This is a genomic window from Aeromonas genomosp. paramedia (assembly GCF_023093515.1).
GTDB lineage: Bacteria > Pseudomonadota > Gammaproteobacteria > Enterobacterales > Aeromonadaceae > Aeromonas.
In genome coordinates this window covers 338,744-394,578 of sequence record NZ_JAAROG010000001.1, presented here as the reverse complement: position 1 = coordinate 394,578, position 55,835 = coordinate 338,744, and the positions used below count along the sequence as shown (strand labels likewise).

General features: G+C 60.6%; 58 protein-coding genes and 1 tRNA gene (2 of these 59 running past the window's edge). 34 read left to right on the top strand and 25 right to left on the bottom strand.

Annotation, left to right across the window (positions count from 1 at the left end; genetic code table 11):
* From dksA to HB860_RS01985, 7 genes are all read left to right on the top strand, one after another.
* A protein-coding gene (gene dksA, locus HB860_RS02015; RefSeq protein ID WP_005329052.1) for an RNA polymerase-binding protein DksA crosses the window boundary here: on the top strand, positions 1 to 17 show its 3' portion. The gene continues 433 nt to the left of window position 1, outside the view; only the last 17 of its 450 coding nucleotides appear in the window; its start codon lies off the left edge, out of view; it ends in the stop codon at positions 15 to 17.
* 112 nt (positions 18 to 129) lie between these two features.
* On the top strand, positions 130 to 1,032 hold the full coding sequence (gene gluQRS, locus HB860_RS02010; protein ID WP_282101138.1) for a tRNA glutamyl-Q(34) synthetase GluQRS: 903 nt from the start codon (positions 130 to 132) through the stop codon (positions 1,030 to 1,032).
* Between the two features lie 143 nt (positions 1,033 to 1,175).
* Complete coding sequence (gene pcnB / locus HB860_RS02005; RefSeq protein ID WP_162519105.1) at positions 1,176 to 2,648, top strand: polynucleotide adenylyltransferase PcnB; 1,473 nt, start codon at positions 1,176 to 1,178, stop codon at positions 2,646 to 2,648.
* Between the two features lie 10 nt (positions 2,649 to 2,658).
* On the top strand, positions 2,659 to 3,156 hold the full coding sequence (gene folK / locus HB860_RS02000; protein WP_247625581.1) for a 2-amino-4-hydroxy-6-hydroxymethyldihydropteridine diphosphokinase: 498 nt from the start codon (positions 2,659 to 2,661) through the stop codon (positions 3,154 to 3,156).
* An 18-nt stretch (positions 3,157 to 3,174) separates the two neighbouring features.
* On the top strand, positions 3,175 to 3,969 hold the full coding sequence (panB, locus tag HB860_RS01995) for a 3-methyl-2-oxobutanoate hydroxymethyltransferase (protein ID WP_247625580.1): 795 nt from the start codon (positions 3,175 to 3,177) through the stop codon (positions 3,967 to 3,969).
* 102 nt (positions 3,970 to 4,071) lie between these two features.
* Positions 4,072 to 4,926 (top strand): pantoate--beta-alanine ligase, encoded by an 855-nt coding sequence (gene panC / locus HB860_RS01990; RefSeq protein ID WP_247625579.1) that lies wholly within the window; start codon positions 4,072 to 4,074, stop codon positions 4,924 to 4,926.
* Between the two features lie 20 nt (positions 4,927 to 4,946).
* Positions 4,947 to 5,294 carry a putative quinol monooxygenase gene (locus HB860_RS01985; RefSeq protein WP_139434066.1) on the top strand — a complete coding sequence of 116 codons (348 nt, stop codon included), beginning with the start codon at positions 4,947 to 4,949 and terminating at the stop codon, positions 5,292 to 5,294.
* A gap of 61 nt (positions 5,295 to 5,355) precedes the next feature.
* Here the strand turns inward: HB860_RS01985 and HB860_RS01980 are convergent, their stop codons facing one another.
* From HB860_RS01980 to hpt, 3 genes are all read right to left on the bottom strand, one after another.
* Positions 5,356 to 6,129 (bottom strand): ABC transporter permease, encoded by a 774-nt coding sequence (locus HB860_RS01980; RefSeq protein WP_025328198.1) that lies wholly within the window; start codon positions 6,127 to 6,129, stop codon positions 5,356 to 5,358.
* The gene (locus tag HB860_RS01975; RefSeq protein WP_139434064.1) at positions 6,126 to 7,043 is read right to left on the bottom strand and encodes an ABC transporter ATP-binding protein; all 918 of its coding nucleotides are present in this window, start codon (positions 7,041 to 7,043) and stop codon (positions 6,126 to 6,128) included. Before HB860_RS01975 ends, HB860_RS01980 begins: the two co-directional genes overlap by 4 nt.
* Before the next feature lie 112 nt (positions 7,044 to 7,155).
* The gene (gene hpt / locus HB860_RS01970) at positions 7,156 to 7,686 is read right to left on the bottom strand and encodes a hypoxanthine phosphoribosyltransferase (RefSeq protein WP_041205063.1); all 531 of its coding nucleotides are present in this window, start codon (positions 7,684 to 7,686) and stop codon (positions 7,156 to 7,158) included.
* Between the two features lie 201 nt (positions 7,687 to 7,887).
* Between hpt and HB860_RS01965 the strand changes: the two genes are divergently transcribed.
* Complete coding sequence (locus HB860_RS01965; protein WP_025328201.1) at positions 7,888 to 8,502, top strand: TetR/AcrR family transcriptional regulator; 615 nt, start codon at positions 7,888 to 7,890, stop codon at positions 8,500 to 8,502.
* Between the two features lie 79 nt (positions 8,503 to 8,581).
* On the opposite strand, the gene HB860_RS01960 is transcribed toward HB860_RS01965, so the two are convergent.
* Entirely contained in the window at positions 8,582 to 9,193 is a 612-nt protein-coding gene (locus HB860_RS01960; RefSeq protein ID WP_139434063.1) for a flavin prenyltransferase UbiX, read from the bottom strand.
* Positions 9,190 to 10,554: a UDP-N-acetylmuramate:L-alanyl-gamma-D-glutamyl-meso-diaminopimelate ligase gene (gene mpl / locus HB860_RS01955; RefSeq protein ID WP_247625578.1), complete on the bottom strand. Its 1,365-nt coding sequence runs from the start codon at positions 10,552 to 10,554 to the stop codon at positions 9,190 to 9,192. The genes HB860_RS01960 and mpl overlap by 4 nt, the downstream gene beginning before the upstream one ends.
* Positions 10,555 to 10,788: 234 nt before the next feature.
* Here mpl and ppa point away from each other — a divergent pair, with 234 nt between their 5' ends.
* Positions 10,789 to 11,319: an inorganic diphosphatase gene (gene ppa, locus HB860_RS01950; protein WP_005329022.1), complete on the top strand. Its 531-nt coding sequence runs from the start codon at positions 10,789 to 10,791 to the stop codon at positions 11,317 to 11,319.
* 26 nt (positions 11,320 to 11,345) lie between these two features.
* Here ppa and HB860_RS01945 read toward each other — a convergent pair whose 3' ends face one another.
* Positions 11,346 to 11,696, bottom strand: coding sequence for a hypothetical protein (locus HB860_RS01945; protein ID WP_193558717.1), 351 nt, complete (start codon positions 11,694 to 11,696; stop codon positions 11,346 to 11,348).
* Between the two features lie 123 nt (positions 11,697 to 11,819).
* On the opposite strand from HB860_RS01945, the gene HB860_RS01940 reads away from it, so the two are divergent.
* The 14 genes from HB860_RS01940 (at position 11,820) to HB860_RS01870 (ending at position 24,192) form a co-directional block, all read left to right on the top strand.
* Entirely contained in the window at positions 11,820 to 12,698 is an 879-nt protein-coding gene (locus HB860_RS01940; protein ID WP_247625577.1) for a hypothetical protein, read from the top strand.
* Positions 12,699 to 12,917: 219 nt separating this feature from the next.
* Positions 12,918 to 13,460 carry a YtfJ family protein gene (locus tag HB860_RS01935; protein ID WP_139434059.1) on the top strand — a complete coding sequence of 181 codons (543 nt, stop codon included), beginning with the start codon at positions 12,918 to 12,920 and terminating at the stop codon, positions 13,458 to 13,460.
* Between the two features lie 43 nt (positions 13,461 to 13,503).
* A complete protein-coding gene (locus tag HB860_RS01930) occupies positions 13,504 to 13,794 on the top strand; it encodes a hypothetical protein (protein WP_348773016.1) in 291 nt (96 codons plus the stop codon).
* Between the two features lie 35 nt (positions 13,795 to 13,829).
* Positions 13,830 to 14,435: a DUF2796 domain-containing protein gene (locus HB860_RS01925; RefSeq protein ID WP_247625575.1), complete on the top strand. Its 606-nt coding sequence runs from the start codon at positions 13,830 to 13,832 to the stop codon at positions 14,433 to 14,435.
* A 4-nt stretch (positions 14,436 to 14,439) separates the two neighbouring features.
* A complete protein-coding gene (locus HB860_RS01920) occupies positions 14,440 to 15,126 on the top strand; it encodes an ABC transporter ATP-binding protein (RefSeq protein ID WP_247625574.1) in 687 nt (228 codons plus the stop codon).
* A gap of 79 nt (positions 15,127 to 15,205) precedes the next feature.
* Positions 15,206 to 16,453 carry an ABC transporter permease gene (locus HB860_RS01915; protein ID WP_247625573.1) on the top strand — a complete coding sequence of 416 codons (1,248 nt, stop codon included), beginning with the start codon at positions 15,206 to 15,208 and terminating at the stop codon, positions 16,451 to 16,453.
* Between the two features lie 33 nt (positions 16,454 to 16,486).
* Positions 16,487 to 16,960 carry a DUF3299 domain-containing protein gene (locus HB860_RS01910; RefSeq protein WP_139434054.1) on the top strand — a complete coding sequence of 158 codons (474 nt, stop codon included), beginning with the start codon at positions 16,487 to 16,489 and terminating at the stop codon, positions 16,958 to 16,960.
* 133 nt (positions 16,961 to 17,093) lie between these two features.
* Positions 17,094 to 17,942, top strand: coding sequence for a TIGR03899 family protein (locus HB860_RS01905; protein WP_247625572.1), 849 nt, complete (start codon positions 17,094 to 17,096; stop codon positions 17,940 to 17,942).
* Between the two features lie 261 nt (positions 17,943 to 18,203).
* Entirely contained in the window at positions 18,204 to 19,832 is a 1,629-nt protein-coding gene (locus HB860_RS01900; RefSeq protein WP_247625571.1) for a methyl-accepting chemotaxis protein, read from the top strand.
* 559 nt (positions 19,833 to 20,391) lie between these two features.
* Positions 20,392 to 20,790 (top strand): hypothetical protein, encoded by a 399-nt coding sequence (locus tag HB860_RS01895; protein ID WP_247625570.1) that lies wholly within the window; start codon positions 20,392 to 20,394, stop codon positions 20,788 to 20,790.
* A 182-nt stretch (positions 20,791 to 20,972) separates the two neighbouring features.
* A complete protein-coding gene (locus tag HB860_RS01890) occupies positions 20,973 to 21,860 on the top strand; it encodes an alpha/beta hydrolase family protein (RefSeq protein WP_247625569.1) in 888 nt (295 codons plus the stop codon).
* Positions 21,861 to 22,289: 429 nt separating this feature from the next.
* Positions 22,290 to 23,333 carry an AlbA family DNA-binding domain-containing protein gene (locus HB860_RS01880; RefSeq protein WP_247625568.1) on the top strand — a complete coding sequence of 348 codons (1,044 nt, stop codon included), beginning with the start codon at positions 22,290 to 22,292 and terminating at the stop codon, positions 23,331 to 23,333.
* Positions 23,334 to 23,413: 80 nt separating this feature from the next.
* The gene (locus HB860_RS01875; RefSeq protein ID WP_247625567.1) at positions 23,414 to 23,875 is read left to right on the top strand and encodes a hypothetical protein; all 462 of its coding nucleotides are present in this window, start codon (positions 23,414 to 23,416) and stop codon (positions 23,873 to 23,875) included.
* Positions 23,824 to 24,192, top strand: a complete 369-nt coding sequence (locus HB860_RS01870; RefSeq protein WP_247625566.1) for a hypothetical protein — start codon at positions 23,824 to 23,826, stop codon at positions 24,190 to 24,192. The genes HB860_RS01875 and HB860_RS01870 overlap by 52 nt, the downstream gene beginning before the upstream one ends.
* Before the next feature lie 200 nt (positions 24,193 to 24,392).
* On the opposite strand, the gene cysC is transcribed toward HB860_RS01870, so the two are convergent.
* From cysC to cysG, 5 genes are all read right to left on the bottom strand, one after another.
* A complete protein-coding gene (gene cysC, locus HB860_RS01865) occupies positions 24,393 to 24,986 on the bottom strand; it encodes an adenylyl-sulfate kinase (protein ID WP_247625565.1) in 594 nt (197 codons plus the stop codon).
* Between the two features lie 49 nt (positions 24,987 to 25,035).
* Complete coding sequence (locus HB860_RS01860) at positions 25,036 to 26,760, bottom strand: SLC13 family permease (RefSeq protein ID WP_247625564.1); 1,725 nt, start codon at positions 26,758 to 26,760, stop codon at positions 25,036 to 25,038.
* A 4-nt stretch (positions 26,761 to 26,764) separates the two neighbouring features.
* On the bottom strand, positions 26,765 to 28,192 hold the full coding sequence (cysN, locus tag HB860_RS01855; RefSeq protein WP_247625563.1) for a sulfate adenylyltransferase subunit CysN: 1,428 nt from the start codon (positions 28,190 to 28,192) through the stop codon (positions 26,765 to 26,767).
* A gap of 24 nt (positions 28,193 to 28,216) precedes the next feature.
* Positions 28,217 to 29,125, bottom strand: a complete 909-nt coding sequence (cysD, locus tag HB860_RS01850) for a sulfate adenylyltransferase subunit CysD (protein WP_247625562.1) — start codon at positions 29,123 to 29,125, stop codon at positions 28,217 to 28,219.
* 104 nt (positions 29,126 to 29,229) lie between these two features.
* Positions 29,230 to 30,660, bottom strand: coding sequence for a siroheme synthase CysG (gene cysG / locus HB860_RS01845; RefSeq protein ID WP_247625561.1), 1,431 nt, complete (start codon positions 30,658 to 30,660; stop codon positions 29,230 to 29,232).
* Between the two features lie 198 nt (positions 30,661 to 30,858).
* On the opposite strand from cysG, the gene HB860_RS01840 reads away from it, so the two are divergent.
* Positions 30,859 to 31,782, top strand: a complete 924-nt coding sequence (locus tag HB860_RS01840; protein WP_247625560.1) for an SPFH domain-containing protein — start codon at positions 30,859 to 30,861, stop codon at positions 31,780 to 31,782.
* Positions 31,779 to 32,234, top strand: coding sequence for an NfeD family protein (locus tag HB860_RS01835; RefSeq protein WP_139434045.1), 456 nt, complete (start codon positions 31,779 to 31,781; stop codon positions 32,232 to 32,234). The genes HB860_RS01840 and HB860_RS01835 overlap by 4 nt, the downstream gene beginning before the upstream one ends.
* 82 nt (positions 32,235 to 32,316) lie before the next feature.
* On the opposite strand, the gene HB860_RS01830 is transcribed toward HB860_RS01835, so the two are convergent.
* The 3 genes from HB860_RS01830 to HB860_RS01820 all read right to left on the bottom strand — a co-directional run bounded on the left by HB860_RS01830 (position 32,317) and on the right by HB860_RS01820 (position 35,233).
* Positions 32,317 to 32,550 (bottom strand): hypothetical protein, encoded by a 234-nt coding sequence (locus HB860_RS01830; RefSeq protein WP_025328222.1) that lies wholly within the window; start codon positions 32,548 to 32,550, stop codon positions 32,317 to 32,319.
* Between the two features lie 309 nt (positions 32,551 to 32,859).
* The gene (locus HB860_RS01825; protein ID WP_247625559.1) at positions 32,860 to 33,909 is read right to left on the bottom strand and encodes an oxidoreductase; all 1,050 of its coding nucleotides are present in this window, start codon (positions 33,907 to 33,909) and stop codon (positions 32,860 to 32,862) included.
* Positions 33,910 to 34,066: 157 nt separating this feature from the next.
* Complete coding sequence (locus tag HB860_RS01820) at positions 34,067 to 35,233, bottom strand: multidrug effflux MFS transporter (protein ID WP_247625558.1); 1,167 nt, start codon at positions 35,231 to 35,233, stop codon at positions 34,067 to 34,069.
* Between the two features lie 236 nt (positions 35,234 to 35,469).
* On the opposite strand from HB860_RS01820, the gene rdgB reads away from it, so the two are divergent.
* Positions 35,470 to 36,066, top strand: a complete 597-nt coding sequence (gene rdgB, locus HB860_RS01815; protein WP_025328225.1) for an RdgB/HAM1 family non-canonical purine NTP pyrophosphatase — start codon at positions 35,470 to 35,472, stop codon at positions 36,064 to 36,066.
* A gap of 98 nt (positions 36,067 to 36,164) precedes the next feature.
* Positions 36,165 to 37,310 (top strand): radical SAM family heme chaperone HemW, encoded by a 1,146-nt coding sequence (gene hemW, locus HB860_RS01810; protein ID WP_247625557.1) that lies wholly within the window; start codon positions 36,165 to 36,167, stop codon positions 37,308 to 37,310.
* A gap of 225 nt (positions 37,311 to 37,535) precedes the next feature.
* Here hemW and HB860_RS01805 read toward each other — a convergent pair whose 3' ends face one another.
* The 3 genes from HB860_RS01805 to zntR form a co-directional block, all read right to left on the bottom strand.
* On the bottom strand, positions 37,536 to 37,754 hold the full coding sequence (locus HB860_RS01805; RefSeq protein WP_247625556.1) for an alternative ribosome-rescue factor A: 219 nt from the start codon (positions 37,752 to 37,754) through the stop codon (positions 37,536 to 37,538).
* Positions 37,755 to 37,875: 121 nt separating this feature from the next.
* On the bottom strand, positions 37,876 to 38,412 hold the full coding sequence (locus HB860_RS01800) for a dihydrofolate reductase family protein (RefSeq protein WP_247625555.1): 537 nt from the start codon (positions 38,410 to 38,412) through the stop codon (positions 37,876 to 37,878).
* Positions 38,402 to 38,839 (bottom strand): Zn(2+)-responsive transcriptional regulator, encoded by a 438-nt coding sequence (zntR, locus tag HB860_RS01795; protein WP_139434040.1) that lies wholly within the window; start codon positions 38,837 to 38,839, stop codon positions 38,402 to 38,404. Before zntR ends, HB860_RS01800 begins: the two co-directional genes overlap by 11 nt.
* A 435-nt stretch (positions 38,840 to 39,274) precedes the next feature.
* Between zntR and purH the strand changes: the two genes are divergently transcribed.
* The 6 genes from purH (at position 39,275) to HB860_RS01765 (ending at position 47,000) form a co-directional block, all read left to right on the top strand.
* Positions 39,275 to 40,867: a bifunctional phosphoribosylaminoimidazolecarboxamide formyltransferase/IMP cyclohydrolase gene (gene purH, locus HB860_RS01790; protein ID WP_139434039.1), complete on the top strand. Its 1,593-nt coding sequence runs from the start codon at positions 39,275 to 39,277 to the stop codon at positions 40,865 to 40,867.
* A 102-nt stretch (positions 40,868 to 40,969) separates the two neighbouring features.
* Entirely contained in the window at positions 40,970 to 42,259 is a 1,290-nt protein-coding gene (purD, locus tag HB860_RS01785; protein ID WP_247625554.1) for a phosphoribosylamine--glycine ligase, read from the top strand.
* Between the two features lie 359 nt (positions 42,260 to 42,618).
* Positions 42,619 to 42,993, top strand: coding sequence for a cytochrome b562 (locus tag HB860_RS01780; protein ID WP_025328232.1), 375 nt, complete (start codon positions 42,619 to 42,621; stop codon positions 42,991 to 42,993).
* Positions 42,974 to 43,528, top strand: coding sequence for a cytochrome b/b6 domain-containing protein (locus HB860_RS01775; RefSeq protein WP_247625553.1), 555 nt, complete (start codon positions 42,974 to 42,976; stop codon positions 43,526 to 43,528). The genes HB860_RS01780 and HB860_RS01775 overlap by 20 nt, the downstream gene beginning before the upstream one ends.
* A gap of 288 nt (positions 43,529 to 43,816) precedes the next feature.
* A complete protein-coding gene (locus HB860_RS01770) occupies positions 43,817 to 46,393 on the top strand; it encodes an alpha amylase C-terminal domain-containing protein (protein ID WP_247625552.1) in 2,577 nt (858 codons plus the stop codon).
* A 136-nt stretch (positions 46,394 to 46,529) separates the two neighbouring features.
* Complete coding sequence (locus HB860_RS01765) at positions 46,530 to 47,000, top strand: tetratricopeptide repeat protein (RefSeq protein ID WP_247625551.1); 471 nt, start codon at positions 46,530 to 46,532, stop codon at positions 46,998 to 47,000.
* 48 nt (positions 47,001 to 47,048) lie between these two features.
* Here the strand turns inward: HB860_RS01765 and HB860_RS01760 are convergent.
* The 5 genes from HB860_RS01760 to rpsU form a co-directional block, all read right to left on the bottom strand.
* Positions 47,049 to 47,125, bottom strand: a tRNA-Ile gene (locus tag HB860_RS01760).
* A 178-nt stretch (positions 47,126 to 47,303) separates the two neighbouring features.
* Positions 47,304 to 49,199 carry an RNA polymerase sigma factor RpoD gene (rpoD, locus tag HB860_RS01755; RefSeq protein ID WP_289976629.1) on the bottom strand — a complete coding sequence of 632 codons (1,896 nt, stop codon included), beginning with the start codon at positions 49,197 to 49,199 and terminating at the stop codon, positions 47,304 to 47,306.
* A 183-nt stretch (positions 49,200 to 49,382) separates the two neighbouring features.
* A complete protein-coding gene (dnaG, locus tag HB860_RS01750; protein ID WP_247625550.1) occupies positions 49,383 to 51,170 on the bottom strand; it encodes a DNA primase in 1,788 nt (595 codons plus the stop codon).
* Between the two features lie 88 nt (positions 51,171 to 51,258).
* On the bottom strand, positions 51,259 to 51,702 hold the full coding sequence (locus HB860_RS01745; RefSeq protein WP_202047197.1) for a GatB/YqeY domain-containing protein: 444 nt from the start codon (positions 51,700 to 51,702) through the stop codon (positions 51,259 to 51,261).
* A gap of 15 nt (positions 51,703 to 51,717) precedes the next feature.
* Positions 51,718 to 51,933: a 30S ribosomal protein S21 gene (rpsU, locus tag HB860_RS01740; protein ID WP_005309452.1), complete on the bottom strand. Its 216-nt coding sequence runs from the start codon at positions 51,931 to 51,933 to the stop codon at positions 51,718 to 51,720.
* A gap of 179 nt (positions 51,934 to 52,112) precedes the next feature.
* Here rpsU and tsaD point away from each other — a divergent pair, with 179 nt between their 5' ends.
* Entirely contained in the window at positions 52,113 to 53,126 is a 1,014-nt protein-coding gene (tsaD, locus tag HB860_RS01735) for a tRNA (adenosine(37)-N6)-threonylcarbamoyltransferase complex transferase subunit TsaD (RefSeq protein ID WP_043131995.1), read from the top strand.
* An 87-nt stretch (positions 53,127 to 53,213) separates the two neighbouring features.
* Here tsaD and rpoS read toward each other — a convergent pair whose 3' ends face one another.
* The 3 genes in view from rpoS to HB860_RS01720 are tightly spaced (at most 46 nt apart) and all read right to left on the bottom strand, a layout consistent with a single transcriptional unit that may run on beyond the window.
* Positions 53,214 to 54,197, bottom strand: coding sequence for an RNA polymerase sigma factor RpoS (gene rpoS / locus HB860_RS01730; RefSeq protein WP_043131996.1), 984 nt, complete (start codon positions 54,195 to 54,197; stop codon positions 53,214 to 53,216).
* 46 nt (positions 54,198 to 54,243) lie between these two features.
* On the bottom strand, positions 54,244 to 55,308 hold the full coding sequence (locus tag HB860_RS01725) for a LysM peptidoglycan-binding domain-containing protein (RefSeq protein WP_247625549.1): 1,065 nt from the start codon (positions 55,306 to 55,308) through the stop codon (positions 54,244 to 54,246).
* 9 nt (positions 55,309 to 55,317) lie between these two features.
* Positions 55,318 to 55,835, bottom strand: the 3' portion of a protein-coding gene (locus HB860_RS01720; RefSeq protein WP_162519102.1) for a YqaA family protein. 64 nt of this gene lie beyond the right edge of the window; the window shows 518 of its 582 coding nt (coding positions 65–582); its start codon lies off the right edge, out of view; the stop codon is at positions 55,318 to 55,320.

The window sequence follows — 55,835 nt, the reverse complement described above, 5'->3', positions numbered from 1 at the left end:
AACAGATGGCTGGCTGATGCCGCCCATCGACATGGACAAAAAAGGGAGCTCGCAGGCTCCCTTTTTTATTGAGCTTTTCCCACGACCATCCCAGAATGCAGCCTCAATGCATCGTCTACCCGAATTCCCATGGCCATGACCCCCTCCTCCCCTGTCCGACCCCATGTGGGACGCTTCGCCCCCTCCCCGTCCGGTCCGCTCCACTTCGGCTCCCTGGTCGCCGCCCTCGGCAGCTTCTTGCAGGCGAGATCGCAACAGGGGCGCTGGCTGGTGCGCATCGAGGACATAGATCCGCCGCGGGAGATGGCCGGGGCCAGCGGGCTCATCCTCCAGACCCTGGAGGCCCATGGCCTCGGCTGGGATGGGGAGGTGATGTACCAGAGCCGGCGCCATGGGCGCTACGACGAGATCATCGAGGGGCTCTACCGGGCCGGGGATCTCTATTGGTGCCGCTGCACCCGGCGCGAGATCATGGCGGCGGGCGGCTTCTACAACGGCCACTGCCGCACCCTGGGGCTGACCGCAGAGGGCTGCGCCGCCCGCCTGCGCCAGCACCATCCGGTCTACCACTTCGAGGATCAACTGCAGGGCCATATCGCTGTGCCTGCGGCGCTCGCCGAGGAGGACTTCATCGTGCGCCGCCGGGATGGGCTCTACGCCTACAACCTGGCGGTGGTGGTGGATGACATGGACAGCGGCATCACGGAGATAGTGCGCGGCGCCGATCTGCTGGAGCCCACGGTGCGCCAGATTGCCCTCTACCAGACCCTGGGTGCGGACGTCCCCGCCTGGGTGCACCTGCCGCTGGCGGTGCTGGCGGATGGCAACAAGCTGTCGAAGCAGAACCACGCGCCGGCGCTGGCACAGGATGACGTCAGGCCCGCCCTGTGGCAGGCCCTCGCCTTCCTCGGCCAGTGCCCGTCGCCCTGCCTGAGAGAGAATACCGTCGACGAGATCATCGCCTGGGGCATTGCCCACTGGCAGCTGGCCCGGGTTCCCCGCCAGCAGAAGATAGTGCTGGGGGCAAGATAGGCAGGCCCCCAGAGCAAGGGCAGACCATCGCGTTTCTGGTGTCACCGGGTCCGGATCGGGGAAGCAGACCGCAGCGTTTCTCATTTGGTCGGGCCTGAGCTATGATAGGCCGCTATTTTTTGGCCTCCCGTCAATTTGAAGTCATGAAGAGGTGTACCATTTTTTCCCAGATCGCAAACTTTTGCCGCAAGGTGCTCGGCAAGGAAGACGGCGAGCAGTCGATGGAGTCTCCCATTCCAGCCCGTGTCGCCGGTCAACGTCGAACCTTGAGCCGTGACCAGCACCCCATCTCGCGCAAAGAGATCAGCGAGAATGCGCTCAAGGTGCTCTACCGCCTGAACAAGGGAGGCTACGAAGCCTACCTGGTGGGTGGCGGCGTCCGTGACCTGCTGCTCGGGAAAACGCCAAAGGATTTCGACATCGCCACCGATGCCACGCCTGAGCAGATCAAGGCCTTGTTCAGCAACTGCCGCCTGATCGGCCGTCGTTTCCGCCTGGCTCACATCGTCTTTGGTCGTGACGTGATCGAAGTGGCTACCTTCCGTGGTCACCACCATCAGGTCAATACCAGCAAGCACGTATCGGCCCAGTCGGATGAAGGCATGCTGCTGCGCGACAACGTCTACGGCACCATAGAAGAGGATGCCGAACGTCGCGACTTCACCGTCAACGCCCTCTACTACAGCGCCAAGGATTTCACCCTGCACGACTTCGAGGGTGGCATCGAGGATCTTGCCGAGCGCAAGCTGGAGCTGATCGGTGACCCCGAGACCCGCTACCGGGAAGATCCGGTGCGCATGCTGCGCGCCGTGCGCTTCGCCGCCAAGCTGGAGATGACCATAAGCCCGCGCACCGCCGCCCCCATCCGGGAACTGGCGCCCCTGCTGCAGGACATTCCGGCCGCCCGCCTGTTCGAGGAGACCCTCAAGCTGTTCCTGGCCGGTGACGGTCTCGCCACCTACAAGCTGCTGCGGGAATACGGGCTGTTCCAGCCCCTGTTCCCCCAGGTCGCCGCCCTGTTCACCCCCAACGGCAACTCCCCCTACGAGCAGTTCATCGAGCTGGCGTTGATGGATACCGATACCCGGGTCCGTGAAGAGAAGCGCGTCACCCCGGCCTTCCTCTATGCCACCCTGCTGTGGGGCGCCGTCGAGGCCCGTGCCCGGGTGCTGGAAAACGAGAGCGGCCTGCCTTGGCACGACGCCTTCATGCTGGCCATCAACGAGGTGCTGGATGCCCAGGTGCGGATCATCGCCGTGCCGCGCCGCTTCACCACGGACGTGCGCGACATCTGGGCCCTGCAACAGCGCCTGACCCGTCGCCAGGGTCGTCACCCCGAGCGCGCCATGGAGCATCCGAAGTTCCGCGCTGCCTTTGACTTCCTGTTGCTGCGCAACCGGGTCGAGCGTGGCCTCGGCGAGCTGGCCAGCTGGTGGGAGCGCTATGTGGCCTCCAACCCGGATGTGCGTCCGCAACTGCAACGGGAAGCGACCCGCCGCCCGGCAAGCGGTGAGCGAGCCCCGGCGGCCGAGCCGCGCGGAGACGGTGAGAAACGTGGCAGCAACAGCCGCAACCGCCGTCGCCCCCGTCGTCGCAAGCCGAAAGCGGCAGAATAAAGGCCACCCGATGATCGAGGTCTTCGTTGCCGTCGGATCCAACCTGGGCAATCCCGTCGCCCAGGCCAGACAGGCCGTCGCCGCCCTGGGCAGGCTGCCGGAATCCGCATTGCAACAGGCCTCGCAGCTTTACGGCAGCCGCCCCATGGGCCCTGCGGATCAGCCGGACTACGTCAATGCCGTGGTGCGGCTTCATACCCGGCTCGGCCCCCTGGCTTTGCTGGATCAACTGCAGAAAATCGAGCGGGAACAGGGACGTGTGCGCAAGGACGAGCGTTGGGGTCCAAGAACCCTGGATCTGGATCTGCTGCTGTACGGCGAGCAAGTCATCCAGCATGAACGCCTGATCGTTCCCCACTACGGCATGAAGGAGCGGGAGTTCGTCCTGCTGCCCCTTGCCGAAATCGCCCCCGCCCTGGTGCTGCCCTGCGGCACCCCGCTCACCGAACTGGTTGCCCGCTGCCCGCGCAATGGTCTCGAGATCCTTGCCGATGCCACGGGTGAGTAGACGAGTAGGAGCAACGTAATGAGCAAGATCACCATCACCGACCTGCAGAAGATGAAGCAGGACGGACAAAAAATCACCGCCATCACCGCCTATGACGCCACCTTCGCCAAGCTGTTCGACGACGAAGATGCCCAGGTGCTGCTCATCGGTGATTCCCTCGGCATGGTGCTGCAGGGAGGGGACGACACCCTGGCCGTCAGCATGGATGAGATGGTCTATCACACCCGCTGCGTGGTGCGTGGCGCCAGCAAGGCGCTGGTGGTCACCGACATGCCGTTCATGAGCTATGCCACTCCCGAGCAGACCTACCAGAACGCCGCCAAGCTGATGGCCGCTGGCGCCCGCATGGTGAAGATGGAAGGGGGCGACTGGCTGTGCGAGAGCATTCGCCACCTGACCCGCAACGGTGTGCCTGTCTGTGGTCACCTGGGGCTGACCCCGCAATCCGTCCACGTGTTCGGCGGCTTCAAGGTGCAGGGGCGCGACGAGTTCCACGCCCAGGAGATCTACCGCCAGGCCCTCGAGCTGCAAGCCGCGGGCATCCAGCTGCTGGTGCTCGAATGCGTGCCGGTCGCCCTGGCCGAGCGCATCAGCAAGGCCCTGCGCATCCCTGTCATCGGCATAGGCGCGGGCCCGGCCACCGATGGCCAGATCCTGGTGATGCACGACGCCTTTGGCATCACCTCCGGCTATGTGCCCAAGTTCACCAAGAACTTCCTGGCCGAGACCGGTGACATGCGCGCCGCCATCCGCCTCTATGTGCAGCAGGTGAGCGAGGGTACCTTCCCCGGTCCCGAGCACTGCTTCAACTGATCCTGGCCTCATGAACCGCAACGGGGGCTAGGCCCCCGTTTCGCCTCCCTCTCTGGCCTATGCAATCCCTGTTTTATTGACCTATCCGAAGGTGAACTGTTGATGTTGGTTGTGAACAATCCTGCCGCTCTGCGTGAACAGATCGGCCAATGGCGCCGCGAAAGCCGCGCCATCGCATTCGTGCCCACCATGGGCAATCTGCACCTGGGCCATCTCACCCTGGTCGATGAGGCCCGCAGCCACGGCGAGAAGGTGGTCGTCAGCATCTTCGTCAACCCCTTGCAATTCGACAAGGCCGAGGATCTCGCCAACTATCCCCGCACCCTGGAGCAGGACTGCGCCGCCCTCGAGGCCGCCGGCGTGGATCTGGTGTTCACCCCAACCCCGGAGCTGATGTATCCCCACGGGCTGGCCAGCCAGACCTTCGTCGAGGTGCCGGGTCTCTCCGGCCTGCTGGAAGGGGCGCTGCGCCCGGGGCACTTCCGCGGTGTCAGCACTGTCGTCACCAAGCTGTTCAATCTGGTGCAGCCCGACGTGGCCTGCTTCGGCCAGAAGGATTACCAGCAGCTAGCGCTCATTCGCAAGATGGTGGCCGACATGGCCATGCCGGTCGAGATAGTCGGCGTGCCCACGGTGCGGGCCGAGGACGGGCTGGCCCTCTCCTCGCGCAACGGCTACCTGACCGCTGCCGAGCGCGCCCTGGCCCCCGAGCTCGCGCGCACCATGAACTGGATAGCCGAGCAGATAGAGGCGGGGAACCACCACCTGCCCTCCCTGGTGGCCCAGGCCAGCCAGCGTCTCGACAACGCCGGATTCAGGACGGACGCCATCGACATCGTCGACGCCGACACCCTCGAATCGGCCAGCGCCGCCAGCAAGCGGCTGGTGATCCTGATGGCCGCGTATCTGGGCAAGGCCCGCCTTATCGACAATAGTGTCGTCACCCTTCAGGGCTGAGACACGGCAAGGAGACAAAGATGTCCAAGAAGGTTTATTGCATCGCCCAGTTCCTGCCCAAGCCGGGCAAGGAACAGGCCCTGTTCCAGGTCTTGCAGGGGCTGGAGCCCAATACCCTGAGGGAAGACGGCTGCCTGCAGTACAGAGTCACCCGCCACATTGCCAGCCCCTTCGCCGAGGGGGAGAGCTTCCCCATCGTCTTCAACGAGATCTGGCAAGACATGGCCAGCTTCGAGGCCCACTGCCAGCGCGCCGAGATCAAGGCCTTCTTCGAGCGTTACTGTCTGGCCGAAGAGGGGCTGGCGGCCAAGTGGAACGTCTGCGTCTACAGCGACGAGCCGGCAGACTATGACGCCCCTGCCCTCTGAGGCAGATCTCAAGCACATAAAAAGGCGCCCGAGGGCGCCTTTTTGCTGGCCGGCTTGCGCCTCAGTGGCGCAACCCGGTACCCCGGGAAATCAGCCACCAGGCCAGCCCGTAGAGGGCGACGATGAAGCCGATGATGATGAGGTAGGCGGTGCCGAGCGGCACGTCGGAGATGCCGAGGAAGCCGTAGCGGAACGCATTCACCATGTAGATGATGGGGTTCACCTGGGAGACCCCCTGCCAGAACGGCGGCAGCAGGCTGATGGAGTAGAAGACCCCACCCAGATAGGTGAGCGGCGTCAGGATGAAGGTCGGGATGATGCTGATGTCATCGAACGACTTCGCGAACACGGCGTTGATCAGCCCCCCCAGGGAGAACAGGATCGAGGTCAGCAGCACGGTGAAGCAGACGCTGAACAGGTGGTGAACCTGCAGCGGCACGAAGAACAGCGACACCAGGGTGACGATGAGGCCGACACACAGGCCCCGGGCCACGCCGCCGCCCACGTAGCCGGCGATGATGATGTAGTTGGGCACCGGCGCCACCAGTAGCTCCTCCACGTTGCGCTGGAACTTGGCGCTGTAGAAGGAGGAGGCGACGTTGGAGTAGGAGTTGGTGATGACCGACATCATGATGAGGCCGGGCACGATGAACTCCATGTAGCTGAAGCCCCCCATGTCGCCGATGCGCGAGCCGATGAGGTTGCCGAAGATGACGAAGTAGAGGCTCATGGTGATGGCCGGCGGTACCAGGGTCTGGATCCAGATCCGGGTAAAACGGCTCACTTCCTTGGCCAGTATGCTCTTGAAGGCGATGTAATAGGTCATGGGGTTCATGCTTTGCGACCCTCCTCTACCAGGTTGACGAACAGCTCTTCCAGCCGGTTTGCCTTGTTGCGCATGCTCAGCACCTTCACCCCCTGGGCGGAGAGCTGCTCGAACAGGCTGTTGAGGGACTGGCTCTTGTCCAGCTCCACCTCCAGGGTGTGCTCATCCTGCATGCGACCGTTGAATTCGGGCAGGGTCGGCACCTGGCTGCCGGGCACCAGATCCAGCAGGAAGGTCTCCCGCCCCAGCTTGCCGAGCAGGTTCTTCATGCTGGTGTTCTCGATGAGGCGCCCCTTGTCGATGATGCCGATGTTGCGACACAGCATCTCGGCCTCTTCCAGGTAGTGGGTGGTGAGTATGATGGTGACACCCTGCTCGTTCAGATCCTTGAGGAAACTCCACATGGAACGACGGATCTCGATGTCCACCCCGGCGGTCGGCTCATCCAGGATCAGCAGCCTGGGCTCGTGCATCAGGGCGCGGGCTATCATCAACCGGCGCTTCATGCCGCCGGAGAGGGTGCGGGCCGCCATGTCGCGCTTGTCCCACAGATCGAGCTGACGCAGGTACTTCTCGGCGCGCACCTTGGCCTCGGCACTTGGCACGCCGTAGAAACCGGCCTGGTGGGTGACAATCTGGCTCACCTTCTCGAACTGGCTGAAGTTGAACTCCTGGGGCACCAGCCCGAGCTGGGCCTTGGCCAGCTCCAGATCGGTGTCGATGTCGTAACCGAACACCTTGACCTTGCCGGCACTCTTGTTCACCAGCGAACTGATCACGCCGATGGTGGTGGACTTGCCCGCCCCGTTCGGGCCGAGCAGGGCGAAGAAATCCCCCTGCTTGACGGTGAGATCTATGCCCTTGAGGGCTTCGACGCCCCCCTGATAGGTCTTCTTCAGACCGCTGATTTCCAATGCGTTCATTGCAACCCCTGTGATGGATGTGCCCATCTCGAGACAGAAAAGGCGGCTCGAGCGCCGCCTGAAGACAGTCGATGGCGGGCGGCCAAGCTGCCCTGCCACGTCCGAGCCTTGCTTACTCTTGCGGAACTACCTTGCCGATGAAGGGCAGATTACGGTACTTCTGGGCGTAGTCGATGCCACAGCCCACCACGAACTCGTCCGGAATGGCGAAGCCAATCCAGTCCACCGGCACCTGGACCTCACGACGGGACGGCTTGTCCAGCAGGGTGCAGATGGCCAGGGATTTCGGTTCGCGCAGGGAGAGGATCTCGCGCACCTTGTTGAGGGTGTAACCGGTGTCGATGATGTCCTCGACGATCACCACGTCCTTGCCTTTGATGTCATCATCCAGATCCTTGAGGATGCGCACGTCACGGGTGCTGTGCATGCCGGAGCCATAGCTGGAGGCAGTCATAAAGTCCAGAGTGATGGGCAGCTGGCACTGACGGCAGAGATCGGCCAGGAAGACGCAGGAGCCGCGCAAGAGGCCAATCATCACGACTTCATCGGAGCCCTGGTAACGGGCGGTGATCTCTTCACCCAGTTTGGCGATCCGGGCGGCGACCTCGGCCTCGGAGATCATCACCTCGACGTTGTGTTTCATCACATACTCCAATAATGGCCAAAGGGTTATTGGCCGTTCATTAACATCAAAACCGATGATTCTACCACTCCAACCGGAAGGCGTCAGGCATACGTGATGCTTTTATCGGCTTATTTTAATTGATAGAGTTAGCAAGCCTTCGGGCATTATCGGTGACAATACTATAAACACCATAATCAATAACTATTAGATGAAAAAACTATGGAACCACGCGCAGAAATAAGACGTCGGACCCGGCTGTCGCCGGAGGCTCGTCGTGATCAATTGATGGAATGTGCCATCGAGGTATTTTCCCGTCGCGGCATCGGCCGTGCGGGACATGCCGAGATTGCCGAGCAGGCCAAAGTCTCGGTTGCCACCGTGTTCAACTATTTCAACACCCGTGAAGATCTGGTCGATGAAGTGCTGGCAGAGATTGAAGGCTTTGTGCAGCAGATCCTCGAGCAGGCGTATAACGGCCAGGGCTCGGTCAGGGACAGCATCCACCGCCATGTGAAGCTGTTCGTTGACGCCGCCTATGACAAACCGGACCACGCCAGCATCTGGCTGGAATGGAGCTCATCGGTACGGGAAGAGGTCTGGCCCCGTTACACCCGCCTGCTGGACAAGGCGCTGGAGCGCATCGCCCCCCACCTGCAAGCGGCCATGGACAGCGGCGAGATCCAGAGTGTGCTGTCGGCGCAGGATCTGGCCCGCTCCCTGACCGGGTTCGGCTACGTCATGATGCAGATGATCAATCAGCCACAGCGCCCGAGCCGGGAAGAAGTGACCGATTTTCTGTTCAAGTACGTGACGGCCCCCCTCCAGGTGGTCTGATCCTCCCTGCCAATAAAAAGCGGCGCCGGACTGTTCAGGTCGGCGCCGCTTTTGTTTGTCTCTATTTCGTCTCGCTGACTCAGGACTTGGCATAGCCCCAGCGACTGGTCAGCTCATGCTCGACCCCCAGATGATCGAGAATGCGGGCGACCATGAAGTCCACCAGATCCTCGATGCTTTTCGGCTCATGGTAGAACCCCGGTGCGGCGGGCATGATGGTCACCCCGAGCCGCGCCAGTTTCAGCATGTTCTCCAGATGGATCGCCGAGAAGGGGCTCTCGCGGGGCACCAGAATGAGCTGGCCACGCTCCTTGATCACCACATCCGCCGCCCGCTCCAGCAGGTTGTCCGAGGTGCCGTTGGCAATCGCCGAGACGGTGCCCATGGAGCAGGGACAGACCACCATCTGTTTCGGCGCCGCCGAACCGGAGGCCACCGGCGAAAACCACTCCTCCTTGCCGCACGCCACTATCTGCCCCTCTTTGGCGCCATATTGGCGACAGAGATGGGCCGACAGCTCTTTCGGCGAGCCGGGCCACTCCTGCTGCTGCTCGGTCTTGAGTACAACTCTGGCCGCCGATGAGGCGAGCAGGTAGACCCGATAGTCCGCCTGCACCAGACACTGGAGCAGGCGCAGGGCATAGGGGGCGCCGGAGGCGCCGGTCAGCGCCAGGGTGATCTGCTTGTTCATGATGTGCCTTGCCTGAGGCGGGCGATCAGCTTGTCATGAATGCCACCGAAGCCGCCGTTGCTCATGATCAGAATATGATCCCCCGAACGGCTCTCGGCCACCAGGGCGCCGATCAGGGTCTCCAGATCGTCAAACACTTGCGCCGGGCGGCTCATGTGGGCTGTCACCTCCCCGAGATCCCAGCCGATGTTGGACGGCTGGAAGAAGAACACCTGGTCGGCGCCGTCGAAGCAGCCGGCCAGCTCTTCTTTATGCACGCCGAGCTTCATGGTGTTGGAGCGGGGCTCCAGCACCGCCAGGATGCGGGATTCACCCACCTTGGCGCGCAGGCCGCCGAGGGTGGTCTCGATGGCGGTGGGGTGGTGGGCGAAGTCGTCATAGACGCTGATGCCTGCCACTTCGCCCTTGAGCTCCATCCGCCGCTTGGGGGACTTGAACTGGCAGAGAGCTTTGATCCCGTGCTCCACCATGACACCGGCATGGCGGGCGGCGGCGATGGCCATCAGGCCGTTGTTGACGTTGTGTTCGCCGATGCACTCCCAGTGCACCTCCCCCTGCTTGACGCCATCCAGCCACACCTCGAAGGCGGAGCCGTCGTCGGTCAGCTTGACCGCCTTCCACTTGGCGTCGTCCTGACCCACCAGCTCCACCTCGCTCCAGCAGCCCATCTTGCGCACGGCGGTGAGGTTGTCGTCGGCCTGGGGGAACAGCACCCGGCCATTGCTCGGCACGGTACGCATCAGGTGGTGGAACTGGCGCTGGATGGCGGCGAGATCCGGGAAGATGTCCGCGTGGTCGAACTCCAGGTTGTTCATCACCAGGGTACGCGGGTGGTAGTGGACGAACTTGGAGCGCTTGTCGAAGAAGGCGCAGTCATACTCGTCCGCTTCGATGACGAAGAAGGGGGCAGCGCCCAGACGAGCGGAAACCGGGAAGTTGCCCGGCACGCCACCGATGAGGAAGCCGGGTTCGAGCTTGGCGTACTCCAGCACCCAGGCCAGCATGCTGGCGGTGGTGGTCTTGCCATGGGTGCCCGCTACGGCCAGCACCCAGCGATCCTGCAGCACGTGCTCCAGCAGCCACTGGGGGCCGGAGATGTAGGGCAGATTGCGATCCAGCACATACTCCACGCAAGGGTTGCCACGGCTCATGGCGTTGCCGATCACCACCAGATCCGGCGCCGGATCGAGCTGGGAGGGATCATAACCCTCGGTCAGCTCTATGCCTTGCTGCTCGAGCTGGGTGCTCATGGGGGGATAGACGTTGGCATCCGAGCCGGTGACTCGATAGCCCAGCTGTTTTGCCAACACCGCCAGACCACCCATGAAGGTGCCGCAGATCCCGAGAATGTGAATGTGCATACCGCTGCCTTTTCCAGTAAAGGGAGTGCGCATTCTAGGGTCTGTTGACCCGGTGGCACAAGCCGCGACCATGGCCAGAGCGCAGTCAGCCCCGACGAGGCGACAGAAATCGGACGAACTCAGGCGGCGCGACATCCACCAGCGTGCTCCCCTGCCCGCGAAATATGGTCATTTGACAGGACATCGCTATAATGTCGGCCTGCAAACTTGACTCCAACACTCAAAGGAAACGTCATGAGCCTGAACCTGGTACCGGCTGGCAAGAGCCTGCCTGACGACATCTACGTCATCATCGAAATCCCGCAGAATGCCGACCCGATCAAATACGAAGTCGACAAGGACAGCGGTGCCATCTTCGTTGATCGCTTCATGTCCACCCCTATGTTCTACCCGTGCAACTACGGTTACGTGAACGCCACCCTGTCCCTGGACGGTGACCCCGTCGACGTGCTGGTGCCGACTCCCTACCCGCTGCTGGCCGGCTCCGTCATTCGCTGCCGTCCGGTCGGCGTGCTGAAGATGACCGACGAATCTGGCGAAGACGCCAAGATCGTGGCCGTTCCCCACTCCAAGCTGACCAAGCAGTACGATCACATCCAGGATGTGAACGACCTGCCCGAGCTGCTGAAAGCCCAGATCCAGCACTTCTTCGAGCGCTACAAAGAGCTGGAAGCAGGCAAGTGGGTCAAGGTGGAAGGCTGGGGCGACAAGGCCGCTGCCGAAGCCGAAATCCTGACTTCTGCCGAGCGTTACGCTGCCAAGTAAGCGTCTCTCTCGCAAAAAAAGGCGCCTTATGGCGCCTTTTTTATCGGCCGTTGCGGGGACTGGCCGGGAGGATCCCCCTGGATATAGAGGTCGCGCCCGTTCTGTCGATAGGGGCGGTAATAGTTGTCGCCACAGCGATATTCCCGCCCGGCGCCCCCCACCAGATCGCAGTTGACCGGCAGCACCTCCAGCCACTTGACGGCCTGCTGGAACCGCAACCACTCCTGCCACTCATGTTCCCGTGCCAGCTGATCCCGCAGGGCGAAGGTATCTGCCGTGGACATGCCCTGATTGACGATCACCTGACCCGCCAGTGCCGGCAGAGAGAGCAATATCAGCAAGCACATTGAAACAGGCTTCATGGTTATTTCCCGCATGACTTATTTCCCTGATTAAATTTAAAGCTGGATCAGATAATTACCAATATCGTCATCACTAAACCAATCCAAATTCCGTCGGCTCACCTAGTTGTTTAGTATCACCCAAGCAGGATGCACACCATGAAACTGGCACAAGGCCTGCTGTGGAGTCTACTCTTCGGCTCCGCGGCTATGGCCAACGAGGTCAACCTGAGCTGGCAGTGGCAATCAGCCGACGGTCAACGCAAGCACCTGCAACTGAGCACGGACGAGCGGGTCCTCTCGGCCAGCCGCCACGAGATGACGCTGCTCGATACCTCCCTCAACTACCCGCTGGAGACCCTCTACTCCTACATCAGCCCCAGGCTCTACAACAGCATCAACCAGATCAACCAGCACAGCCCGGAGACGGCGACCAAGTTTCGCAATCTGGAGCAGGCCTTCACCCTGCATGACAACAGCTTAGAATCCACCCAGTTCTGGCAAGCCTACGAGCAGTATCAGGAAGATGCCTTCTACGAGATGCGGGTGCTGCCCTGCGTGCACCCGGCCAATCGCCAGCTCCCCTGCGTGAGGCCCAACTACTCCCAGCTGTTCTACCAGTTCAAGGGGGATCTCAAGCCTCTGGCCCGGCAGTTCTCGGCCAAGGATCTGGCCACCAGCGTCACCCTGCTGCAGGAGTGGCTGAGCGCCATCCCCACCCCGCCCGAGCAGATGGATCACTTCGCCCCTCCCCTGCAGGCCCTGCAGGACAACAAGGCCGACAGCGACGAGAAGGCGCTGCTGATGGCCAGTCTGCTGGCGGAGCTGGCACCGCAATACAACCTCAGCATCATCTATCCGGGCATCAGCATCGGCAGCGTCTCGCCGGCCTGGCTCGCCATCACCGCCGACAGCGGGCTGAAAGGGGACACCCTGGTGATAGACAACCAGCGCCACGTGCTGCTGACCGGCTCCCCCCTGCTGGCCCAGCAGATGACCATGGCCCAGATCCCCCTGGTCAGTGAGCCACTCTATTGAGTCCAGCGCCCAAAACATGGGCAACCAGTTGATTTTTATCGACTCCGTGCCATCCTTGCCGCCGTTGTTTGCAGATTCAGGGGCAGATTGATGCTGCGACCTGATCAACTCTCGCGTTTATTTAACACTTTTTAAACAGATCCGATCAGTTTAGGATGTGGGTTGTCCCATTCCCTCGATCCCAAAATCGTTATAACATAACAAAGGAGTGTCATACGGATGAAACATCTCGTACTTACCCTGGCGCTGCTGCCAACCCTGGTTCTGGCCCACAACATCAAGGAGTCGGCCCAGGTGCCGCTGGTCAACATCGGCGACAAGGGTGAGCTTGTGCTGAAGGATAAAGCGATCAGCTATCAGCCCTGGCAAAGCAAGGTACTGACCGGCAAGGTCTTTCTGATCCAGCATATCGCGGGTCGCTCCAGTGCCAAGGAGCTCAACGCCCCCATGATAGAGGCGATCAAGGCGGCCAAACTGCCCCATGACAAGTACCAGACGGTCACCATCATCAACAGCAATGACGCCATCTGGGGCACCTCCGGCTTTGTGAAGAGCAGCGCCGAAGACAGCAAGAAAGAGTTCCCCTGGTCCGCCATGGTGCTGGATGCCAAGGGCATGGCCCGCAACGCCTGGGATCTGGCGCCGGAGAGTTCGGCCATCATAGTGCTGGATAAAGAGGGCAAGGTGCTGTTTGCCAAAGATGGCCAGCTCGATGCCACCGAGATAACCAAGGTGATGGGGCTCATCCAGTCCCATCTCTGAATCAGAGAGAAGGGCGCTGATGGCGCCCTTTCCATAAGGGTCTATGGGTCGTTCCACGTTGACAATCTGGGTGTTGCTGCTGGGCTGGTTGTGGATGCAACCGGCGCTGGCACAGCACCCGCTCGAAGCCGACCTGCCCGAACATAGCCATGCCTGCACCCTCTGCGCCCTGCATCTGGATGGCAAGCTGGCACTGACCCCGGCCCCCGTCGTCCCCACCCCGTCCTCTGCCATAGCGCTGTTTATCGGCGCCACCCTGCCGAATGTCACTCCCACCACTGCTGGCCAGTGCCGCATTCGTGCACCACCACCGCTTCATCGCTTATCCGGCTAAATCCATTTTTCAATAAATTTTTCAAAGGATTAACGATGAAAGCTATCACCCTGTTGCTGGCCGCAGCCGCCTTCGGCGCCCAGGCACATCACGACGAACACGAGAGCCACGGCCACGGTGCCCACGAGCACGGCCACGGCCATCTCAATCTGGTGGTCGACGGCAACCAGCTGATGATCGAGCTGCAGGCACCCGCCGCCGATCTGGTGGGTTTCGAGCACGCCGCCAAGAGCGAGGAAGAGAAGGCGCAATACGCCAAGGCGGTGGCCCGGCTCCAGCAGCCTGACGCCCTGTTCCGCCTGGACCCGGCCGCCGGCTGCAAGCTGACCCAGCAGGAGCTGCAAGCCGCCAAAGAGGATCACGACCATGAGCACGATCATGACCATGACCATGACCATGACAAGGCTGCCAGCGACGAACATGAGCACCACCATGACGAAGAAGGTCATGCCGACACTGGCCACGCCGATCTCGGAGCCATGTATACCTACACCTGCGCCACTCCGGCCAAGCTCACCGGCCTGGAGGCCACCCTGTTCAGCCTCTACCCGAGCCTGGAGAAGCTGAGCGTGCAGGGCATACTGCCCACCGGCCAGACCGCGGCCGAGCTGACCCCGTCCGCCAACAAGCTGAGCTGGTAACGCCATGAAAAACGCCGTGGTTGAGATCCGCGATCTGGCCTTTGCCTGGCCAGGTGGCGAGGCCGTGCTCGATCTGCCCGCCCTCACCATCACCGAGGGGGAACGGGTGTTTATCAAGGGGCCGTCGGGCTCCGGCAAGTCCACCCTGCTCGGCTTGCTGGCCGGGATCCAGACCGCCAACCACGGCACCCTGGAGGTGCTGGGCCAACCATTGGCCCGGCTCTCCGGCCGTGCCCGTGACCACTTCCGGGCGGCCAATCTGGGGTACATCTTCCAGCAGTTCAATCTGCTGCCGTTTTTATCCGTGCTGGACAACGTCACCGCCGCCCTCACCTTCTCCCCCGAGAAGCGCGCCCGCCTGCAGGGGAGCCCTGAGCAGGAGGCGCGCCGCCTGCTAGGGGAGCTGCAACTACCGGACGAGGCGCTGCACAGACCCGTCCACGCCCTCAGCATCGGCCAGCAGCAGCGGGTCGCCGCCGCCCGGGCGCTGATCGGCTCGCCCCCCCTGGTGATCGCCGACGAGCCCACCTCGGCCCTGGATACCGACAACAGAGCCGCCTTCATCCGACTGCTGTTCGAGGAGTGCGACAAGCAGGGGTCGACCCTCGTGTTCGTCAGCCACGACCCCTATCTGGAGCCCCTCTTCCCCCGGGTGGAGAATCTACAACTGCTCAACCGGAGGGCGGCATGATGACTGACGCAAACCAGGGCCTCTGCCCGGCCAGCCCCGTCGGGTCGGGTCGATCACAAGCGAAAGAACGGAGGGCACCATGCTGAAACTCGCCCTGCAAAGTCTCTGGGCCCGTCGCCTCACCGCCGGGCTCACCCTGCTGGCCGTGGCCATCAGCGTCACCCTGCTGCTCGGGGTGGAGCGGGTGCGCAGTCAGGCACGGGACAGCTTCGCCAACACCGTCTCGGGTACCGATCTCATCGTCGGCGCCCGCTCCGGTCAGGTGAACCTGCTGCTCTACTCGGTGTTTCGCATCGGCAACCCCACCAACAACGTGGGGTGGGACTCCTACCAGGCCATCAAGACAAAGCCAGGCGTCGCCTGGACCATCCCCCTCTCCCTCGGTGACTCCCACAAGGGGTTCAGGGTGCTCGGCACCAATGGCGACTACTTCACCCATCTGAAGTACGGCCAGCAGCAGTCGCTGCAACTGCGCGAGGGACGTCCGTTCGAGACGCCGTTCGAGGCGGTGCTGGGCGCCCAGGTGGCACAGAAGCTGGGCTACAAGCTGGATCAAGCCATCGTCATCGCCCACGGCGCTGGCAACACCTCCTTCAGCCAGCACGACAACATGCCGTTCAAGGTGGTGGGCATTCTGGCACCGACCGGTACCCCCATAGATCGCACCATTCATGTGCCGCTGGCGGGCATAGAGGCGATCCACCTGGGCTGGGACACCGGCCGTCACAGCAAGAACGTCACCCCGGAGCAGGCGCTTGCGCTGGATCTCACCCCCAAGACCATCACCGCCTTTATGGTGGGCCTCAGTAATCGCATCTTGGCGTTCCAGTTGCAGCGCAGCATCAACACCTACCCCAGGGAGCCGCTGATGGCCATCCTGCCGGGTGCCGCCCTGCAGGAGCTGTGGAGCCTGATGAGCGTGGCGGAGACGGCGCTCTCTGTCATCGCCGGCTTCGTGGTGGTGGCAGGCCTCATCGGCATGCTGACCACCCTGCTGGCCGGGCTCAACGAGCGGCGCCGCGAGCTCGCCATATTGAGATCCCTGGGCGCGTGTCCTTCCCACCTCTTCCTGCTGCTGGCGCTGGAGGCGATGGCGCTGACCACCCTTGGCATCGCCCTCGGGGTGGCCGCGCTCTATCTCGGCCAGGGGCTTGCCACCCCCTGGCTGCTCAGCCACTATGGCCTGCAAATGAGCCTGGGGCTGCCGAGCGCCTATGAGTGGCAACTGCTGGGGCTGGTCTGGCTGGCGGGCATGGTGATCGGCCTGCTCCCCGCCGCCCGCGCTTACCGCTACAGCCTGAGCGACGGCATGAGCATCCGCGTCTGACCCCGGACGCATACGACCAAGAAAGAAGGACAGATGATGAAGTGGAAGATAGTGGCGCTGCTGGCCGGCCTGCTGGTGCTGCCTGCCATGGCCGCCGATTACAAGACCATCGACTGGGACGTCTTGATCCCGGAGGGGGAGAAGCTGCTGCCACCGCCCCAGGTCAATCACGAAGATCCCATGTCGGTGCCGCAGCCGGTGGGCGGGGTGAACAAGAAGCTGGACAACCAGGAGGTGCGGATCCCCGGCTTCGTGGTGCCGCTAGAGGGGGATGCCAAGACCATCACCGCCTTCCTGCTGGTGCCCTACTTCGGCGCCTGCATCCACGTGCCGCCGCCCCCCACCAACCAGGTGATCTACGTGAGCTACCCCAAGGGGGCACCGGTGGACGATCTCTGGGACGCCATCTGGGTCAAGGGCAAGATGCACACCGTCAGCTCCAGCCACGAGATGGCGACCGCCTCCTACTCCATGGATGCGGTCGAGGTCAGCGTCTACGAAGAGTAAGCCACGCCGATGGCCTCCTGCGGGAGGCCATTTTTTTATCCTGGGCCCGGTGACGCCGTCCCCGCCTGAGGGATTGTTCATGGGCCCGGTTGGAGTAACATTCAACACCAGACCCTGCGATCACGGAGCCAGCATGGCCGACCTGCCCCCCAAGAAAGAGAGTGCCATCCTGAGCAGCCAGGAGCAGACCCTGCGCCTGGCCCGCAGCCGTGGCATAGACGGCATGCTGACCCGCAACAGCGACAGCACCTTCGAACAGCGCGCCACCTTCCGCCATCTGGCGGATCAGGCTGCCCGCCAGCGCAATCTGGAGGCCATCATGGTGATGGCCGCCCGCCACTGTGAAGAGACGGCGGCCGGCGGCGAGATGGACAGCGACTGGCTGACCCGCTTCCTGCAACTGGCCGAAGACATCAGCATGGTGCCCATGCAGCAGCTGTGGGGGCGGATCTTCGCCCTGGAGGTGGCGACCCCGGGCCGCTTCTCCATCCGGGCCCTCAACACCCTCAAGGAGATGACCCAGCGCGAAGCCCAGCTGTTCCAGCGCATCTGCGCCCTCTCCTGCCACTATGAGGGCAGCGACGAGCAGCGCCTGCTGCTGGGCATGCACAAGGGGGCTGGCCTGCTCAGCCGCGCCAAGGTCACCCGCATGGGGCTGGGCAAATACCGGGTCCCCTACAGCGCCCTGCTGCTGCTGTGCGATCTCGGCCTGCTGCACCGCGGCGAATTGGAATCCGGTCCCCTGCCTGCGGACGGGGTCGAGCTGGCCTTCGGCAACCAGCGCTGGCGCCTGCGCCAGCGCCAGAGCAACCTCACTCTGCTCTATTACCGCCTCACCCCCATCGGCAACGAGCTTGCCCTGCTGCTGGAAGAGCCGCCCCTGGAGGAGTACCTGCAGGACTTGAAGACCCTGCTCTCCACCCACCTGCAGATAGAGACCCAGGTGCCGGGCCCGGTCGACGAGCCCGATCTCCCTAGCTGATCACGGCGGGCGCCCCTGGCCCCGCCTTGCCAAATTGCGAATCCCGTCCCGCCGTTGCCAAAACGGCTCCCAAAAAGCGAAACGATTCAGCAGGCGGAGACGCAGGCCCTGCTCGTTTTCGTCGACTCCCGGGTTTTGGGCAAAAAAGATGCACTCTGCACACAATTTAAGCGCCTTCTGACACTCTGGTGCACGGCTTGCAATGGGACCACTAGTCCCAAATTGTCGGGACTCATCATCCAGCCACAGTCGGACGCCGCCATGAGAGTCAATCAACCCGTTACCCAGCGTGAACGCCTCTATCCAGCGCACCAGAACCTCATCTCCACCACGGATCTGGAGAGCCGCATCACCTATGCCAACGACGAGTTCTGCCAGATCGCCGGTTTCACCCTGGAGGAGCTGCAGGGAGCGCCCCACAACCTGGTCCGCCACCCCGACATGCCACCCCAGGCCTTCGCCGACATGTGGCGCCATCTGCGGGAAGGCAAGAGCTGGATGGGCCCGGTCAAGAACCGCTGCAAGAACGGGGATCACTACTGGGTCAGCGCCTTCGTGACCCCCATCCAGGATGCGAGCGGCAAGGTGGTGGAGTACCAGTCGGTGCGCACGGCGCCGGATGACGCAGTCAAGCAGCGGGCGGAGCGAGTCTATGAGGAGATTCGCAGCGGCAAGACCCCGCGGGCCCTGCGCCTTCCCCCCTTCTCCCACACGCTTGCGCTCACTCTCTGCCTGCTGCCTTGCCTGGCGGCCCTGGTGGCTCTGGGCTATCAGCACGGCACTGACTGGCCCCTTCTCCTCGGCGCCCTCTCCCTGATGCTGGCGCTCGCCATCAACCAGACCCTCTCTCGCCGCCTCGCGCGGCTGGATACCCTGGCCCGCGACCGCTTCGACAACCCCTTGATGCAACTGCTCTATACCGGCCGGGTCGATCGCCTGGCCGCCGTCGAGCTCGCCATGCAGATGAATCAGGCCGAGTTCAATGCGGTGCTGGCCCGCACCCAGCAGACCTGCCAGCAGATCCTGACATCCGCCCAGACGGATCTGCACAACGCCGAGACCATCACCGACAACCTGCAGCAACAGCAGGCCCAGACCAACCAGGTGGCGACCGCCATCACCCAGATGGCGGAGTCCATCCGCGAGGTCTCCCACAGCTCGACCGCAGCCTCCGATCGACTGGACGAGACCGCCGATCTGTTCAGGGAGGGCAACCGCAGCGTGCAGGAGACACTGGTCGAGGTGGGGGGGATGCACAGCGAGCTGATCGCCTCCAAGGGGGTGATCACCACCCTCGCCACCCAGTGCCGGGCCATCGACGGCATTCTGGACGTCATCAACAACATCGCCAACCAGACCAACCTGCTGGCCCTCAACGCCGCCATCGAGGCCGCCCGGGCTGGCGAGGCGGGTCGCGGCTTCTCTGTGGTGGCGGACGAGATCCGCACCCTGGCCATCAAGACCCAATCCTCCACCGGCGAGATCCAGAAGATGATCACCCTGCTGCAGGGCAGCGCCGGGGATGCGGAACAGGCGATGGAGAAGGGAGAGCAGCGCTCCGCCATCTGCCGACTCAAGGCCGCCGCCACCGGGGACGTGCTGCAGCAGATAAGCGATCGCCTGCTGCAGGTGGCCTCCGGCAGCAGCCAGATAGCCCAGGCGGTGCAGGAGCAGTCCCAGGTCACCGCCGACATCGACCGCAGCGTGCTCAGCATCAAGACCCTGGCCGACGACTCCAGCCAGGGCAGCCGCCACGCCGTGCAGGGCATCATTCAGCTGGTGCGCCAACTCGGCGAGCTGGAGCGGCTGGTGCGCCAGTTCCAGCAACATCCCGCCGCCCAGCCAACCAGCTCGGCCCTGACCAGCGGCCAGCCCCTGCTGGCCCGCTAAGCCTTCACGGAGCAAACCAGACCCAAAGACCGTGCGCTAATACAAAAAAACATGGGCCCCTGTCGTCACCGGCAGCGGGCCCAATTATCTCTGGTGGGAATACGAGTCTGACCGGATTGCCCCCACTTGGACTAACGCCCGGGCAAGATAATGCGTCGCAAATCCGCCCGCGCAGCCACCTGCTTGCCCTGCCGTGCGACCATATCGGCGACGCAGCATGGCGCTCAGCAGAGCTGATCATCCTGGTTCACTCCCGCCCCCATACGCCGTGAGCGTTGAGCCTGAAAAAGAGCAGAGCCTTGGGAGCCTTCTCATCCACCATCCCCTCCCGACCACAACTCCATACCCACTCAATTTATTGATCTTGCCCGAGAAACTACCAGTTCCCCCTTCCCTAGCAGGCTCCGTTCGGTAACATAGCCATCAGGATCACCTCTTGTCGGAGCAGCCATGTACCAGACCAGAGCCACAGGGAAAGGATCAGCAGACTGGAGGCTGAAATTCAGGGGCGGTAGCTTTGCCTGAATGTTGGGAAGATCACGACCAAAGGGGTAAATGTTTGAAAAGAAAACCAATAATCAAGCTTTCTCATATTCAAGAAATTATCAAGTTATTTGATTCAATAAGCCAAGACGCGAACTTACCTGATACATATTACGAGATGTCTCGTTATATAAGATCAACTGAATATGATGAAATGAATTTGTATGAACTTTCTTTTGAACCTTATTTATCTATAGCTAAGCAATGTGACATGAATTTTTTTGCCCTGTATCGGAGCAAACAACGAATATATCTTGTTCATTGTAACGATGCCGGTCACCCCCCACCTCGATGGGAAGCCCACCCTATCAAACTCTCTCAACTTAAGGATCTTGATTTGATGATGTTTTTAATGCGAGATCACGCCTATCAATTGGCGCTAAGAAATAAGCAATATTTAGACTATGAAATTTAGACAATTAAATATCCCCATATAGACAAACCGATAAGATTGATAGCATATTCATAGCATGTGATTGCCACATTTGTTTTAGTATCAATCATTAAAAAACCACAACCATCATATTCAATATGAAAGTTCTATTAATATTTTTTGGTTTTCTCTTTTTGACGAGTTCGGTGAACCCTCAGGAGATCATGACTCGCATAGTTAGCAGGGATGATGGTTCGTTTATCTCTTATTATCTTGTCCAACATACCCATGACACAGATACACTGCTGTTGATCCTGCAAGGCTCTGATTGCAATAGTGTCTTGAAAATAGCGTCCATACTCACCGAGTATAAAAATGTTTGGCCAGAAGCTGACCTGTTGTTAATCGAAAAATACGGCATCACTCGTAAATCAAAATACAGTCCCGACCCGGCACGCAAGGATTGTCCTGCTCAGTACCTTGAAAAGGACAACCCTGCGCAGCGGGTTGCGGATATCAAGGTTGTGCTCGATTCCGTTCGAAAATACGGTCAATATAAGAAATTAATTATACTAGGCGGAAGTGAAGGAGCCGTTATCGCCAACCTGGTGAGCGCAGAAGTTGACTATATCGATGCCACTATCTCCTTTAATGGCGGTGGCCGCTGGTTTATCGATGACGTCTCATACAGCATCGCTGCAGAGCATAAAAATCCCGAAGCTGCGAGAAAAGAGATCGACGGTTTTAAAGGGTTTGCCGAACATGTTCTTAACAGCAAACCCTTTGAACTTGATGTGAGCGGACATGGTTATCATTGGTGGCAGCAGATGCTCTCCATCGATCAGCTTGATACCCTTAAAAAAGTAAAGTCTCCTCTGCTGATCATTCAGGGAGGGAGGGACACGTCGGTATCACCACAGAAAACAGATGAAATGATGCAGCGCCTTAAAGAGCTCGGGAAGAGCAATATCGAGTATCGACGTTATGAAGCACTTGATCATGGATTGAAAAACAGTGACGGGAGAAATCTTCGCAAAGAGGTTATCAGCGATATGAATTTATGGTTACAGTCGAAGTTAGATAATCCAACCAATAAATTCAGCGATAACTGATTGAAGCTGGGCTGGCTGGATACTGAAATTCAGGGGAGGTAGCGTAGTTTTTACAGGTTAGCGCAGAGCGTAGCGAGGCCCAACAGACAAGTATTATCACGCCAACCAGAGCGGGATAAATATGGATTTGGTTGATCGGTAAATGTTGGGCTTCACTGCGTTCAGCACCAACCTACGATTTTTAGCCAGATATTCTAGATATTACCAGAATGCGCATCTTGCCCACACAAGGAGACCCGCCGCATACAACGGCTTACCACATGGTAATCGGGAATATCTTGCAGGTTAATCTAGCGTGAACGAGCGATGGTCATGGCAAACCCCTCGACTGGCTATCCATCAAGCGAAGCAGCATGCTACGCTGCAGTCAAATTGGTGGATGTCCCATATCTAATGTAATTATCACCACTTATTTATCGTAGGTTTATCATGAAAATTAAAAAGATTCAGTTACCTAAGCTACTTGAATTAAGTGTTGATAAGGCAACAAATAAAGTAAGCAACCGCGAGAGTGAGCATAGAGAATTCAAGCTAAAATTCGAAAACAACAACCTCCCTAAATTTGCAAAGACAATGGCAGCCTTTGCGAACCGAGATGGTGGTGTTCTTTTTTTTGGTGTAAAAGATAAGCCTCGAGAGCTGATAGGGATCGTAGAAGCTGAAGTACCAGATGATGTAGTCATCACAAACTTTTTAAAAGAGTATTTTCAGCCAGAGATTCTTTTCGAATCACATGTAATTGAAAGACACGGTCTAAAAATTCATGCTTTGTTGGTTAAACCAGCTCACAGAAAACCAATAATTTGCAAGAAATCAAAATCAATCAGAGCTGAACAAGGTAAGCCTGATAAAGAAGTTTTACGCGAAGGTGCAATTTATTATAGATACTCAGCCTCCACTGATGAAATAAAATATGCTGATTTAATATATATGCTTGATACTGAGCGTGAATCTTATTTCAAAGCAATGATTGACAATATTACGCTACTGAATAAAGTGGGCATAGATAAAGCAGCAGTTATTGATGCTCATGAGTTATCTGGAAATGATCAGGCAGCTTCTGTATATTTAACAAATGACACCGCACAGAAACTAAACTGGATTGATAGCGGGAGTTTTGTTGAGGATGAAAATGAAGGTGGAAAAGCTTATTATGTGGTTAGAAAAGTTGAAATAAAACATGGCATTGAGATACAAAAACCTGTCGATTTTGCAAACACGCACCCCTTGACAAAAACAGCTCTTTCTAAAAAAGTAAAAATTGACAACCCTTATATTGACGCTGTTACATGGAAACTTGGGATAAAGGACAACCCAACATACCATATTCCATCTCATCACGGTTTAAATAAAATTCATAAATATACAGAAGCATCTGCAAATCTAATTATTAAAAGTTTCCCATTTGATATGAAAAATCGAAAAGATAAATTCAAGGAAATATATGATGAATATCATGCTGCTCTACGCTAAAGAACATACAACAGTGTTTTAACCTATGGCGGCACTACGTGCTACTGCATAAAGCGAATTTATAAAACAAGGGAATGTTTATGTCTGATTTATTTTCATCACAAGCAGGTACTCTTTCATATGGTATTACCTTGTTCGAGCAATACATAAATAGAGTTCACAAAGCATATGAAGATGAAGAATTTTTTGATTGGCCAACTATATTTTTGACAACTACATTGCAAGCAACTTCAGTGTCATTAATAAAACTATTGCCTTCTGTAGATGACACAAATGAAATATTAGATAAACGTTCAATTGCATCTTTAGTAAGAAATATCATTGATACTCATGATGTTTTAGACATGATGAGTAATGCAGATACACCTGAAAGGTTGAGCCTTCACCGTAACATTTTGGGTATGTATATATCAGGCCGCATTAACAAAATCCAAAAATCGATAGATAATGAAAGAGCCGAAAAGTTTTATCCTTACTCAAAAGAACAGTATTGGAAAAAATCAAATCATCTCCCTATTATACTCACCGACTTGATAAACTGAAAAATGGTGAAGGTGTTTTCTATAACACTAGAATGGAAAGATTAAAAAATTCTTGTGAGGAACATGCCGATTTCGTCTCTGGTATTATTGCTGACTTATCAACACTTGTTCATTCAATTCCACCTACCCTTTGGCTCAGTGGTTTAAATGAAGTTTATAGTAATTCAGAAGACAATAGAAACATGGTTTCAATTTGGTTAAGAGTTGCGAACTTCTTCTTTGCTCGCTCTATATCTTATTTTTTAAAAGTAACTAAATATGATGTCACTCCTGAACTACAAAAATTTATTACACATCATAGAAAGGTCTTCTCATAGAAGAATGATTTTATAACAAATTTGAAACTTGACAGTACTATGTACGGCCATTAAAAGTCAGAGAAAAATTCACCTTTGAGCACCATACTACACGTCCTATTAAGCCGTTAGCCACTGACAACCAAGGGAATAGTTAGAAGACAATAAACAAGAGGGCAAACACCCCCTTGTTTATCAATATTCGGCGCTGACAATCAACCTTAATCGATTAACCCCCGCAGCCTTAGCGCAGTCAGCAGTTCATCCACCAGCGTGGCAACCGGTTTACCGGCATTAAGCAGATGAATTTCCGGCTGTTCGGGGGCCTCGTAGGCCGAGTCGATGCCGGTAAAGTTGCGGATCTCTCCGGCCCTAGCCTTCTTGTAGAGCCCCTTGGGGTCGCGCTCTTCACAGATGGCGAGGGGCGCATCCACAAACACCTCGACGAACTCCCCTTCACCCAGGAGATTGCGCACCAGATCCCGCTCGGCACGGAACGGCGAGATAAAGGCGGTGAGCACGATAAGGCCCGCATCCACCATGAGTTTTGCCACCTCGCCGACCCGGCGGATATTCTCCTGACGGGCGGCGTCATCGAAGCCGAGATCCCCGCACAGGCCGTGGCGCACATTGTCCCCATCCAGCAGATAGGTGTGCTTGCCTTGCGCCGCCAGCGCCTGCTCCAGCGCCCCCGCCAGGGTGGATTTGCCCGCCCCGGAGAGTCCGGTGAACCAGATCACCAGGGGCTTTTGCCCCTTCTGTTCAGAGCGGCTCTCTTTGTCGACGGCATGGGCATGCCACACGATATTGCTCATTCAAACTCCTTGCGAGGCATCAGGGCCCCAAAACGAAGAGGGTTGCGCCTTAAAACGGAAACAGCAGGGGCACCATGACGATCACCCCGAGGCTGTAGGCCAGGGAGACAGGCACCGCCAGCTTGAGGTAATCCGGCATCTTGTAGTTGCCCGCCGCATAGACCATGAGGTTGGTCTGGTAGCCGTAGGGCAGTATAAAGCTGGAGCTGGCCCCGAACAGCACCGCCAGGATGAACGGCATGGTGGAGACGTCCATGCTGAGCGCCAGCTGGTAGCCCATGGGGAAGGCCAGGGCCGCGGCGGCGTTGTTGCTCATCAGCTCGGTCAGCACCAGGGTAAACAGGTAGATGCCGATAAAGGCGATGATGGGGCTGGAACCGTTGAACTCCCCCATCAGCCAGTCGGCAATCAGCCGCGCCAGTCCGCTCTTCTCCAGCTGATCGGCGATGGCCAGCGCCCCGCCCACCACCAGCCAGATGTCCAGCGGAAAGCGGCGACGGATCTCGTCCAGGGTCAGGATACGGGTGAGCAGCAGCGCCACCAGCATCAGCAGCAGCCCCTTGAACAGCGGCACCAGATCGAACACCGACAGCGCCAGTACCCCGAGAAAGCCCAGCACCACGGCGGCGCTGCGCTTGCCATCGAGCCGGGTGGAGGCTTCCAGCCCGCTCACCACCACGAACTCCCGGGAGAGGGACTTGTTGCCCGCAAACTTGGGGCCGGGGGCCAGCAACAGGGTGTCCCCTGCGTGCAGTTCAATCTGGCCGAGGCCGCCGGTGAGCTGGGTCTCGCCCCGGCGCACCGCCAGCACCACCGCATCGAAGTGGGTACGAAACTCCGCATCCTTGATGGTCTGCCCCACCAGCCGCGAGCTGTGGCTGACGATCACCTCCACCAGATGCTGGCCGTTGAGGCGGTGCTGGCCGTAGAGATCCAGCCCCTTGAGCTCCTGCAACACACCGACGCTCTCCACGTCGCCGCAAAACAGCAGCATGTCCCCTTCGTGCAGCTCGTGTTCCGGCTGCACCGGGCAGATCACCTGGTTGCCCCGGATGATCTCGGCGAGATAGAGGCTTTTGAGGCTGCGCAGGCCGTTCTCCTTGACGCTGCGCCCGGCCATGGGGGAGCCGGGGCCCACCTTGGCCTCGAGAAAGTAGCCGGATTCCCGGCTCATCTCGGTGTCCTGTTCCGGCAGGTGGCGGGCAAACAGCAGCACGGCGACCAGGCCGGTCAGCAATGTCCCCGCCCCCACCATAAAGAAGTCGAACATGCCGAGCGGCGGCGCCCCCATCTTGATGAGGAAGCTGTTGACGATGAGGTTGGTGGAGGTGCCGATCAGGGTCAGCACGCCGCCAAAGGTCGCCGCGAAGCACATGGGCAGCAGCAGCCGGGACGGCGCATGGTTGGGGTTGCGCTTGACCGCCCCCAGCATGGAGGCCACCACGGCGGTGTTGTTGACGAAGGCCGACAGGAAGGCGGTGGAGAACCACACCTTGACCAGCACCTTGTTGAAGGAGCCGGTGCCCACCAGGTTGGCGAACCAGCTCATGACCCGGGTCTTCTCCACCGCCAGCGACACCAGCAGCAGCAACACCAGGGTCAGCAGGGCGCTGTTGGTGTAGCCCGCCACTACGGCGTTGATGTCCGCCAGGCCGCTCAGATAGGTGATGAGCACGGCGCCCGAGAAGAGCAGCGCCGGCCGGAGTTTGCCCTGGATCAGCAGGGCGACGAGGGCAGCCAGCAGACCCAGCACCAGGGATTGTTGCCAGGTCATGGGCTTACTCCTTGCCGGAATCGTTGCTGATGGTCAGCGCCTGCCAGTGGGGGAAGTGCTTGCGCACCAGGGCGTTGAGCTCCACTTCGAACTCGCTGTATTGCCCTTTCACTGCCTTGGCCGCCAGCCCTTCCACTATCATGCCCGCGCCCACGGTGACGTTGGTCAGACGGTCGATCAGGATGAAGCTGCCGGTATCACGGATCTCCTGGTAGGGGTCGAACGCCACCGGGTCGGTCAGGCTGAATTCGCACAGGCCGATCTCGTTGAGCTTGAGCTCGGAGGCGTCCAGCTCATCGAGCTTGTTGATCTCGATGCGGTGGCGAATGGCCTCCACCTGGCCGCGGCTCTTCTTGGTGGCCAGCTTGACGTCATAGACCCGGCCCGGTTGCAGGGACTCTTCCCCCATCCAGACGATGTGAGCCAGCACGTTCTGGGTCACCTGGGGCTTCTTCGCCGCATCCACCAGCAGGTCGCCGCGGCTGATGTCGATCTCGTCCGCGAAGGTGACCGTGATGGCCTGGCCCGGCAGGGCGTACTCCAGATCCCCGTCGAAGGTGACGATGCGGGTGACTGTGCTCTCCTTGCCGGAGGGCAGCACCGCAAGCCGATCGCCGACCCGCAGGATGCCAGAGGCCATGGTGCCCGCGAAGCCGCGAAAGTCGAGGTTGGGGCGATTCACGTACTGCACCGGCAGGCGCACCGGATGGCGCTCCAGCTCGCGCTCCACTTCGGCGCTCTCCAGCAATGAGAGCAGGGTCTCGCCCTCGTACCAGGCCAGCTTGTCGCTCTGGTTGACCACGTTGTCACCATCCAGCGCCGAAACCGGCACTATATGGATGGTGTCGACGCTCAGCTTCCTGGCGAACTCGCGGTATTCGGCACTGATGCGATCGAACACCTCCTGGCTGAACTCCACCAGATCCATCTTGTTGACCGCCACCACGAACTGCTTGATGCCCAAGAGGCTCGCGATAAAGCTGTGGCGACGGGTCTGATCCAGCACCCCCTTGCGGGCGTCGATCAATATGATGGCCAGATCGCAGGTGGAGGCGCCGGTGGCCATGTTGCGGGTGTACTGCTCATGGCCCGGGGTGTCCGAGATGATGAACTTGCGCTTGGCGGTAGAGAAATAGCGGTAGGCCACGTCTATGGTGATGCCCTGCTCGCGCTCGGCCTGCAGGCCGTCCACCAGCAGCGCCAGGTCCAGCTTCTCGCCGGTGGTGCCGAGCTTCTGACTGTCGGACTCCAGCGCCTTCAACTGATCTTCATAGATCTGCTGGGAGTCGTGCAGCAGGCGACCGATGAGGGTGCTCTTGCCGTCGTCCACGCTGCCGCAGGTGAGAAAGCGCAGCAGGCTCTTGTGTTGCTGGGCGTGCAGGTAGGCTTCAATGCCCTGTTCGCTGATGGCGGTCTGAATGTGGTTGTTCATGATGCGATTCCTTAGAACATTTTTTTAGAAATAGCCCTGACGCTTCTTCTGCTCCATGGAGCCGGCCTGATCGTGGTCGATGAGCCGCCCTTGCCGCTCGCTCGAGGTGGTGAGCAGCATCTCTTCGATGATCTCGGGCAAGGTGGTGGCATTGGATTCGATGGCCCCGGTCAGCGGGTAGCAGCCCAGGGTGCGGAAGCGCACCAGCTCCTGCTTCACTTCGTCTTCCGGGCCTATGGGCATGCGCTCGTCATCCACCATGATCTTGATGCCGTTGCGCTCAACCACCGGGCGATGGGCGGCAAAGTAGAGCGGCACTATGTCGATGTTCTCGAGATAGATGTATTGCCAGATGTCCAGCTCGGTCCAGTTGGAGAGCGGGAACACCCGGATGCTCTCCCCCTTGTTGACCTGGCTGTTGTAGACGCGCCACAGCTCGGGTCTCTGGTTCTTCGGATCCCAGCGGTGGGACTTGTCGCGGAAGGAGTAGACCCGTTCCTTGGCACGGGACTTCTCCTCGTCGCGGCGGGCGCCACCGAAGGCCGCATCGAAGCCGTATTTGTTGAGCGCCTGCTTGAGCCCCTCGGTCTTCATGATGTCGGTGTGCTTGCCGCTGCCGTGGACGAAGGGGTTGATGCCCATGGCGAGCCCTTCCGGGTTCTTGTGGACGATAAGATCCAATCCGTACTTTTTGGCGGTCTCGTCGCGGAACTTGATCATCTCCTTGAACTTCCAGTTGGTGTCCACGTGGAGCAGGGGGAAGGGGATCTTGCCCGGATAGAAGGCCTTGCGGGCCAGGTGCAGCATGACGGAGGAGTCCTTGCCGATGGAGTACATCATCACCGGGTTTTCAAATTCGGCAGCCACCTCGCGGATGATATGGATGCTCTCGGCTTCCAGCTGCTGCAAGTGGGTAAGTCTTTCACGGTCCATGTCTGGGTCCTCGGTTCATTGCTATCGCGCCTGCTCGGGGCGCGGTTCTGGTTCAGTTCGGTGCCGCCTTGGCCGCACCGTCAAATCGATTCGGGTCTCGCCCTTCAGGCCAGGCTCACCAGCTTGAGTTCGTGGCGGCTCGCCTCTGTCTCGGCCCGCTCGCCCGCCTGCTCGCCAAACCAGGCGAGCTGCTTGCGCAAGGCCACCACCTCGCCGATGACGATGAGGGACGGGCTCACCGCCTGCTGGGCCAGTTCCGCCAGCTCGTCCAGGGTGCCTGTCAGTACCCGCTGCCGCGCCGTGGTGCCCCGCTCTATGATGGCGATGGGGGTGGCGGCGCTTCGGCCATGGCTCACCAGCTGCTGCTGGATGTGCTCGGAGCGCATCAGTCCCATGTAGATGACCAGGGTCTGGTTGGTTGAAGCGAGCTGCTGCCAGTCGGGCTCCTTGCCCTCCTTCTGGCAGTGGCCCGTGATGAAGACGGCGCTCTGGGCATGGTCGCGGTGAGTGAGCGGAATGCCCGCATAGGCGGTGGCACCGGCGGCGGCCGTGATGCCGGGCACCACGGAGAAGGGGATACCCTCCTCTGCCAGCACTTCCAGCTCCTCGCCGCCACGGCCGAACATGAAGGGATCCCCCCCCTTGAGCCGCACCACCCGGTTGCCCGCCCTGGCGTATTCCACCAGCAGGCGATTGGTCTCTTCCTGGGGCACGCTGTGGGCCCCCGCCTTCTTGCCGACCGACACCAGGGTGGCGTCCCGGCGCACCAGATCCAGGATCTCCGGGGAGACCAGCTGGTCATAGAGCACCACTTCGGCTTGCTGAATCTGTTGCAACGCCTTGAGGGTCAGTAGGCCCGGGTCCCCTGGACCCGCCCCTACCAGCACCACTTCCCCCATTTCGGTCTGGGCCTTGTCGAGCCCCTCGTTCAGCCACTGCTCTGCACCTTGCCAATCGGCTTTCTCGATCAGACCGGCCAGGGTGTTGGAGGCAAAGGCGCGCTCCCAGAAGCGGCGACGATCGGAGAGGGAGGCCAGCACTCGCTTGGCCCGGCTGCGCACCCGGCCGGAGAGCTCCGCCAGACCGCCCAGATGGCGGGGCAGCAGGCTCTCGAGCCGCTCGCGCAACAGGCGCACCAGCACGGGAGCCTTGCCACCGCTGGAGACGGCCACCATGATGGGGCTGCGATCGATGATGGAGGGGAAGATAAAGCTGGAGCGCTCGGGGTCATCCACCACATTCACAAAAAGCCCGAGCTGATTGGCGCTCTGGTAGACCAGGGCGTTGACCTCGAGGCTGTCGGTCGCCGCCACCACCAGGATCTGGCCGGCCAGATGGGCCGGCTCGAAGCGCGCCGCCACATGGGTGAAGCGACCGGCAAACTCATGGAAGTCGGGCTCGAGCTCGGGAGAGACCAGGGTCAGCCGGGCACCTGCCGCCAGCAGCAGGCGCGCCTTGCGCAAGGCAACCTCGCCCCCGCCCACCAGCAATACCGGGCGGCCTTCCAACCTGGCAAACATAGGTAAATAATCCATCAGGGCCCACTCCTCGGCATACGACGACATCTTGGGCGACTATAGGCAGGAGTCCTTATCCCTCAAAATAATAAAAAATGCTCTTTAATGCGTTTTAGTAATTAGTAAAGCCGTGCCGTGGCAAAGGGGAGCGAATGTCCTTGTGGTGGTTCGCACCAGACTCTAGGCTAGTGAAAGTGTTTCATAAGGAGCTTTACCATGAATGAGTCATTGATTGTGCTGGGGATCTTCGTGTTCCTGGTGCTGGCCACCCTGAGCGCGGGCATCAAGATAGTGCCACAGGGTTTCAACTGGACCGTGGAGCGCTTCGGCCGCTACACCCGTACCCTGACCCCGGGCCTCAACCTGCTGATCCCCTATGTGGACAGAGTCGGCCACAAGATCATCATGATGGAGCAGGTGCTGGACATCCCGGCCCAGGAGGTGATCTCCCGGGACAACGCCAACGTCACCATAGACGCCATCAGCTTCGTGCAGGTGGTGGATGCCCGCAAAGGGGCCTATGAGGTCAACGATCTCACCAGCGCCATCAGAAATCTGACGATGACCAATATGCGGACAGTGCTCGGCGCCATGGAGCTGGACGAGATGCTCTCCCAGCGCGACACCATCAACGAGAAGCTCTTGCGTACCATGGATGCCGCCACCGCCCCCTGGGGCATCAAGGTAACCCGGATCGAGATCAAGGATGTGCGCCCGCCGCTCGCCCTGGTGGAGGCGATGAACGCCCAGATGAAGGCCGAGCGCCAGAAGCGGGCCGAGGTGCTGGAGGCCGAAGGGGTGCGCCAGTCCAAGATCCTGAAAGCGGAAGGGGAGAAGCAGTCCCAGATCCTCAAAGCCGAGGGGGAACGCCAGGCCGCCTTCCTCGCCGCCGAGGCGCGGGAGCGTGCCGCCGAGGCGGAAGCCAAGGCAACCCATATGGTCTCCCAGGCCATCGCCGAGGGGGATATGCAGGCCATCAACTACTTCGTGGCCCAGAAATACACCGAGGCCCTGGCCCGCATCGGTGAAGGGCCCAACAGCAAGATCATCATGATGCCCCTGGAAGCGGGCAGCCTGATTGGTTCGGTGGCCGGCATGGCCGAGCTGTTCAACAAAGATGGCAAGGTCGGCAAGCCATGACAGCCCTGTTCGAGGGGCTGACCCACTGGCACTGGCTGGGGCTCGGTTTCGTGCTGCTGGCCATCGAGGTGCTGGGATCTGTGGGCTTCCTGCTCTGGACCGGCATCGCCGCCCTGGAGGTGGGGATCTTGCTGCTGATCTGGCCCTTCGGCTGGCAGGCACAGCTGCTGCTGTTCGCGGCGCAGTCCCTGGTGACCACCTGGGCCTGGTGGCGCTGGCAGCACAAGCGCGACCGCTCGAGCCGGGATGCGGCCGCCCCCATCAACGAGCGGATGCAGAGCTATCTGGGACGGGAGCTGACCCTGCTTGATGAGGTGAGCCAGGGGATGAGCCGGGTGCACCTGGATGACACCGTCTGGACGGTGCGCTGCAACCAGCCGCTGGCGGCGGGCAGCAGAGTCCGGGTGACGGGATATGACTCCCATATCCTGCTGGTGGAGCCGCTACCCTGAGCGGGGAGCCGTTGCCCGCAGTGGCCATAAAAAAACGGGCCCGGCGTTACCGCCGGGCCCGATTTTTTTATGAGGTGCAGGCTTAGTTGGCCTTGGCATCGCTCACAGCAGCTTCTGCCTTGGTGGCCACGTCAGCAGCAGCCTTCTCGACGGTAGCAGAGGCTTCGGAAGCGGCCTTCTCTACGGTAGAGGCAGCTTCGCTAACAGTTGCAGCAACGTCGGCGGCCGGAGTAGCGGCCGGAGCGGCGGCTTCTTCTTTCTGACCACAGGCGGTCAACATCAGACCCAGGATACCGGCTACCAGTACTTTGTTCATGTGCATACCCTCAAAAAAAGATGGAGAGATGGTGTCAAAAACCATCACTGTGCGTCTTCGCCCCCGGTAAAACAGCGAGCCACCGGGAGTCGGGAGGCGCGCGAAATATATCCCCATATGCGACCAATGAAAACGCGTATCACAATGATATTTTCTCGTTGGCTGGATAAAAAGAACTACTGCAACGACAAATGTTAATACAATACGCCTTTATTTACGCCAAACCGCACGATTAAAAACCAACAAGAGAACGATTGTCAGTCAATGATTGCCATTTCGGCAGCCGTCACCGGTATCGTGAACGTGCCTTCAGTCAGACAGCTTCTGACAGCTCAGCCGCCGCCCCTGGCTGTCGCTCTCTCTGGCCAGATCCAGCAGTGCCATCACCGCCAGGGCCTCCACCGCGGGCACAGGGTTGCCGGCCTCCCCCCTGATGGCGGCGCAGACACCGCGGTAGTAGGCGCCGTAATCACCGGCCTCCCCACTCACCGCCTGCACCAGGGATTGCCCCTCCACCATGCGGCTGAGCTGGCCGGGTTCGGGATCCTGGCCCCAGTTCGCCGCAAGCGGGCGCAGGCCGAGCTTGAGCTGCTCCTCCTGCACATCCATGCCGAACTTGATGAAGGATCCTTCGCTGCCGTGGATGACGAAACGCGGCATGGTGGCAGAGACCAGGCAGCTGCCGTGCAGAATGACCCGCATCTCGCCGTAACCCAGCAACACGTGGAAGTAGTCATCGCTCAGGGCGCCGGGGCGCTGGGCGGCCAAGTCAGCCTGGATCCAGTCAGGCTGGCCGAACAGCTGCAACGCCTGATCCAGGATGTGGGGACCGAGATCGAACCAGAGCCCGGAACCCGGGCCGCCCGCCTCGCGCCAGCGCTGACGCACCTCGGGGCGGTAGCGATCAAAGTGAGATTCAAACTGGGCTACCTTGCCCAGCGCTCCTTCCGCCAGCAGGCGGCGTACCGTGAGGAAGTCCCCGTCCCAACGCCGGTTGTGGAAGATGCTGAGCAGCCGCTGCTGTTTCTCGGCCAGCTCGACGAGCGCCTCGGCTTCGGCCAGATCCAGCGCGAACGGCTTGTCGATCACCACGTGCTTACCCGCCAGCAGGGCCTGACGGGCGATGGGGGCATGGGTATCGTTCGGGGTCGCTATCACCACCAGATCGACCGTGCTGTCGGCCAGCACCTCGTCCAGGGTGCCGACCTGGCAGCCCGGCAGCTCGGCCTGCACCTTGGCGGCATCACGGCTCACCACCCGGCGCAGGGCAAGCCCCGGGGTGCTGGTCAGGAAGGGGGCGTGGAAGGTCTGTCCTGCAAAGCCGTAACCCACCAGGGCGGCGTTGATTGTCTGACTCATGGGATTCTCCGCTGAACTGTCCAATATGATAGGCACCTGGCGACGCTGCGCCCAAAAAAGAAGGGGGCCTTAAGCCCCCGTTTCGTTCATCAGAGCACAGGATTTATGGCCTGTGCAAGCGACGTTATCCATCGACGCCGGGGCTCTGCCCCGCGCATCAAGGCTGCAGGCAGAGGCGACGACCCTGCCGCGTCATCAACATCAGCAAGGGGGGCAGCAGCAGCCACATGTGCAGGGCCAGCTGGCTCAGGGGATCCGGCATCAACCAACCGGTGATCCCCACCAGGGCGCCGGAGCCGCTCATCTGGAACAGGCCGAGCAGGGCGGCGGCGGTCCCGGCGCAGTGACCGAAGGGTGCCAGCGCCATGCCGGCGGCAGCGCCCAAGATCATGGCGAAGCCGATGCTGGAGAGGAACACTGGCCCCATCATCGCCAGCGGATGAGCCAGGTGCATGGTCAGCGTCAGCAGGATGGCCGACACCAGCAGCACCAGCAGGCCGATGCGCAGGGTGCGTCTCGGTCCCACCCTGGCGATGAAGCGCGGTGCCAGGAAGCAGGCCAGGATGTTGAGCGCCGCGTTGGCGGTGAACCAGTAGCTGAACCCGTTCATGTCCAGACCCAGCTTCACCATCAGCTGTACCGGCGCCGCCGTGACATAGGCCAGGATCACCGCCATCGCCAGCATGCAGAGCGCCGCGTTGAACAGGAAGCTCGGGGAGCGCAGCACAGGGCTGTAGCGCGACCAGCTGATGAGCGGGCCGCTGCTGCTGGTCTCCTCGGGGCGGGTCTCCGGCATCCGCCACAGCAGCCAGCTACCGACCACAACGGCATACCCGGCCATAAACCAGAAGTTGGCCGACCAGCCCGCCTTGGCGGTGAGCCAGCCACCGAGCAGGGGCGCCAGCGCCGGAATGAAGCAGATGGCGCCGTTCAGGTAGGAGATCATCTGACCGCTCTTCTTGGGGCCATAGCTGTCACGCACCACGGAGAAGGCGGCGACCGAGGTGGCACAGGCACCGAAGCCTTGCAGCACCCGCGCCAGCATCAGCTCGCCGAGGCTCGCCGCAAAACCGGCGGCCAGGGCGCTCAGGCCGTAGAGCAGCACGCCGCCAAGGGCGATGGGTTTGCGCCCGTAGCGATCGGCGAGCGGCCCCACCAGCAGCTGACCCAGCCCCATGCTGAACAGGAACCAGGTGATGGTGCCCTGCATCAGGGTCACTTCGGCCCCCAGCTGCTCGGCCATCTGCGGGATGGCGGGCAGATAGATGTCGATGGCCAGCGGGCTGAACAGCACCAGGAGTACAAGCAGAAGAATCAATGGCATCAGTCACCTCAAGCCCTAGGGGGAAAATCGATTGGTGCGCGAGTCTACTGACTCAGAGTAATGAATTGAAATGGTATTTAATCACTTCGGTTATTCCTCCTTGGAAACATGTATTTTATCCACTCCTCTGCACTGCCGCGGCGACCCACATCCGGTGCCGGATTGCAGGCAATTGGCGCTTTTACTAAACCCCTGCCCCGCATAGAATGCGCAGATTATTTTTGCGGAGGTGCGTGATGAACAAGCTTGTCCTGGCAACAGGGAACCAGAAAAAGGTGAAGGAATTGGCCGCCATGCTGGCCGATATGAAGATCCAGGTGATCCCACAGAGCGAGTTTGCGGTCTCCGATGCCGACGAGACCGGCACCACCTTCGTCGAGAATGCCATCATCAAGGCACGCCACGCTGCCCGCATCACAGGCCTGCCCGCCGTCGCCGACGACTCAGGCCTGGAAGTGGACCTGCTGCACGGTCGCCCCGGCGTCTACTCCGCCCGCTTTGCCGGCGCCGGTGCCAGCGACAAGGAGAACATCGACAAGCTGCTGGCCGAGCTGCAAGGCGCCCCCGACTACCTCAAGAGCGCCCGCTTCTGGTGCGTGCTGGTCTATATGCGCCACGCCGACGATCCCACCCCCATCATCTGCCAGGCGAGCTGGGAGGGGATGATCATCGACGAGCCCCGCGGTCAGCACGGCTTCGGCTATGATCCCGTGTTCTTCGTACCGGATCACGACTGCACCTCGGCCCAGATGCCGGCGGAGCTCAAGAACCAGCTCAGCCATCGCGGCCAGGCGCTGGCCAAGCTCAAGGCGGCGCTGGCCGCGGCGCACTGAGACCCGACCGGGCGCCGGGATACGCCGACACGCATTTCATCTACAATGGGGGCCACCCGACCGGCCCCCATTTTGATTTTTTGAATACTGGAAACACCATGCTGCAACTGCCGCCCCTCTCCCTCTATATCCATGTGCCCTGGTGCGTCCAGAAGTGCCCCTACTGCGACTTCAACTCTCACGCCCAGAAGGGGGAGCTGCCCCACCTCGAGTACGTGGCCGCCCTGCTGGAGGATCTGGATCAGGATCTGCACTGGGCCCAGGGGCGCCCGCTCTCCTCCATCTTCATCGGCGGTGGTACGCCGAGTCTGCTCTCCGTGGAAGCCATGCAGGCGCTGCTGGACGGGGTGCGTGCCCGCATCGCCCTGACCCCGGACTGCGAGATCACCATGGAGGCCAACCCGGGCACTGTGGAGGCGGACAAGTTCGCCGGCTTCCAGCGAGCCGGCATCAACCGCATCTCCATCGGGGTGCAGAGCTTCCAGCAGGAAAAATTGACCCGCCTCGGCCGCATCCACGGCCCGGAAGAGGCGCGCAAGGCCGCCGAGCTGGCCCATGCCATATCGCTTCCCACCTTCAATCTGGATCTGATGCACGGCCTGCCGGATCAGAGCCTGGAGGATGCCCTCTATGATCTGCAGCAGGCCATCGACTGCGCGCCGCCGCACCTCTCCTGGTATCAGCTCACCATAGAGCCGAACACGGCGTTCGCCTCCAAGCCCCCCAAGCTGCCGGAGGACGACACCCTGTGGGACATCTACGAGCAGGGCCACGCCATGCTCACCGCCCAGGGTTATCAGCAATACGAGATCTCGGCCTACGCCAAGGCGGGCTATCAGTGCCGCCACAACCTCAACTACTGGCGCTTTGGCGACTATCTGGGCATAGGCTGCGGCGCCCACGGCAAGGTGACGGATCTCGCGAACCAGCAGATCCTGCGCACCGCCAAGGTGAAGCACCCCAAGGGGTATCTGGACCCTGCCCGCCCCTATCTGGACAGCCAGTGGCAGGTGAGCGCGGACGATCTGCCGCTGGAGTACTTTATGAACCGCTTCCGGCTCTTCGAGCCCGCCCCCAAGGCGGAGTTCGAGGCCTATACCGGGCTGCCGCTGGAGCGGGTGGAGACCATGCTCGCTGTTGCCCAGACCAAGGAGCTTATCGAGGATCTCGGCGAATATTGGCAGCTGACCTCCCTCGGCCATCGCTACCTGAACGTGCTGCTCGAGCTCTTTATGGACGAATGAGGTAACCGCCTTTAACCAGATGGAACACAAGCGGGGCGCCATGAGCGCCCCGCTTGTTTTGGTTCCAAGAACCTGTTCACGGTCTGTCGCGAGAGGCTGTCAGCAAGGTGAAGAGCAGCGCAGGAACCGGAGTGTGTAAGTACACATGAGGATTCCGAGCAGCACATGAGCCTTGATCACGGCCTCGCAGCAAGATCGTGGACAGGTTCCAAAGCAGAAACCCGCTCAGCAGCAGACGCGTACCCTCTGCTGTTGACCGGGCTCCCACCGCTTGCCGTGCTTGGCCTTGCGCTGGTAGCTCCCCTTGCCCTTCTTGCTTGGCTCGACCCTGGCCTGAAACAGGGGAGAAGTCACCAGTGCCTTGAGGTGGTTGTCCTGGATAATGCCGCGCTGATGATCGTGGACGGGTTCAGTGGTGGCGAGGGCCACCTTCTTCTTGGCCATGCTGGCTCCTTTGCTGTGATGGTAATGAATGGCACTTTGCCGAACGAGGGGCCAAGGAGGCAGCTCAGGACGGCGAAAAAACGCACCGATTGTGCGCCTCTTGCCGCCCGCCTGCAAGGGCTCAGGCCGGGTGATAGACGACCCGCACCAGGCCGCTTGGCAGCACGGCGCTGGACACAGGCACCAGGCGCCCGGGCAGGGCTTGCGTCCACAGGGAAACGCCGGCCCCCAGGGTGACCGGCACCCAGAACAGGGTCAGCTCGTCCACCAGCGCGGCCTGCAGGCCCTGCCTCACGACCTCGCCACCGTCCAGATAGATGTGACGCGCTCCCTGCTGCCCCAGCTCGCTCAGCACCTGCGCCAGCGCCCCCTGCCGGAAAGAGACATGGGCACGGGGCGTGGCGGGCCTGCGGGTCAGCACAGTCACAGGTTTGTCACCATAGGGCCACTCGGGGAAGCCGAGCACGGTTTCATAGCTGTTGCGCCCCATCAGCAGCAGATCGGTGCTGGCCATCAGGGCGCTGTAGCCGGTCTCCTCCTGGGAGTCGCCGCCATAGGGGGCGAGCCAGTCAAGATCCCCGCCCTCCCCCGCGATAAAGCCGTCGAGGGAGAGGGCGAGGAAGGCAGAGACCCGGGGACGATGGCACTCAGTGCTCATGGTCGTGATGCTCGTGACGGGAGGGGGCGCCGGATTCCAGGGTCTCCAGGATGGCGCAGTGCTCCGCCGAGCGGGGGCCACCGCAGCAGATGTCGGAGAGCGCCTTCAGGTTCTCCCGAAAGCGGGTCAGCTCCAGGATCTTCTGCTCCACCTGTTCAAGCTTGGTGTCGGCCACCGCCTTTACCTCCTGGCAGGTCACCCGCGCCTTGTTGGTGTCGAGGGCGAGCAGCTCGCCGATGTCCGCCAGGGAGAAACCCACCGACTTGGCGCGGATGATGAACTCCAGCCGCCGCCTGTCCTGCTCCCCATAGAGGCGGTAGCCAGACTCGTTGCGGATCCCCGGCGAGATGAGCCCGTTCTTCTCGTAAAAGCGCAGGGTGTCCGCCTTCACCCCGCACGCCTTGGCCAGTTCCCCGATCCGATACATAACCCTCTCCCCGACATGGCATAGCGCCCAAAATGGTACTCAATATAAACCGGCTTCCACTATCACCCCTTTGCCCGGCGATTGCCAGCCAAAGGCAGGAAAGCAGTAGACAACCCCGGCGATCCCGCCCCTTGGCCCTCAAAACACTGAAAAGACAAACGTTTCACAAAAAATCACCAGAAAACGTTTAACACCGCACCACACAAGGCTTTGTCTCTTTAAAAAATCCACCACAGCTCACATTTTTTGTGTAGAATACGCGCCCACAAGAGAGCGTCGCGTCAAGCGGGCATTTCCTAAAACGCTTTTGCCAACCCCCGGCTCGCCGGGCGAGAGTGGTTTGCGAAATCCCCCACTTCCATTTATTTGGGGACTCTCTGTGTTGAGCCTCGCCTCCCATGGAACGGTCCCCGTTATGCTGAGGACGATAGTGTGATGGAACAAGCTCGACCCATTCGCCGTGCGCTGCTGAGTGTGTCTGACAAGACTGGCATCCTGGAATTTGCCAAGGCACTCAACGAGCGTGGCGTGGCCCTGCTCTCCACCGGTGGAACCGCCAAGCTGCTGGCCGACGCGGGCCTGCCGGTGACCGAGGTCTCCGACTACACCGGCTTCCCCGAGATGATGGACGGCCGGGTCAAGACCCTGCACCCCAAGGTGCACGGTGGCATCCTCGGCCGCCGCGACCGGGATGACGCCATCATGGCCCAGCACGCTATCTCCCCCATCGACATGGTCGTCGTCAACCTCTATCCCTTCGCCGCCACCGTGGCCAAGCCCGGTTGCACCCTGGAAGACGCCGTCGAGAACATCGACATCGGCGGCCCGACCATGGTTCGCTCCGCCGCCAAGAACCACAAGGACGTCACCATAGTCGTCAAGGCGGCCGATTACGGCCGGGTGATCGCCGAGATGGATGGCAACGGCAACAGCCTGACCCTGGCTACCCGCTTCGATCTCGCCATCGCCGCCTTCGAGCACACCGCCGCCTACGACGGCATGATAGCCAACTACTTCGGCACCCTGGTCCCCTCCTACGGTGACAACAAGGAGGGTGACGCCGAGTCCCGCTTCCCGCGCACCTTCAACGCCCAGTTCATCAAGAAGCAGGACATGCGCTACGGCGAGAACAGCCACCAGGCTGCCGCCTTCTACGCCGAAGAGCAGGCCGCACCGGGCTCGGTGGCAAGCGCCATCCAGCTGCAGGGCAAGGCGCTCTCCTACAACAACATCGCCGACACAGACGCGGCGCTGGAGTGCGTGAAGGAGTTCGCCGAGCCGGCCTGCGTCATCGTCAAGCACGCCAACCCCTGTGGCGTTGCCATCGGTGACGACCTGCTGGGTGCCTACGATCGCGCCTACCAGACCGACCCCACCTCCGCCTTTGGCGGCATCATCGCCTTCAACCGCGAGCTGGATGGTGCCACCGCGGCGGCTATCGTCGCCCGTCAGTTCGTCGAGGTGATCATAGCCCCCAGCATCAGCCAGGCGGCCCGCGAGGCGGTGGCGGCCAAGCAGAACGTGCGTCTGCTCGAGTGCGGCCAGTGGACTGCCCCGGCCCAGGGCTTTGACCTCAAGCGCGTCAACGGCGGCCTGCTGGTGCAGGAGCGGGATCACGGCATGGTCACCCTGGGGGATCTCACCGTGGTCAGCCAGCGTCAGCCCACCGAGGCCGAACTCAAGGACCTGCTGTTCTGCTGGAAGGTCGCCAAGTTCGTCAAGTCCAACGCCATCGTCTACGCCAAAGACGGCCAGACCATAGGCGTGGGTGCCGGTCAGATGAGCCGGGTCTACTCCGCCAAGATCGCCGGCATCAAGGCCGAGGATGAAGGGCTGACCGTCGCGGGCTCTGTCATGGCCTCCGACGCCTTCTTCCCGTTCCGCGACGGCATAGATGCCGCCGCTGCCGCGGGCATCTCCTGCGTCATCCAGCCAGGTGGCTCCATGCGTGACAACGAGGTGATCGAGGCCGCCAACGAGCACGGCATGTGCATGGTGTTCACCAACATGCGCCATTTCCGTCACTGATGAGTCAGGGCCGCCACTGGCGGCCCTTTTGTTGTCTCTTTTCAACTGACTATTTTCAACCGCAGCCCCAGGCGGTTATCACAAATAGAAGCGAGCGATACGATGAAAGTACTGATCATTGGCAACGGCGGCCGTGAGCACGCCCTGGCCTGGAAGGCCAAGCAATCCCCCATGGTGACCCGGGTGTTCGTCGCCCCCGGCAATGCCGGCACCGCCCACGAGGGCAGCATAGAGAACGTCGCCATCGAGGCGACCGACATCCAGGCCCTGCTGGCCTTCGCCAAGGCCCAGCAGATCGGTCTCACCATAGTCGGGCCGGAAGCGCCCCTGGTGAAAGGGGTGGTGGATGCCTTCCGTGCCGAAGGGCTCGCCATCTTCGGCCCGACCGCCGCAGCCGCCCAGCTGGAGGGCTCCAAGGCCTTCGCCAAGGACTTCCTGGCGCGCCACGCCATCCCCACCGCCGAGTACCAGAACTTCACCGAGGTGGAGCCGGCGCTGGCCTACCTGCGCGAGAAGGGTGCCCCCATCGTCATCAAGGCTGACGGTCTGGCGGCAGGCAAGGGCGTCATCGTCGCCATGATCCTCGAAGAGGCGGAAGCGGCAGTGCGCGACATGCTCTCCGGCAATGCCTTCGGCGACGCCGGTGCCCGTGTGGTGATCGAGGAGTTCCTGGACGGGGAAGAGGCGAGCTTCATCGTCATGGTGGACGGCGAGCACGTGCTGCCCATGGCCACCAGCCAGGATCACAAGCGAGTCGGCGACGGCGACACCGGCCTCAACACTGGCGGCATGGGGGCCTACTCCCCGGCGCCCGTGGTGACAGATGCGGTGCATCAAAAAGTGATGGAGCAGGTGATCATGCCGACAGTGCGCGGCATGGCGGCCGAGGGCAACGTCTACACCGGCTTCCTCTACGCCGGCCTGATGATCGATGCCCAGGGCAACCCCAAGGTGATCGAGTTCAACTGCCGCTTCGGCGACCCCGAGACCCAGCCCATCATGCTGCGGATGCGCTCCGATCTGGTGGAGCTCTGCCTGGCCGCCTGTGCCGGCAAGCTGGATCAGGTCGAAGCCATCTATGATCCCCGCGTCGCCATCGGCGTGGTGCTGGCGGCGGGCGGTTACCCCGGTGACTACCAGCAGGGCAAGCCCATCAGCGGCCTGCCGGTGGAAGAGGCGAGCGGCGAGAAGGTATTCCATGCCGGCTCCCAGCTGGCGGGAGACACCATAGTCACCGCCGGTGGCCGCGTGCTGTGCGCCACCGCGCTGGGCCACACCGTCGCCGAGGCGCAGCAACGCGCCTACCAGCTGGCGGGTCGCATCCAGTGGGACGGTGTCTTCTACCGCAAGGACATCGGCTGGCGTGCCATCGAGCGCGAGCAGGCCAAATAAAGGCCGCCTCCCCCACCGAACACAAGGGCCTGCGGGCCCTTTTTGCTGCCCGGGCCACCGGGGACCGCCCTGCAGGTTTCAGGCTTCCTCCCCAGCCCGGCATGGGGGTGGCAAGGCGGCATCCATCCCCTTGACACCGCTCGCCGCCTCGGGTCCACGGCCCCGGGTTGCCGCCCTGCTTCCGCCCCCGGTTCATCCTCTTCTGACTACATATGTACAGCACAATGCACACATTTCGTCACAATTGGTCGCACTTTCCCCATACAATTGCCCCGCTTTCATGGCATCATGCTGTATGATACCGCACTCAAATGAGTGCCATAAGAACCTGCAATCTCGTCGTCTCATAAGGAAATCCCATGTTGAAAACTGTGCGTCCCCTGCTGCTGCCCCTGATGTTTGGCCTGATGACCCTGCCCGCCATGGCCGGCGATCTGGAGCAGCCGATGAAGAAGATCGGCTTCAACTACAAGCAGGCCGTCAAGGCAGATGATGCGGCCACCATGGAGAAACACATCAAGGAGATGAAGGCTCAGCTCGATGTGGCCAAGGAGAGAAACATGCCAGCTGCCAAGAAGGAGAAGTTCCTCGAGGGCATGAACAAGGTGCAGAGCGAGCTGGATGCCAGCCTGGCGGCCCTGCAGGCCGGTGATCAGGAGAAGGCCCAGGCCCACCTGGCCAAGGTCAACGACCTGAAGAAGGAGTACCACCAATATGCCAAGCAGAAAGGCTGATCCCTTCCACTGGGATGGTCTGGTCCGCCTCACCCACTGGGGTGTGGCAGCGGTCTGCATCGGCAACCTCTGGCTCAACGAGGCGGGCGAGGAGTGGCATGAGTGGCTGGGCTATGGCGCCATGGCCCTGATCGGCTTGCGCCTGCTGTGGGGGCTCACCCTGGCACGGGGCCATGCCCGCCTGAGCGCTCTGATCCCGAGCCGGGACGATTTCCGCCAGCAGGCGGTGGCGCTGCGCGAGCGCGCCCCCGCGGCGCCCGGCCATCACGGCAGCGGCAAGCTGGCGGTCTGGGCACTCTGGCTGCTGGTGCTGGCGACCGCCGGCAGCGGCTGGTTCCAGAACACAGAGACCGGCTTCGAGCTGGGGGCAGACGACTGGCACGAATGGTGTACCTGGGCGCTGCAGGCCATGATAGCCCTGCACCTGGGCGCCATCGTCTACACCTCCTGGCGTCAGCGCAGCAACCTGGTGACCCGCATGCTGCCCCGCCGCCGGCGCAGGGTGTCGCAGCACCAGCAGGAACCCCATTCCTGAAGCAGACGGGCACCACTGTGCCCGTCTTCCTGTCCCGCCGGTCCGGCCGCAAGACCACCTCTTACTGGCGGCCGCACCGGTTTACCCCCCTCAACGGCGTGACGCCTCCCCCCTCTTTTGCCTCGCCGCCATGAAAGCATTTTCATTCACACTTCTTAACTAATCCCGGCTGTACGATTTTCAATCTCCTCGATTTCATGAATGCTACAGAGCCGAACGAGGTTGTTTGTGGTCCGTTCGACATGATGACAGTGAGACGTCAATAACAAGATCGAAGGGAAAATCGTCATGCACAACACAGTGTTTCGAACCGCCGTGCTCGCCGCGGTGCTGGGCTCATTCAGCCACACAGCCACCGCCGAAGGGGTCATGGTCCACCTGTTCCAATGGAAGTTCAACGACATCGCCAATGAGTGCGAGACAGTGCTCGGTCCCAAGGGATTCGGCGGTGTCCAGATCACCCCGCCCGCCGAGCACAAGCAGGGGAGCCAGGTCTGGTGGACCGTCTACCAGCCAGTCAGCTTCAAGAACTTCAACAGCTTCGGTGGCAGCGAGGCGGAACTGAGGAGCATGATCACCCGCTGCAACGCGGCCGGGGTCAAGGTCTATGCGGACGCCGTCTTCAACCAGCTGGCCTCGGGCACCGGAACCGCCACCGGCGGCGGCAGCTACAACTCGGGGCAGTATCAGTATCCCCAGTTCGGCTACAACGACTTCCACCACAGCGGTGACATCACCAACTACGGCGACAGCAACAACGTCTGGAACGGCGCCCTCTACGGCATGCCGGATCTCAATACCGGCTATCCCTACGTGCAGGATCAGATAGCCACCTACATGAAGACCCTGCTGGGTTGGGGCGTGGCGGGCTTTCGTATCGATGCGGCCAAGCACATGGCTCCCGGCGAGGTGAAGGCCATTCTCGACAAGGCGGGCAGCCCCAAGGCCTATCTGGAGGTGATAGGTGCCGGGGGAGAGTCGGCGGACATCCAGCCGGGTCGCTACACCTATATCGATACCGTCACCGACTTCAAATACGGCACCGATCTCGCTGCCAACTTCAACGGCCAGATCAAGAACCTCAAGACCCTCGGCGAGAGCTGGGGCCTGCTCCCCTCCAGCAAGGCCTTCGTCTTCGTGGTCAACCACGACCGCGAACGCGGCCACGGCGGTGGCGGCATGCTCACCTTCATGAGCGGTGCCCGCTATGAGCTGGCCAACACCTTCATGATGGCCTGGCCCTATGGCTGGAAGCAGGTGATGTCGGGCTATCGCTTCGAGAACATGGGTACCTATGAAACCGACAAGGGGGCGCCGGGCAGCACGCCCTGCACAGACGGCCAGTGGAACTGCGAGCAGCGTCGCCCGACCATCATGAATATGGCCCTGTTCCACAACAGGACCGAAGGCCAGCCGGTCAGCAACTGGTGGGACAACGGCAACAACCAGATAGCCTTCGGCCGCGGTGACAAGGGCTTCGTCGCCATCAACAACGAGAGCGGCAGCCTGGTGGCCTCGGTGCAGACCGGTCTGCCGGCGGGCGAGTACTGCAACCTCCTCGGCGGCAATGACTACTGCAGCGGGGGCTATGTCACCGTCGACGGCAGCGGCAAGGCCAGCCTGAACGTGCCCGCCATGAAGGCGGCCGCCATCATCGCCGGCTGTACCAAGACCAGCCCCTGTGGCGGCAGCGCCCTGCCGGGCAACAAGTTCAGCAGCATGAACCTGCGCGGCACCCACAATGCCTGGGGCAATACCCCCATGGCAGTCGATGCCAACCGTGTCTGGTCCGCCACCCTGACCCTGACCGGCAGCGGTGACGCCACCGGCGCCCAGCGCTTCAAGTTCGACGTCTTCGGCAACTGGACCGAGAACTACGGCGACAACGAAGGGGACGGCATCGCCGACAAAGGCAGCAGCAAGGATATCCTGGTCAGCGGGGCGGGCACCTACCGCATCACCCTGAGCGAGAGCGATCTGCGCTATACGGTGACCCCCCTCGCCAGCAACCAGGCACCGGTCGCCGCCCTCTCGCCCAAGGTCCTCAGCGTCAAGACGGGAGAGAGCGTGGTGTTCGATGGCTCCGCCTCCACCGATGATGAAGGCGTGGCAAGCTACAGCTGGTCCACCGGCGGCAGCGCCCCCACTGAGACAGTCCAGTTCGATACCCCGGGCACCCATGTTGTCACCCTGACAGTCACCGATACCGAGGGGCTGACCGCCAGTGCCAGCGCCACTGTGACAGTCACCGACAGCAACGGTGCCTACAACAGCGTGCTGCCCACCCTGCACCTGCGTGGCACCCCCAATGCCTGGGGATCCCTTGCCATGACGCTGGTTGCCGACAATCAGTGGGAGGCATTGGCCACCTTCGACGGCCAGGCCAACCAGCGCTTCAAGTTCGACGTCAAGGGTGACTGGACCCAGAACTATGGCGACACCAACAAGGATGGCGTGGCCGAGCTGGGGGGCGCCGACATACTGACCCCGGTCAGCGGCCAGTACCGGGTGCGCTTCAACGACCTGACCCTGCAATACAGCCTGACCCCGGTCAGCGTCGCCTATGCTAGGAATGTCGCCAGCCTCAACATTCGCGGCACCACCAACAACTGGGGCACCACCCCCATGACACTGGTGGGGGATCACCAGTGGCAGGCCGGCGTCACCTTCACCGGCAGCGGGGATGGCAACGGCGGCCAGCGCTTCAAGTTCGACGTCAAGGGTGACTGGACCCAGAACTACGGTGACACCAACAAGGACGGCGTGGCCGAGCTGGCCGGAGCCGACATCACCACAGCGGCGGTCGGCGCCTATGTGGTGCGCTTCAACGACCAGACACTGGCCTACAGCCTGAGCGCCCAATAGGGCTGGACACACGCCCAGGGCATTCTGAACCAGGCCTCCCGCCATCGGCGGGAGGCCTTTTTCATGGCCCCATGACCGGTTCCCCGCCAGCCCGTCGGCAGGCATACTGATCCTTCATCCCCACGCAGGAGCGCATATGAAACTATTGGAAACCCTCAAGGCCGAGGGACGGATCGAAGAAGCCCGCCAGCACGGCCTGCTGCAACTCATCGAGCACCCGCAACACGCCGAACTGCATTATGAAGTGGCCAGCCTGCACGACATGCAGGGGCGCGAGGCCCAGGCCATCCCCCTCTACCAGAAGGCCATCACGCTGGGGCTGGGTGAGGCCTCCTTGCGCGGCGCCTGGCTCGGCCTTGGCAGCTCCTATCGCTGCACCGGGCAATATGCCGAGGCGCTGGCCACTTTCGACGAGGCCCTGGCCCGCTTTCCGGATGCCACCGAGTTCAGGGTGTTCCGTGCCATGACCAGCTACAACCTGGGGCGCCACAAGGAGGGGATGGAGACCTTGCTGGGGGTGCTGGCCGAGACGACCGCAGATCCTGCCCTCGTCCCCTACAGGCGCGCCATGGCACTCTACGCCGCCGACCTGGACCGGCGCTGGTGAACGCCAGAAACGACAAAGCCGCTCATGATGAGCGGCTTTGTCTGAATGTGGTGGCCCCTGCCCGACTTGAACGGGCGACCAATCGATTATGAGTCGACTGCTCTAACCAACTGAGCTAAGGGGCCAGAATCTTGGTTTTGCGGCGTGGATTATAGGGGATGTGGGATAAGCCGTCCATAGTCAGATCAACCACTTGGCGAGTTTTTGTCCACTAATCCGCTAATCTTTTGCACTCAGGCTGCCGGATAAAACAAAGCCCCGCATGGCGGGGCTTTTGAGACAAGTTCAGGCGGTGCCTCAGGACTATTCGTCCAGGAAGCTGCGCAGCACTTCCGAGCGGCTCGGGTGGCGCAGTTTGCGCAGTGCCTTGGCTTCGATCTGACGAATACGCTCACGGGTGACGTCGAACTGCTTGCCCACTTCCTCGAGGGTGTGGTCAGTGTTCATGTCGATCCCGAAACGCATCCGCAGCACCTTGGCTTCGCGGGCGGTCAGACCGGCCAGCACTTCGCGGGTGGCGTTGCGCAGGCTCTCGCTGGTGGCCGCATCCGCCGGCAGGGCGAGCGTGGTATCTTCGATAAAGTCGCCCAAGTGGGAGTCTTCATCATCACCGATGGGAGTCTCCATGGAGATGGGCTCCTTGGCGATCTTCAGTACCTTGCGGATCTTGTCTTCCGGCATGCCCATGCGCATGGCCAGCTCTTCCGGGTTCGGTTCACGACCCATCTCCTGCAGCATCTGACGGGAGATACGGTTGAGCTTGTTGATGGTCTCGATCATGTGCACCGGGATACGGATGGTACGGGCCTGATCCGCGATTGAGCGGGTAATGGCCTGACGGATCCACCAGGTGGCATAGGTCGAGAACTTATAGCCACGACGGTATTCAAACTTGTCCACCGCCTTCATCAGACCTATGTTGCCCTCCTGGATCAGATCCAGGAACTGCAGACCACGGTTGGTGTACTTCTTGGCGATGGAGATAACCAGACGCAAGTTGGCCTCGACCATCTCTTTCTTCGCTCGGCGGGCCTTGGCCTCACCAATGCTCATGCGACGGTTGATGTCCTTGATCTGGGCGATGGACAGACCGGTCTCTTCTTCGATCTGCTGCAGCTTGCCGATGGAACGCAGCACTTCTTCGTCCATCTCGAGCAGACGGGGAGACCAGGCCTTGCCAGCCTGCTTCTGGTATTCAAACCAGGCAGTCTCGCACTCGTTGTTGGTGAAGGCAGCGACGAAGGTCTTCTTCGGCATCTTGGCCTGCTCAACGCAGAGCTTCATGATGATGCGTTCCTGCACGCGAACCCGCTCCATCATCTCCCGCATGTTGTTGACCAGGCGATCGAACTGCTTGGGCATCAGGCGGAATTGACGGAACACATCGGCCAGCTGGGCGATGGCAGCCTGGGTGTCGTCGTGGGCGCGACCATTCTTCTGGATGGAGAGACGGGTGACTTCGTACTGGGCACGCAGCTCGCCGAACTTCTCGCGGGCGACTTCCGGATCCGGACCACCGTCCCCGTCGTCGTCGGAGCTGTCGCCGTCTTCGTCTTCATCCTCGTCTTCATCTTCGTCTTCGTCAGCGAGATCGTCTTCACTGAGTTCGGAGCCGATGTGGGTGGCGGTCGGCGCCACGTCGTCCGCTTCGTTCGGATCGATAAAGCCGGAGATGATGTCGGACAGACGCAGTTGCTCGGCTTCGTACTTGTCGTACTGTTCGAGCAGGTAAGTGATGGCTTCAGGGTACTCGGCAACGGAGCTTTGTACCTGATTGATACCGTCCTCGATCCGTTTGGCGATGTCGATTTCGCCTTCACGGGTCAGCAGTTCGACGGTACCCATTTCCCGCATGTACATGCGGACGGGATCGGTCGTGCGACCAATCTCAGATTCAACAGATGCCAGAGCCTGGGCCGCTGCTTCGGCAGCGTCCTCATCGGCGGTACCACCTTCGGCCATGATCAGATCATCGGCGTCCGGGGCGTTTTCCACTACCTGGATACCCATATCGTTGATCATCTGGATGATGTCTTCGATCTGGTCAGAGTCGACAATGTCTTGCGGGAGGTGATCGTTCACCTCGGCATAGGTCAGGTAGCCCTGTTCTTTACCTTTGGCAACGAGGAGTTTAAGCTGAGACTGCGGGGTTTGCTCCATAGAACTCATCCGGTTGGTGTTGCTAGGTTGCGCGTACAGTGCGCTGCTGCGCAAATAGCCAATTCTAATAGAAAACCGCCAGACATGCTATGTCTGGTTGCGGCGTCGGTCATGAGAAACCCCTGCCCGCAGTATTGTCGGGGCCAGGCGGTTATAAAATGTTTGCTTTTAATCCCGTCGATTCGGGCAACGGTATTCATATTGGGACTAATCACTCAAATATCAAGCCCCGCTCTCATTTCTTTTCTCAATCTGTACCTCTCTGATCAGCATCATCAGCTCCTGTGTTTCCTCAGAGCTTAGCCCTTCCTGAGCCACCTTGGCCTGCAATTCTTCGATTCGTTGCTTCAGAAACTGGTTGATGAAACCGACGAAGGTATCCTGCAATTCTCCCAGAATATCCGGCTCCTGGTCGAGCTTGATCTCTTCAAACAGGTCGTGCATGGCCAGCTGAGCCAGGATTTCCCCCTCCTTGGTGCCGCGCCAGTGCTCCAGCAGGATGCCGGTAGTGATCCCTGGCTGAGTCAGGATCTGCTGATGCAGCTGCAACAGGAACTTGATGCCCTGCACCCTCAGCCCAGCCAGTTCCGGCATGGCCGGCAGTTCGGCCGTCACCGCCGGATATTGCACCATCAGAGCCAGTGCCCGGCGAATGGGGGTCAGTTTGGCGGCCTTGGGCTTGCTGACTTCGCCCTTGGGCTGGCTATTGCGGGCAAACAGCTCGGCGATCCGCTGCTTGTTCTCCCCCCAGCGCATCATGCTGGAGAGCCGGGTGATCAATCCTTCCCGGGTAAAGCCCTCCGGCACGCGACGGATCAGTTCGGCAGCCTTGTTGGCCACTTCAAACTTGCCCGCCTCGCCAGAGAGGGCGGCATCACGCCCGAGACGCTCGAACATGAAATCGGCGAAGGGCTGGGCCTCGTCCAGCAAGGCCTCAAACCCCTCCTTGCCGATCTGGCGGACCAGAGAATCGGGATCCTCCCCATCGGGCAGGAACACGAATTTGAGTTCGCGCCCGTCCTGCAGATGGGAGAGTGCGTTGTCCAGCGCCCGCCAGGCTGCCTCACGACCGGCGTTGTCGCCATCGTAACAGCAGACCACCTCGGCCGTGGTGCGAAACAGGGTGTGGATATGGTCGCTGGTAGTGGCGGTGCCCAGCGCGGCCACCGCATAGTCGATGTCGTACTGACCGAGCGCCACCACATCCATGTAGCCTTCCACCACCAGGATCCGGCGAGGATCCTTGTGTGTCTGCTTCACCTCGTAGAGGCCAAACAGTTCACGTCCCTTGTGGAAGATGGGGGTTTCAGGGGAGTTCAGGTACTTGGGAGTGCCATCCCCCAGCACCCGGCCACCGAAGCCGATGACCCGACCCCGCTTGTCGCGGATGGGGAACATGATGCGATCACGGAAGCGATCATAGCTGCCAGGGCCGCTGTCTCGGGGGATCAACATGCCGCCGGAGATAAGCAACTGCTCGTGATCCCGGCTGGTCCCGAAACGGCGCCTCACCTGATCCCAGTCTCCCGGGGCATAGCCTATGTTGAAGCGCTTGACCACTTCCCCGGTCAGGCCACGCCCTTTGAGGTACTCCACCGCATGGGGAGCGCTCTTCAGGTTGCTTTCGTAGAAGCGGGCGATCTGGTTCATCAGCTCAAAGAGATCCTTGCTGACGGCGGGTTGGGCACTGCCAGAACCGCCCAGGCTCTGCTCGCGAGGCACCTGCATGCCTTGCATGCTGGCGAGCTCTTCGATGGCGTCCGGGAATTCGAGTCCGTCGTACTCCATGACAAAGCCGATGGCATTGCCGTGAGCACCGCAACCGAAGCAGTGGTAGAACTGCTTCTCCTGACTGACGGTGAAAGAGGGGCTTTTTTCGTTATGAAAAGGACAACAAGCCTGATAGTTCTTGCCAGCCTTCTTCAGCCGCACTCGCGAGTCGATCAGCTCGACTATGTCTGTGCGTACGAGCAGATCATCGATAAAGGATTGTGGGATCCTGCCTGCCATAACCGTCCTGTTTCACTGCAGAGAAAATAAAAAAGCCGCGCATTCACAGGGAAGCACGGCTTCTTTCGACTAACAAGAGAAATGCCTGTTACGCCAAGCGGGTTTTCACCTGAGCACTGACGGCGCCGACATCGGCACGCCCCTGAATTTTCGGCTTCAAGACAGCCATGACTTTGCCCATGTCCGCCATGACGGCAGCCCCACTTTCGGTGATGGCTTGCTCGATCAACACGGCAATTTCCTCTGCGGTCAGCTGTTGCGGCAGGAATTCCTGCAGCACCAGGATCTCGGCGGACTCTTTGTCGGCAAGATCCTGACGACCGGCAGCTTCAAATTGGCTGATGGAATCACGGCGCTGTTTGACCATCTTGGTCACGACAGCGAGGATATCCTCATCATTGAGCTCGACACGGGTATCGACTTCACGCTGCTTGATTTCTGCCATCAACAAACGGATCGCTCCCAAGCGGGCCTTGTCTTTGGCCAGCATGGCGAGTTTTTGTTGATCCTTGAGTCGATCCTTCAGAGACACGGCATGATCCCCCGATTAGTACAGGCGGATACGACGTGCGTTTTCGCGGGACAGCTTCTTGGCGTGACGCTTGACGGCAGACGCTTTGGCACGCTTGCGAATGGTAGTCGGCTTCTCGTAGAACTCACGGCTACGAACTTCAGACAGGATACCGGCCTTTTCGCAAGAACGCTTGAAGCGACGCAGAGCAACGTCAAACGGCTCATTTTCACGGACTTTGATTACTGGCATGTGCCTTTCACCTCAGTGATATATGGTTAGCTGACCTTCAATCGATCAGCATGTCTTAAAATGGTGCGAAATTATACTCTGGACAGGGAATGAAAGTAAACCCGCAGAGATCGCTCTGGTTTAAAAAACCCGCGAAGGTTACCATAGCCGTCTCATTTTAGCAGTGAAATTTTTTAGCAATGCGTGTATTGGGCATAGAGACATCCTGTGACGAAACCGGGATCGCGATCTTCGACGATCAAAAAGGGATCCTTTCCCACCAGTTGTACAGCCAGGTCAAGCTGCATGCGGACTACGGTGGCGTCGTCCCCGAGCTCGCCAGCCGGGATCACGTCCGCAAGACGATCCCCCTGATCCAGGCCGCATTGCAAGAGGCGGGACTGGGTAAAGATGACATCGACGGCATCGCCTACACTGCGGGACCGGGTCTGGTTGGCGCCATCCTGGTGGGGGCGACCATAGGCCGCTCCCTCGCCATGGCCTGGGGTAAACCCGCCGTGGCGGTGCACCATATGGAGGGCCACCTGCTGGCCCCCATGCTGGAGGAGCGGGCCCCCGAGTTCCCCTTCGTGGCGCTGCTGGTCTCCGGCGGTCACTCCATGCTGGTGCGGGTCGACGGTATCGGCAGCTATCAGCTGCTGGGAGAATCCATCGACGATGCCGCCGGCGAGGCCTTCGACAAGACCGCCAAGCTGATGGGACTGGACTACCCGGGCGGTCCCCTGCTCTCCCGTCTGGCCGAGAAAGGAACCACGGGACGCTTCACCTTCCCCCGCCCCATGACCGACAGACCCGGCCTCGACATGAGCTTCTCCGGCCTCAAGACCTTTGCCGCCAACACCATAGCCGCCAACGGTGACGATGAGCAGACTCGTGCCGATATCGCCCGGGCGTTTGAGGATGCTGTGGTCGACACCCTGGCCATCAAGTGCCGCCGCGCCTTGAAAGAGACCGGGCTCAAGCGCCTGGTGGTGGCCGGGGGCGTCAGCGCCAACCGTCATCTGCGCGCCCAGCTGGCCGAGCTGATGGAGAGCCTCAAGGGCGAGGTGTTCTATCCGCGCACCGAGTATTGCACCGACAACGGCGCCATGATCGCCTATGCCGGCATGCAACGCCTCAAGGCAGGCGTGTTCGAGCCGCTGGTCGTCAAGGCGGTGCCGCGCTGGCCGCTGGATACCCTGGATCCCGTGTGATCCCAAGGATCCTCTCGCAATGAAAAAGGGGCCTCTGGCCCCTTTGTTGTGTCTGCCCTCGGCATAACAGCCGTCGGCTGATTCGGGTCAATTGGTTCTAAACAGGGCCTCGATGGAGAGCCCCTGTCCCAGCAGGATCTCCCGCAGGCGGCGCAATCCCTCGACCTGGATCTGGCGCACCCGCTCCCGGGTCAGACCAATCTCGGCCCCCACGTCTTCGAGCGTCGCCGGCTCGTAACCGAGCAGGCCGAAGCGGCGAGCCAGCACCTCACGCTGCTTGGGATTCAGCTCTTCCAACCAGTGCACTATGCTGCTGCGCATGTCATCCTCCTGGGACTCCAGCTCTGGCCCCATGCCTCGCTCATCGGACAGCACGTCGAGCAGGGCCTTGTCGCGATCGCCGCCGATGGGGGTATCCACCGAGGTGATCTTCTCGTTGAGCTTGAGCATGCGGTTCACATCGTCGACCGAGCGATCCAGCGCGAAGGCGATGTCTTCGGCGGTGGGTTCATGGTCGAGACGATGGGAGAGTTCGCGCGCGGTGCGCAGATAGACGTTCAGCTCCTTGACCACATGGATCGGCAACCGGATGGTGCGGGTCTGGTTCATGATGGCCCGCTCTATGGTCTGGCGGATCCACCAGGTGGCATAGGTGGAGAAACGGAAGCCGCGCTCCGGATCGAACTTCTCGACCGCGCGGATGAGACCGAGGTTGCCCTCTTCGATGAGATCCAGCAGCACCAAGCCGCGGTTGTTGTAGCGCCGGGCAATCTTGACCACCAGGCGCAGGTTGGATTCGATCATGCGCTTGCGCGCGGCTTTGTCACCGCGCAGGGCACGACGGGCGTAATAGACTTCCTCTTCGGCGGTGAGCAGGGGGGAGAAGCCGATCTCCCCCAGATAGAGCTGGGTGGCGTCCATCACCTTGTTCAGTTCCGGCACCATGAGCTCATCGGAGATGGTCTCCTCAGCCTCGGCGGCAACCTCCTGAACCTCTTCTTCCTCCTGGGCCTCCAGCTCTTCGTCGAACTCTAACTCTGCATCCTGCATTACCAGTTGTTCTTGGCTCATGATATGTCTCCCTGACCTGAACCAGAGTAAGACCTAGCTCTCTGGGTTAACGCTTTGGCAAATAGCCCATCGGGTTGATTGACTTGCCTTTGTACCGGATTTCAAAGTGCAAGCGCACATCCGGCGCATCCGTGCTACCCATGTTGGCGATAACGGCTCCGCCTTTGACGGAGTCTCCCTCCCTGACCCTCAACTCGTCGTTGTGGGCGTAAGCAGAGAGATAGTCATCGTTGTGCTTGAGAATAATCAGCTTGCCGTAACCCCTGAGTGCACTGCCCGCGTAGACCACTTTGCCGCCGCTGGCGGCGTAAACGGGCTGGCCCTTCTGGCCGGAGATGTCGATGCCCTTGTTGCCCTGTTCCGCAACGGAGAAGCCTTCGACTATCCGTCCCTTAGCTGGCCAATGCCAGGAGAGAGTTGACTGGGAACTGATGTTTTTTTGTTCTTTCGCCTGAGCGTATGCTGTTGACGATGCAGGAGCAATCGTTTTCTGAGCAATAAACGGGGTGGTCGTACCTGCCGGTGCCGTCGCCATGGGTTTGGGCCCTGAGCTGGTCACCGACGGAGTGGTCGCCGCCACCATCTGGCCGCCTGCCACCGCACTCGCCCCCACGTTGAGCACCTGGCCAACATGGAGCGAATAGGGTGCCTGCAGGTTGTTGCGCTGTGCCAGCGTCTGATTGGAGACATTGAACTGGCGGCCTATGCTGCTCAGGGTATCGCCACGGCGCACCTCATAGGTGCCGTTGCCGCTTGTGACAGGACGGCTCATCGCCATGCCGGTGCTGACCACGGCGCCGGAAGAGCCATCCAGCCTGAGCTGCTGGCCCGGATAGATGTTGTAGGGGGGGCTGATCCCGTTGAGGCTGACGAGGGAGGCGACATCCATGCCCGAACGGAATGCGATGGAGTACAGGGTATCCCCCTTCACCACTGTGTAACTGCCACCCTGCATGCCCGAATTGGCCATGTTTTGACGAGTCGGGATGGTCGAGGCAATGGGGTCATTGCCGAGACTCTGTACCGGGGCAGCAGTCTTGCTGGAAGAGCAGGCAAGCAGTAGCCATGACAACACGACGACACTACTTCCTTGCCAAACACGCGAACGCATAGTGGATCCTTAACGACTAAACCAGAAATAGGCCGCAATGGCCAAACCAATACAGAGCCAACCGAGCACATCCACATAGTGCATCAGCTTGCGCTCCATCTTCTCACCCCCCCATCGCATCAGGCCCGCGACCAGGAAGAAGCGCATGCCACGACCGATGAGGGAGGTCACGATAAATGGCAGTAGCGCCATATGAAGCAAGCCGGCCGTGACGGTAAACACCTTGTAGGGGATCGGCGTGAAACTGGCAATAAAAATCACCCAGATCCCCCACTGCGTGAACCACTGCTCGGCCAGCGCCATCTTGTCTTCATAGCCGACGGAGACCACCAGCGGCTGGACCACGGGCTCCCACAGGGCATAGCCAAGGGCATAACCAAACAGCGCCCCCAGCACAGAGAAGAGGGTTGCCAACCCGGCGTAGTGCCACGCCTTGTGCGGCTTGGCGAGCGCCATGGGGGCCAGCATCACGTCCACCGGGATCGGCCAGAACACCGACTCGATAAAGGCGGTGATGGAGAGATACC

Bases quoted from the DNA above. Each gene is read 5' to 3' on its own strand.
- HB860_RS01880 (WP_247625568.1), top strand. From the start codon at position 22,290: ATGAAAATTAAAAAGATTCAGTTACCTAAGCTACTTGAATTAAGTGTT.
- hemW (WP_247625557.1), top strand. From the start codon at position 36,165: ATGCTGCAACTGCCGCCCCTCTCCCTCTATATCCATGTGCCCTGGTGC.
- HB860_RS01975 (WP_139434064.1), bottom strand. From the start codon at position 7,043: ATGAACGCATTGGAAATCAGCGGTCTGAAGAAGACCTATCAGGGGGGC.
- panB (WP_247625580.1), top strand. From the start codon at position 3,175: ATGAGCAAGATCACCATCACCGACCTGCAGAAGATGAAGCAGGACGGA.
- HB860_RS01900 (WP_247625571.1), top strand. From the start codon at position 18,204: ATGAGAGTCAATCAACCCGTTACCCAGCGTGAACGCCTCTATCCAGCG.
- HB860_RS01925 (WP_247625575.1), top strand. From the start codon at position 13,830: ATGAAAGCTATCACCCTGTTGCTGGCCGCAGCCGCCTTCGGCGCCCAG.
- HB860_RS01930 (WP_348773016.1), top strand. From the start codon at position 13,504: ATGGGTCGTTCCACGTTGACAATCTGGGTGTTGCTGCTGGGCTGGTTG.
- cysC (WP_247625565.1), bottom strand. From the start codon at position 24,986: ATGAGCAATATCGTGTGGCATGCCCATGCCGTCGACAAAGAGAGCCGC.
- HB860_RS01875 (WP_247625567.1), top strand. From the start codon at position 23,414: ATGTCTGATTTATTTTCATCACAAGCAGGTACTCTTTCATATGGTATT.
- gluQRS (WP_282101138.1), top strand. From the start codon at position 130: ATGGCCATGACCCCCTCCTCCCCTGTCCGACCCCATGTGGGACGCTTC.
- HB860_RS01940 (WP_247625577.1), top strand. From the start codon at position 11,820: ATGAAACTGGCACAAGGCCTGCTGTGGAGTCTACTCTTCGGCTCCGCG.
- panC (WP_247625579.1), top strand. From the start codon at position 4,072: ATGTTGGTTGTGAACAATCCTGCCGCTCTGCGTGAACAGATCGGCCAA.
- dnaG (WP_247625550.1), bottom strand. From the start codon at position 51,170: ATGGCAGGCAGGATCCCACAATCCTTTATCGATGATCTGCTCGTACGC.
- HB860_RS01725 (WP_247625549.1), bottom strand. From the start codon at position 55,308: ATGCGTTCGCGTGTTTGGCAAGGAAGTAGTGTCGTCGTGTTGTCATGG.
- HB860_RS01860 (WP_247625564.1), bottom strand. From the start codon at position 26,760: ATGACCTGGCAACAATCCCTGGTGCTGGGTCTGCTGGCTGCCCTCGTC.
- HB860_RS01835 (WP_139434045.1), top strand. From the start codon at position 31,779: ATGACAGCCCTGTTCGAGGGGCTGACCCACTGGCACTGGCTGGGGCTC.
- HB860_RS01840 (WP_247625560.1), top strand. From the start codon at position 30,859: ATGAATGAGTCATTGATTGTGCTGGGGATCTTCGTGTTCCTGGTGCTG.
- ppa (WP_005329022.1), top strand. From the start codon at position 10,789: ATGAGCCTGAACCTGGTACCGGCTGGCAAGAGCCTGCCTGACGACATC.
- HB860_RS01890 (WP_247625569.1), top strand. From the start codon at position 20,973: ATGACTCGCATAGTTAGCAGGGATGATGGTTCGTTTATCTCTTATTAT.
- HB860_RS01825 (WP_247625559.1), bottom strand. From the start codon at position 33,909: ATGAGTCAGACAATCAACGCCGCCCTGGTGGGTTACGGCTTTGCAGGA.
- hpt (WP_041205063.1), bottom strand. From the start codon at position 7,686: ATGAAACACAACGTCGAGGTGATGATCTCCGAGGCCGAGGTCGCCGCC.
- HB860_RS01945 (WP_193558717.1), bottom strand. From the start codon at position 11,696: ATGCGGGAAATAACCATGAAGCCTGTTTCAATGTGCTTGCTGATATTG.
- rpoS (WP_043131996.1), bottom strand. From the start codon at position 54,197: ATGAGCCAAGAACAACTGGTAATGCAGGATGCAGAGTTAGAGTTCGAC.
- purH (WP_139434039.1), top strand. From the start codon at position 39,275: ATGGAACAAGCTCGACCCATTCGCCGTGCGCTGCTGAGTGTGTCTGAC.
- HB860_RS01805 (WP_247625556.1), bottom strand. From the start codon at position 37,754: ATGGCCAAGAAGAAGGTGGCCCTCGCCACCACTGAACCCGTCCACGAT.
- HB860_RS01960 (WP_139434063.1), bottom strand. From the start codon at position 9,193: ATGAACAAGCAGATCACCCTGGCGCTGACCGGCGCCTCCGGCGCCCCC.
- HB860_RS01915 (WP_247625573.1), top strand. From the start codon at position 15,206: ATGCTGAAACTCGCCCTGCAAAGTCTCTGGGCCCGTCGCCTCACCGCC.
- HB860_RS01920 (WP_247625574.1), top strand. From the start codon at position 14,440: ATGAAAAACGCCGTGGTTGAGATCCGCGATCTGGCCTTTGCCTGGCCA.
- purD (WP_247625554.1), top strand. From the start codon at position 40,970: ATGAAAGTACTGATCATTGGCAACGGCGGCCGTGAGCACGCCCTGGCC.
- pcnB (WP_162519105.1), top strand. From the start codon at position 1,176: ATGAAGAGGTGTACCATTTTTTCCCAGATCGCAAACTTTTGCCGCAAG.
- folK (WP_247625581.1), top strand. From the start codon at position 2,659: ATGATCGAGGTCTTCGTTGCCGTCGGATCCAACCTGGGCAATCCCGTC.
- HB860_RS01775 (WP_247625553.1), top strand. From the start codon at position 42,974: ATGCCAAGCAGAAAGGCTGATCCCTTCCACTGGGATGGTCTGGTCCGC.
- HB860_RS01965 (WP_025328201.1), top strand. From the start codon at position 7,888: ATGGAACCACGCGCAGAAATAAGACGTCGGACCCGGCTGTCGCCGGAG.
- HB860_RS01820 (WP_247625558.1), bottom strand. From the start codon at position 35,233: ATGCCATTGATTCTTCTGCTTGTACTCCTGGTGCTGTTCAGCCCGCTG.
- mpl (WP_247625578.1), bottom strand. From the start codon at position 10,554: ATGCACATTCACATTCTCGGGATCTGCGGCACCTTCATGGGTGGTCTG.
- HB860_RS01985 (WP_139434066.1), top strand. From the start codon at position 4,947: ATGTCCAAGAAGGTTTATTGCATCGCCCAGTTCCTGCCCAAGCCGGGC.
- HB860_RS01935 (WP_139434059.1), top strand. From the start codon at position 12,918: ATGAAACATCTCGTACTTACCCTGGCGCTGCTGCCAACCCTGGTTCTG.
- HB860_RS01910 (WP_139434054.1), top strand. From the start codon at position 16,487: ATGATGAAGTGGAAGATAGTGGCGCTGCTGGCCGGCCTGCTGGTGCTG.
- cysN (WP_247625563.1), bottom strand. From the start codon at position 28,192: ATGAACAACCACATTCAGACCGCCATCAGCGAACAGGGCATTGAAGCC.
- HB860_RS01830 (WP_025328222.1), bottom strand. From the start codon at position 32,550: ATGAACAAAGTACTGGTAGCCGGTATCCTGGGTCTGATGTTGACCGCC.
- HB860_RS01770 (WP_247625552.1), top strand. From the start codon at position 43,817: ATGCACAACACAGTGTTTCGAACCGCCGTGCTCGCCGCGGTGCTGGGC.
- HB860_RS01780 (WP_025328232.1), top strand. From the start codon at position 42,619: ATGTTGAAAACTGTGCGTCCCCTGCTGCTGCCCCTGATGTTTGGCCTG.
- HB860_RS01905 (WP_247625572.1), top strand. From the start codon at position 17,094: ATGGCCGACCTGCCCCCCAAGAAAGAGAGTGCCATCCTGAGCAGCCAG.
- cysD (WP_247625562.1), bottom strand. From the start codon at position 29,125: ATGGACCGTGAAAGACTTACCCACTTGCAGCAGCTGGAAGCCGAGAGC.
- HB860_RS01800 (WP_247625555.1), bottom strand. From the start codon at position 38,412: ATGAGCACTGAGTGCCATCGTCCCCGGGTCTCTGCCTTCCTCGCCCTC.
- cysG (WP_247625561.1), bottom strand. From the start codon at position 30,660: ATGGATTATTTACCTATGTTTGCCAGGTTGGAAGGCCGCCCGGTATTG.
- rdgB (WP_025328225.1), top strand. From the start codon at position 35,470: ATGAACAAGCTTGTCCTGGCAACAGGGAACCAGAAAAAGGTGAAGGAA.
- HB860_RS01980 (WP_025328198.1), bottom strand. From the start codon at position 6,129: ATGAACCCCATGACCTATTACATCGCCTTCAAGAGCATACTGGCCAAG.
- tsaD (WP_043131995.1), top strand. From the start codon at position 52,113: ATGCGTGTATTGGGCATAGAGACATCCTGTGACGAAACCGGGATCGCG.
- zntR (WP_139434040.1), bottom strand. From the start codon at position 38,839: ATGTATCGGATCGGGGAACTGGCCAAGGCGTGCGGGGTGAAGGCGGAC.
- HB860_RS01765 (WP_247625551.1), top strand. From the start codon at position 46,530: ATGAAACTATTGGAAACCCTCAAGGCCGAGGGACGGATCGAAGAAGCC.
- rpsU (WP_005309452.1), bottom strand. From the start codon at position 51,933: ATGCCAGTAATCAAAGTCCGTGAAAATGAGCCGTTTGACGTTGCTCTG.